The sequence below is a fragment of the Novosphingobium capsulatum NBRC 12533 genome, assembly GCF_001598375.1.
Classification (GTDB): domain Bacteria; phylum Pseudomonadota; class Alphaproteobacteria; order Sphingomonadales; family Sphingomonadaceae; genus Novosphingobium; species Novosphingobium capsulatum.
The window spans coordinates 225,235-280,908 of record NZ_BCYV01000006.1; the positions used below are offsets into that span (position 1 = coordinate 225,235).

At 66.9% G+C, this 55,674-nt stretch carries 52 protein-coding genes, 3 tRNA genes and 2 pseudogenes (2 of these 57 cut by a window edge); 19 read left to right on the forward strand and 38 right to left on the reverse strand.

Features of this window, described 5'->3' with window-relative positions:
• Positions 1-60: the final stretch of an esterase-like activity of phytase family protein gene (locus tag SCA01S_RS04715; RefSeq protein WP_062783408.1), read on the forward strand. It extends 927 nt beyond the left edge of the window; the window shows 60 of its 987 coding nt (coding positions 928-987); the start codon falls outside the window, past its left edge; it ends in the stop codon at positions 58-60.
• A gap of 96 nt (positions 61-156) precedes the next feature.
• On the opposite strand, the gene rpmB is transcribed toward SCA01S_RS04715, so the two are convergent.
• Entirely contained in the window at positions 157-447 is a 291-nt protein-coding gene (rpmB, locus tag SCA01S_RS04720) for a 50S ribosomal protein L28 (protein ID WP_022676718.1), read from the reverse strand.
• A 132-nt stretch (positions 448-579) separates the two neighbouring features.
• Between rpmB and SCA01S_RS04725 the strand changes: the two genes are divergently transcribed.
• A complete protein-coding gene (locus SCA01S_RS04725) occupies positions 580-1,038 on the forward strand; it encodes a nucleoside deaminase (protein WP_022676717.1) in 459 nt (152 codons plus the stop codon).
• Here the strand turns inward: SCA01S_RS04725 and SCA01S_RS04730 are convergent, their stop codons facing one another.
• The 11 genes from SCA01S_RS04730 to SCA01S_RS04780 form a co-directional block, all read right to left on the reverse strand.
• The gene (locus SCA01S_RS04730; RefSeq protein ID WP_062783411.1) at positions 1,039-2,358 is read right to left on the reverse strand and encodes a family 1 glycosylhydrolase; all 1,320 of its coding nucleotides are present in this window, start codon (positions 2,356-2,358) and stop codon (positions 1,039-1,041) included.
• 28 nt (positions 2,359-2,386) lie between these two features.
• Positions 2,387-3,259 (reverse strand): alpha/beta hydrolase, encoded by an 873-nt coding sequence (locus SCA01S_RS04735; protein ID WP_062783414.1) that lies wholly within the window; start codon positions 3,257-3,259, stop codon positions 2,387-2,389.
• Between the two features lie 81 nt (positions 3,260-3,340).
• Complete coding sequence (locus SCA01S_RS04740) at positions 3,341-5,614, reverse strand: TonB-dependent receptor (RefSeq protein ID WP_062783417.1); 2,274 nt, start codon at positions 5,612-5,614, stop codon at positions 3,341-3,343.
• A gap of 89 nt (positions 5,615-5,703) precedes the next feature.
• Complete coding sequence (locus SCA01S_RS04745) at positions 5,704-6,537, reverse strand: fumarylacetoacetate hydrolase family protein (protein WP_062783420.1); 834 nt, start codon at positions 6,535-6,537, stop codon at positions 5,704-5,706.
• A 33-nt stretch (positions 6,538-6,570) separates the two neighbouring features.
• On the reverse strand, positions 6,571-7,464 hold the full coding sequence (locus SCA01S_RS04750; RefSeq protein WP_062783423.1) for a VOC family protein: 894 nt from the start codon (positions 7,462-7,464) through the stop codon (positions 6,571-6,573).
• A complete protein-coding gene (locus SCA01S_RS04755; protein ID WP_054131732.1) occupies positions 7,461-7,895 on the reverse strand; it encodes a GlcG/HbpS family heme-binding protein in 435 nt (144 codons plus the stop codon). Before SCA01S_RS04755 ends, SCA01S_RS04750 begins: the two co-directional genes overlap by 4 nt.
• Positions 7,895-9,421 (reverse strand): bifunctional 3-(3-hydroxy-phenyl)propionate/3-hydroxycinnamic acid hydroxylase, encoded by a 1,527-nt coding sequence (locus SCA01S_RS04760; protein WP_062783426.1) that lies wholly within the window; start codon positions 9,419-9,421, stop codon positions 7,895-7,897. Before SCA01S_RS04760 ends, SCA01S_RS04755 begins: the two co-directional genes overlap by 1 nt.
• Positions 9,422-10,654, reverse strand: coding sequence for an amidohydrolase family protein (locus SCA01S_RS04765; RefSeq protein WP_062783429.1), 1,233 nt, complete (start codon positions 10,652-10,654; stop codon positions 9,422-9,424).
• Positions 10,655-10,757: 103 nt separating this feature from the next.
• The gene (locus SCA01S_RS04770; protein WP_062783432.1) at positions 10,758-11,675 is read right to left on the reverse strand and encodes a LysR family transcriptional regulator; all 918 of its coding nucleotides are present in this window, start codon (positions 11,673-11,675) and stop codon (positions 10,758-10,760) included.
• A 345-nt stretch (positions 11,676-12,020) separates the two neighbouring features.
• Positions 12,021-12,095 (reverse strand) — tRNA-Gly (locus tag SCA01S_RS04775).
• A 46-nt stretch (positions 12,096-12,141) separates the two neighbouring features.
• A tRNA-Gly gene (locus SCA01S_RS04780) sits at positions 12,142-12,216 on the reverse strand.
• Positions 12,217-12,500: 284 nt separating this feature from the next.
• Here SCA01S_RS04780 and SCA01S_RS04785 point away from each other — a divergent pair.
• The gene (locus SCA01S_RS04785; protein ID WP_084390773.1) at positions 12,501-13,418 is read left to right on the forward strand and encodes a tetratricopeptide repeat protein; all 918 of its coding nucleotides are present in this window, start codon (positions 12,501-12,503) and stop codon (positions 13,416-13,418) included.
• A 5-nt stretch (positions 13,419-13,423) separates the two neighbouring features.
• Entirely contained in the window at positions 13,424-14,050 is a 627-nt protein-coding gene (locus SCA01S_RS04790; RefSeq protein WP_062783704.1) for an LON peptidase substrate-binding domain-containing protein, read from the forward strand.
• Between the two features lie 83 nt (positions 14,051-14,133).
• On the opposite strand, the gene thrS is transcribed toward SCA01S_RS04790, so the two are convergent.
• The 4 genes from thrS to pdxH form a co-directional block, all read right to left on the reverse strand.
• Positions 14,134-16,125: a threonine--tRNA ligase gene (gene thrS, locus SCA01S_RS04795; protein WP_062783435.1), complete on the reverse strand. Its 1,992-nt coding sequence runs from the start codon at positions 16,123-16,125 to the stop codon at positions 14,134-14,136.
• Between the two features lie 230 nt (positions 16,126-16,355).
• Complete coding sequence (locus SCA01S_RS04800) at positions 16,356-17,651, reverse strand: ArnT family glycosyltransferase (protein WP_245652441.1); 1,296 nt, start codon at positions 17,649-17,651, stop codon at positions 16,356-16,358.
• Positions 17,652-17,819: 168 nt separating this feature from the next.
• A complete protein-coding gene (locus tag SCA01S_RS04805) occupies positions 17,820-18,830 on the reverse strand; it encodes a cation diffusion facilitator family transporter (protein WP_062783442.1) in 1,011 nt (336 codons plus the stop codon).
• Between the two features lie 9 nt (positions 18,831-18,839).
• Positions 18,840-19,490 carry a pyridoxamine 5'-phosphate oxidase gene (gene pdxH, locus SCA01S_RS04810; protein WP_245652442.1) on the reverse strand — a complete coding sequence of 217 codons (651 nt, stop codon included), beginning with the start codon at positions 19,488-19,490 and terminating at the stop codon, positions 18,840-18,842.
• 153 nt (positions 19,491-19,643) lie between these two features.
• On the opposite strand from pdxH, the gene SCA01S_RS04815 reads away from it, so the two are divergent.
• The 3 genes from SCA01S_RS04815 (at position 19,644) to fabI (ending at position 22,622) form a co-directional block, all read left to right on the forward strand.
• A complete protein-coding gene (locus tag SCA01S_RS04815; RefSeq protein ID WP_062783450.1) occupies positions 19,644-20,603 on the forward strand; it encodes a DnaJ C-terminal domain-containing protein in 960 nt (319 codons plus the stop codon).
• A gap of 68 nt (positions 20,604-20,671) precedes the next feature.
• Positions 20,672-21,727, forward strand: a complete 1,056-nt coding sequence (locus tag SCA01S_RS04820) for a YihY/virulence factor BrkB family protein (protein ID WP_022676700.1) — start codon at positions 20,672-20,674, stop codon at positions 21,725-21,727.
• Between the two features lie 91 nt (positions 21,728-21,818).
• Positions 21,819-22,622: an enoyl-ACP reductase FabI gene (fabI, locus tag SCA01S_RS04825; RefSeq protein ID WP_022676699.1), complete on the forward strand. Its 804-nt coding sequence runs from the start codon at positions 21,819-21,821 to the stop codon at positions 22,620-22,622.
• A 110-nt stretch (positions 22,623-22,732) separates the two neighbouring features.
• Here fabI and SCA01S_RS04830 read toward each other — a convergent pair whose 3' ends face one another.
• From SCA01S_RS04830 to SCA01S_RS04870, 9 genes are all read right to left on the reverse strand, one after another.
• The gene (locus tag SCA01S_RS04830) at positions 22,733-23,371 is read right to left on the reverse strand and encodes a hypothetical protein (protein ID WP_062783453.1); all 639 of its coding nucleotides are present in this window, start codon (positions 23,369-23,371) and stop codon (positions 22,733-22,735) included.
• A 172-nt stretch (positions 23,372-23,543) separates the two neighbouring features.
• Positions 23,544-24,074, reverse strand: a complete 531-nt coding sequence (locus SCA01S_RS04835; protein WP_054131742.1) for a demethoxyubiquinone hydroxylase family protein — start codon at positions 24,072-24,074, stop codon at positions 23,544-23,546.
• 4 nt (positions 24,075-24,078) lie between these two features.
• Entirely contained in the window at positions 24,079-24,576 is a 498-nt protein-coding gene (locus SCA01S_RS04840; RefSeq protein WP_062783456.1) for a disulfide bond formation protein B, read from the reverse strand.
• Positions 24,577-24,598: 22 nt separating this feature from the next.
• Positions 24,599-25,933 (reverse strand): S41 family peptidase, encoded by a 1,335-nt coding sequence (locus SCA01S_RS04845; RefSeq protein ID WP_043609469.1) that lies wholly within the window; start codon positions 25,931-25,933, stop codon positions 24,599-24,601.
• Positions 25,934-26,090: 157 nt separating this feature from the next.
• Positions 26,091-27,305, reverse strand: coding sequence for a murein hydrolase activator EnvC family protein (locus SCA01S_RS04850; RefSeq protein WP_084390774.1), 1,215 nt, complete (start codon positions 27,303-27,305; stop codon positions 26,091-26,093).
• Positions 27,305-27,730, reverse strand: a complete 426-nt coding sequence (locus tag SCA01S_RS04855; protein ID WP_054131744.1) for a 23S rRNA (pseudouridine(1915)-N(3))-methyltransferase RlmH — start codon at positions 27,728-27,730, stop codon at positions 27,305-27,307. The genes SCA01S_RS04850 and SCA01S_RS04855 overlap by 1 nt, the downstream gene beginning before the upstream one ends.
• 81 nt (positions 27,731-27,811) lie before the next feature.
• A complete protein-coding gene (gene rsfS / locus SCA01S_RS04860) occupies positions 27,812-28,210 on the reverse strand; it encodes a ribosome silencing factor (RefSeq protein WP_022675756.1) in 399 nt (132 codons plus the stop codon).
• A gap of 157 nt (positions 28,211-28,367) precedes the next feature.
• Positions 28,368-29,135: a nicotinate-nucleotide adenylyltransferase gene (locus SCA01S_RS04865; protein WP_082350087.1), complete on the reverse strand. Its 768-nt coding sequence runs from the start codon at positions 29,133-29,135 to the stop codon at positions 28,368-28,370.
• Positions 29,099-30,379 carry a glutamate-5-semialdehyde dehydrogenase gene (locus SCA01S_RS04870; protein WP_062783707.1) on the reverse strand — a complete coding sequence of 427 codons (1,281 nt, stop codon included), beginning with the start codon at positions 30,377-30,379 and terminating at the stop codon, positions 29,099-29,101. Before SCA01S_RS04870 ends, SCA01S_RS04865 begins: the two co-directional genes overlap by 37 nt.
• A 192-nt stretch (positions 30,380-30,571) precedes the next feature.
• On the opposite strand from SCA01S_RS04870, the gene SCA01S_RS04875 reads away from it, so the two are divergent.
• Together SCA01S_RS04875 and SCA01S_RS04880 are read left to right on the forward strand one after the other, a co-directional pair.
• Entirely contained in the window at positions 30,572-31,774 is a 1,203-nt protein-coding gene (locus SCA01S_RS04875) for a M23 family metallopeptidase (RefSeq protein WP_245652443.1), read from the forward strand.
• Entirely contained in the window at positions 31,764-32,159 is a 396-nt protein-coding gene (locus tag SCA01S_RS04880; RefSeq protein ID WP_233250991.1) for a bactofilin family protein, read from the forward strand. The genes SCA01S_RS04875 and SCA01S_RS04880 overlap by 11 nt, the downstream gene beginning before the upstream one ends.
• A gap of 30 nt (positions 32,160-32,189) precedes the next feature.
• Here the strand turns inward: SCA01S_RS04880 and SCA01S_RS04885 are convergent, their stop codons facing one another.
• Positions 32,190-33,278, reverse strand: a complete 1,089-nt coding sequence (locus SCA01S_RS04885; RefSeq protein WP_245652444.1) for a serine hydrolase domain-containing protein — start codon at positions 33,276-33,278, stop codon at positions 32,190-32,192.
• Between the two features lie 234 nt (positions 33,279-33,512).
• Here SCA01S_RS04885 and SCA01S_RS04890 point away from each other — a divergent pair, with 234 nt between their 5' ends.
• Positions 33,513-33,788, forward strand: coding sequence for a hypothetical protein (locus SCA01S_RS04890; RefSeq protein ID WP_237741096.1), 276 nt, complete (start codon positions 33,513-33,515; stop codon positions 33,786-33,788).
• Positions 33,789-33,825: 37 nt separating this feature from the next.
• Here the strand turns inward: SCA01S_RS04890 and mnmA are convergent, their stop codons facing one another.
• Positions 33,826-35,031: a tRNA 2-thiouridine(34) synthase MnmA gene (mnmA, locus tag SCA01S_RS04895; protein ID WP_062783468.1), complete on the reverse strand. Its 1,206-nt coding sequence runs from the start codon at positions 35,029-35,031 to the stop codon at positions 33,826-33,828.
• 139 nt (positions 35,032-35,170) lie between these two features.
• On the opposite strand from mnmA, the gene SCA01S_RS22075 reads away from it, so the two are divergent.
• From SCA01S_RS22075 to dxs, 6 genes are all read left to right on the forward strand, one after another.
• Positions 35,171-35,521 carry a hypothetical protein gene (locus SCA01S_RS22075; RefSeq protein ID WP_157088857.1) on the forward strand — a complete coding sequence of 117 codons (351 nt, stop codon included), beginning with the start codon at positions 35,171-35,173 and terminating at the stop codon, positions 35,519-35,521.
• Positions 35,518-35,817, forward strand: coding sequence for a CtrA inhibitor SciP (sciP, locus tag SCA01S_RS04900; protein WP_022677617.1), 300 nt, complete (start codon positions 35,518-35,520; stop codon positions 35,815-35,817). The genes SCA01S_RS22075 and sciP overlap by 4 nt, the downstream gene beginning before the upstream one ends.
• Positions 35,818-36,350: 533 nt before the next feature.
• Positions 36,351-37,502: an efflux RND transporter periplasmic adaptor subunit gene (locus SCA01S_RS04905; RefSeq protein ID WP_022677618.1), complete on the forward strand. Its 1,152-nt coding sequence runs from the start codon at positions 36,351-36,353 to the stop codon at positions 37,500-37,502.
• 33 nt (positions 37,503-37,535) lie between these two features.
• Positions 37,536-40,751 (forward strand): efflux RND transporter permease subunit, encoded by a 3,216-nt coding sequence (locus SCA01S_RS04910; protein WP_084390775.1) that lies wholly within the window; start codon positions 37,536-37,538, stop codon positions 40,749-40,751.
• A gap of 101 nt (positions 40,752-40,852) precedes the next feature.
• On the forward strand, positions 40,853-42,043 hold the full coding sequence (locus tag SCA01S_RS04915) for a DUF445 domain-containing protein (RefSeq protein WP_062783713.1): 1,191 nt from the start codon (positions 40,853-40,855) through the stop codon (positions 42,041-42,043).
• A gap of 98 nt (positions 42,044-42,141) precedes the next feature.
• Entirely contained in the window at positions 42,142-44,064 is a 1,923-nt protein-coding gene (gene dxs, locus SCA01S_RS04920) for a 1-deoxy-D-xylulose-5-phosphate synthase (RefSeq protein WP_062783471.1), read from the forward strand.
• A gap of 43 nt (positions 44,065-44,107) precedes the next feature.
• Here the strand turns inward: dxs and SCA01S_RS04925 are convergent.
• The 3 genes and pseudogenes from SCA01S_RS04925 to SCA01S_RS04935 all read right to left on the reverse strand — a co-directional run bounded on the left by SCA01S_RS04925 (position 44,108) and on the right by SCA01S_RS04935 (position 45,097).
• Positions 44,108-44,194 (reverse strand) — tRNA-Leu (locus SCA01S_RS04925).
• A gap of 329 nt (positions 44,195-44,523) precedes the next feature.
• Positions 44,524-44,796, reverse strand: a pseudogene (locus SCA01S_RS04930) (integration host factor subunit beta); the annotation flags it as partial.
• Between the two features lie 106 nt (positions 44,797-44,902).
• A complete protein-coding gene (locus SCA01S_RS04935) occupies positions 44,903-45,097 on the reverse strand; it encodes a hypothetical protein (RefSeq protein WP_062783473.1) in 195 nt (64 codons plus the stop codon).
• 194 nt (positions 45,098-45,291) lie between these two features.
• Between SCA01S_RS04935 and SCA01S_RS04940 the strand changes: the two genes are divergently transcribed.
• The 3 genes and pseudogenes from SCA01S_RS04940 (at position 45,292) to SCA01S_RS04955 (ending at position 48,570) form a co-directional block, all read left to right on the forward strand.
• Positions 45,292-47,091, forward strand: coding sequence for a peptide MFS transporter (locus SCA01S_RS04940; protein WP_062783476.1), 1,800 nt, complete (start codon positions 45,292-45,294; stop codon positions 47,089-47,091).
• A 201-nt stretch (positions 47,092-47,292) separates the two neighbouring features.
• Positions 47,293-47,943, forward strand: a pseudogene (locus SCA01S_RS04950) (NnrU family protein).
• Positions 47,944-47,982: 39 nt separating this feature from the next.
• Positions 47,983-48,570, forward strand: a complete 588-nt coding sequence (locus tag SCA01S_RS04955; RefSeq protein ID WP_062783483.1) for a GNAT family N-acetyltransferase — start codon at positions 47,983-47,985, stop codon at positions 48,568-48,570.
• Between the two features lie 18 nt (positions 48,571-48,588).
• On the opposite strand, the gene SCA01S_RS04960 is transcribed toward SCA01S_RS04955, so the two are convergent.
• The 8 genes from SCA01S_RS04960 to SCA01S_RS04995 form a co-directional block, all read right to left on the reverse strand.
• The gene (locus tag SCA01S_RS04960; RefSeq protein WP_062783487.1) at positions 48,589-49,302 is read right to left on the reverse strand and encodes a ribonuclease T2 family protein; all 714 of its coding nucleotides are present in this window, start codon (positions 49,300-49,302) and stop codon (positions 48,589-48,591) included.
• 16 nt (positions 49,303-49,318) lie between these two features.
• Positions 49,319-50,182 (reverse strand): carboxylating nicotinate-nucleotide diphosphorylase, encoded by an 864-nt coding sequence (gene nadC / locus SCA01S_RS04965; RefSeq protein WP_062783490.1) that lies wholly within the window; start codon positions 50,180-50,182, stop codon positions 49,319-49,321.
• A 101-nt stretch (positions 50,183-50,283) separates the two neighbouring features.
• Positions 50,284-51,081: a LytR/AlgR family response regulator transcription factor gene (locus SCA01S_RS04970; protein ID WP_054131754.1), complete on the reverse strand. Its 798-nt coding sequence runs from the start codon at positions 51,079-51,081 to the stop codon at positions 50,284-50,286.
• A gap of 103 nt (positions 51,082-51,184) precedes the next feature.
• Positions 51,185-52,363: a sensor histidine kinase gene (locus SCA01S_RS04975; RefSeq protein WP_062783715.1), complete on the reverse strand. Its 1,179-nt coding sequence runs from the start codon at positions 52,361-52,363 to the stop codon at positions 51,185-51,187.
• A 12-nt stretch (positions 52,364-52,375) separates the two neighbouring features.
• Positions 52,376-53,419 (reverse strand): M48 family metalloprotease, encoded by a 1,044-nt coding sequence (locus SCA01S_RS04980; protein WP_157088858.1) that lies wholly within the window; start codon positions 53,417-53,419, stop codon positions 52,376-52,378.
• Between the two features lie 2 nt (positions 53,420-53,421).
• Positions 53,422-54,252, reverse strand: a complete 831-nt coding sequence (locus tag SCA01S_RS04985) for a DsbA family protein (protein WP_084390778.1) — start codon at positions 54,250-54,252, stop codon at positions 53,422-53,424.
• A 4-nt stretch (positions 54,253-54,256) separates the two neighbouring features.
• A complete protein-coding gene (locus SCA01S_RS04990; protein WP_051146346.1) occupies positions 54,257-55,570 on the reverse strand; it encodes a M48 family metalloprotease in 1,314 nt (437 codons plus the stop codon).
• Positions 55,571-55,647: 77 nt separating this feature from the next.
• On the reverse strand, positions 55,648-55,674 hold the final stretch of the coding sequence (locus SCA01S_RS04995; protein ID WP_084390779.1) for an alpha/beta hydrolase. 927 nt of this gene lie beyond the right edge of the window; 27 of the gene's 954 nt are visible here — the last part of the coding sequence; its start codon lies beyond the right edge, outside the window; its stop codon occupies positions 55,648-55,650.

The window sequence follows — 55,674 nt, forward strand, 5'->3', positions numbered from 1 at the left end:
GAGATGGTCTGGCTGCAACGCACGCTGCTGCTCAAACTGCGGCTGGCGCGCGGCGCCTGATCCGCCAGTCCTGCGCTATGCGCGCGGATGGCAGGCAACAAAAAAGGCCGGGGGAGAACCCCGGCCTCTTTGTAGGCATCAGCGTGCCGCAGCCGTTCAGGCGGCGGTGGCGACAGCCTTGACCAGTTCACGCTTGACCTTGAGGGCGCGCGTGCTGAGCTTGGTGTTGTCCTGCTTGAGCAGCCAGTTGTCGAGACCGCCGTTGTGCTCCACCGAGCGCAGGCCGTGCGTCGAGACGCGGAACTTGAAGCTGCGATCGAGCTTCTCCGACATCAGGGTGACGTTCTGCAGGTTGGGGAGGAACACGCGCTTGGTCTTGTTGTTGGCGTGGCTCACGTTGTGACCGATCTGGCGGCCCTTACCGGTCAGTTCGCAAATGCGCGACATGGCTAAAAACTCGCTTCGTGTTCTGATGATCTATCTGGAAGGTGGCGCCATGATCGAATCAACCGGGGAAGTCAAGGATTCGCTTGCCCGAATGCCTTGCTGCCTGCCGATTCTGTGTTACCGGCAGGAGAGATGACCCGCTGGCCCCTGCCCGAACCGATGAAACTGGCGCTGCAACAGGCGCATGACGCCGCTGCTGCGGGCGAAGTGCCGATCGGCGCGGTGATCGTCAAGGGTGGGCAGGTGATTGCCGCCGCGCACAACCGGCCGCGTGGGCTGTGCGATCCCACCGCCCATGCCGAAGTGCTGGCGATTCGCGCCGCGGCGGCTGCCCTGGGCCAGGAACGGCTGGAGGGCTGCGACCTGTGGGTCACGCTGGAACCCTGCCCGATGTGTGCCGGGGCGATTGCCCACGCCCGGCTGGCGCGGGTCTATTACGCCGCGCCCGATCCCAAGGGCGGCGCGGTGGAACACGGTGGGCGCCTGTTCGACCAGCCCACCTGCCTCCACCGCCCCGAAGTCTATGCCGGCCTGGGCGAGGCGGAAAGCGCCGCGCTGCTGCGCGACTTCTTCCGCGCCCGCCGGGGGTGATCAGACCCGGTTGGCGCGGGCGATCGCGCCCAGCACGGCGGCACTGGGCTTGGGCGTGCGGGCAAAGGTGACCGGGTCATAGCTGGCCAGGCCGAACCTGGGCTTATAGCCAAACACCCATTCGAAATTGTCGATCAGGCTCCAGTGGCAATAGCCCAGCACCGGCACGCCATCGTCGATCGCGGCCTTCAAGTGGGTGAGCGCGGCCGGGATGAAGGCGGCGCGGATGGTATCGTCATCGGTGCCCACGCCATGTTCCGATACCAGGATCGGCACGCCGGTGGCCTGGTGAGCATAGCGGACCGCGCCCGCCAGCGACGGCGCCCAGACTTCGCTGCCTGACCAGTTGCGCACCGCGTCGGCCGGCGCGGGCAGGCGGCCCTGCGGCCCCCACAGCGCGCGTTCATAGTTCTGCACGCCCAGGAAATCGTCGGCCTTGGCCACGTCGAGCCATGTGCCATACATCTCTTGGCGCTTGGCATCGCGCAGCGAGCCCTTGCCCACCGCCTGATCGTCCATCATCGCCAGCGACAGCCCCACCGGCAGGCGCGGCGCGGCAGCCTTGATCGCCGCCTTGCCCGCCTTGTGCGCGGCCAGCAGGCCAGCCTGCAGATCGGGCAGATCGGCCAGGCCGGCCACATTGGCGCAGAGGAAGCGCGGCACGCCCAGCCGCTTGGCCGCGGTTTCCAGCGTCAGCTTCTGGATCGCCCACAGTTCCGGCGGCACATTGGCATTTTGCAGCAGCAACAGGATATTGGGTTCGTTGAAAGTGATCGCGGCATGAATGCGATCGCCAAAGTGGCGGGTGGCCTTGTCGGCAAAGCGGGCAAACAGCGCGGCGCTTTCCGGGTTGGCCCAGCCGCCCTGCGCGGAAAACCAGCGCGGCGCGGTAAAGTGGCTGAACGTGACGACCGGCGCCAGGCCACGGGCGCGGCAGCCATCGATCACGCGGGCATAGTGATCGAGCATCGCCTGCGAAAACAGGCCCTTTTCCGGCTCGATCCGCGCCCATTCGATGCCAAAGCGATAGGTGTTGAGGCCGATCGCCTTGGCCAGGTCAAGATCCTGTTCCCACAGCAGGAAACTGTTGGCGGCATCGCCCGATGGCGCGGCAAAGACCGTGGGCTGCTGGTTTTCCAGAAACCACAGGTCGCTGCTGGTATTGTTCCCTTCGATCTGGTGCGGCGCAGTGGATGCGCCCCACAGGAAGCCCTGGGGAAACTGCGACGAAACGGCGGCCTTGGCGGCCTTGGCCAGGGCGGGCGTGGCACTCGCGGCCAGCGCGGCGCCGGCCGCGAGCATGGTACGGCGATCGAGCATGGAACTGCCTTTCAGGTAGATCGAAATGTCAGGCGCAGATGGCGTGCACGAAGGCGATGATCTCATCCGCCAGGCGGCGGTCTGACGTGCCCAGGTGCATGGCCATTGAATAGTGATTGTGGCCCGATGCGATGTATCCACGCGGCATGGTGCCATGGCGCGCCAGCCGATCGCCCATCAGGCCCAGGAACTCTGCCTGGAAGCGCGGCGGATCGAATTCGGCAATCGCCACCAGCAACGGCAAGGAAGTGGCGACCATCGCTTCGCGCGGGGCACGGCCGGCATAGTCCTGCGCGTTGCCGTAATAGAGCTGGTCCCGTTCATCGAGCGGGGTGTAGCCATAGAGGCCCGAGAGCAGCACCGCGCCGCGCGCCGCCAGATCAGGGCGCAGGCGGATCGCGCCGGCCACATGCACGGCGCCGGCAGACGTGCCGACCAGCACGATGCGCTGCGGGTCGCCGCCATGATCGGCGACATGGGCCACCAGCCAGTCGAGCGCGGCCAGCACGTCTTGCGATCCGGCGGGCCACATATGATCGGGCGCCAGGCGATAGTTGATCACGGCGCCGATCATCCCGGCCTGCGCCGCCATGCGGCCCACCGCGGCGTTGGGCCAGGTTTCTGCCCCGCTGCCACTCCCGCTGCCACCCTTGTCGCCGCGCAGGAAGCCGCCGCCGTGCACGAAGACCAGCACCGGCTTGGGCGCATCGCCGGGCGAGCCATAAAGATCGAGCCGGTGGCGTTCGTGGGGACCATAGGCGAGGTCCACCGCCGCAGCCGGAACCGCTTGGGTCAGCGCCGCCTGCTCGGCATCGAACAGGGCGCGCACCTGGCCTAGCAGATCGGGCGTCAGCGTGGTGCCCATGGCGGCGATTGCGGCGCGGGTGGCGTCAAACGGCATCGATGCTTTCCTTCAAGGGAGCGGATCGCCTGAGAACGTGTTGGCCGCCCCCATCGTGAGACAGGGGCGGCGGGTATCGGATCAGAACTTGCCGTCGAGCGACAGACCCACGGTGCGGAACGACTGCGGGCCATAGATGGCGCCGATGTTGGCCGCACCGCCATAGGGGAAGCTCGACTGATAGAGCGAGGGCTCGTTCACGTTGAACAGGTTGCGGGCAAACACCGCCAGGGTGAAGCGTTCATCGGCCGTGCGCACGCCGATGCGGCCACCCACCGTCCAGTGCGGACGGAACGTGGTATCGGCCACCGAATTGGCTTCATAGCGGATGCGCGATTTCCACACCGCGTCGGCCGCCAGGAAGCCCTTGAGGTTTTCGCCCAGGTCATGGGCATATTCACCCGAGACGGTGAACTTGTACTTGGGCGCATAAGCCAGCTGAGTGTTGCCGATATCGCTGCCATCGGTACCGATGAAGCCCTTGGGATAGGTGGCCTTGGCATAGATGAAACCGGTATTGAGCGAGAGATTGCGCGTCACCTTGCCGAACAGGTTGATTTCCGCCCCGCGCGACTTGACCCCGTTGATGTTGGTCTGGACGCACGAGATGACCGCGTTCTTGTCGACCGTGCACTGCTGCGCCTGGAAGTTCTCGATCTTCTGGTAGAACAGGTTGGCATCCAGCACCCAGCTGCGCAGCAGCGTGGTCTTGAAGCCCACTTCGTACGAGGTCGGCACTTCTGGCAGGACGACATAGGGCACGGCGCCCGAGGGCGTGGCGATCTGGCCACCCTTGAAGCCGCGTGCCACGGTGGCATAGGCCATGGTGCGCGGATCGATGTCATACTGCAGGCCACCCTTCCACGAAACCTTGCCGACGTGCAGGCGGGTATAGCTGTCCAGCGCCGTGCCGGCCGCGTTCTGCATGCCGAGCGAGAGCACATCGTCAGTATAGCGGCCGCCCGCGATCAGGCGCAGTTTGTCGCCGGCGTGGATCGTCATCTGGCCGAACGCGGCGATCGATTCGTCGACCACGCGATAGGCGTTCACCGTGCTGGAGAAGGCCGGGATGTAGACGCCCGGTGCCGGGTGGATGGCGACCGACACGGTTTCGGGCGTGCGCGTCATCACCTGGCGCGAATAGAACCCGCCCAGGGTATATTCCACGGTCTGGTTGGCCGGGGACGACAGCCGCACTTCCTGGGTGAACAGGTCGATCGGGCGATCGACCGGCGAATTGTGCACCTGCAGTTCCAGCGGATCGGCGCGGAACACGTTGGATGCCGCGCCATAGCCCTTTTCATGGGTGCTGCGGTAGGCGGTGATCGAGGTGAGCGTGAAGGGCGCGAACTGGTAATCCAGCTGGAGCGAGGCGCCGCCGGTCTTGATCCGGTCGGTGTATTGCTCGCTGGTGCAATAGTTGCGGTTGCCTTCGCCCGCCGTCACGCCGCAGCTTGCCAGGTTGGCGGTGACGTTGTCGGGGATGGGGAAGGGCGTGGGCAGCGGCAGGATGCCAGGGCCGCTGCTCTTCACGAAGGTGAAGAAGTTGCCGCCATTGGTAGTGCGGGTGTCGGTATAGTCACCGATCAGGTTGACCGTCAGCTTGTCGGTCGGCTCCCACAGCAGACGCGCGCGGCCGCCCATGGTTTCGTTCTTGTCATACTGGCCGGTGGTCAGGTTGTAATCCGGGCCCTGGCGCATGTTGCCATAGGCGGCCACGCGGATCGCGGCATTGCTGGCGATCGGCACGTTGGCCACGCCCTGCAGGATCTGGTTGCCCGATTTGGAACCGGCAAAGCCGGCAGCCGAAAGCTCGCTGCGCACGCGCACCGAAACCTTGTCGAATTCGGGCTTGTTGGTGGTGATGTTGATCACCCCGGCCGAGGTGGTGAGGCCGAACAGCGTGCCCTGCGGGCCCTTGAGCACTTCGATCCGCGCCACGTCGAACAGGTCGGAGATATTGGCGTTGCCCTGGCTGACCTGGTCTACCACCACGCCCACCGATGCCACCGCGCCAGCCGAGAAGGTCTGCGTGCCGATGCCACGGATCGCGCCGCCGCCGCCGGTGTTCTGGCCGGGTGCCGACTGGATTTCCAGGCTTGGGGCGATGCGGTTGAGATCGTTGACGGTGTTGACCTGCTGGCGTTCCAGCTGGCCAGCATCGGCCACGGTGATCGAGATCGGCACTTCCGTCACCTTTTCCACGCGGCGCTGCGCGGTCACCACGATGGCGGCGTCGGGGCCGTTGTCGACAGCCTGCGGCGCGGCGGCCGGGGCTGATTGCGCCAGGGCTGGCGTGGCCAGGACGGAAAGCGAAAGACCGGCAAGCAGCGCGGTGCGGGTGTGGCAGATCATGATGGTTCTCTCCCCAAAAATCGTGCGTTTATCGGTCCGTGCCCGCCGTTATGCGGGCGCGGTCGGCTGGATTGGAATGAAACGGCGGGTCAGATTTCGTCGATGACCGGGTTGGTCAGCGTGCCGATCACGCCCACGGAAATTTCACAGACATCGCCGGCCTTCATGTAGAGCGGCGGCTTGCGCTTATCGCCCACACCGCCCGGCGTGCCGGTGACGATCACGTCACCAGGGGCGAGCGGGGTGAAGGTGCTGCAATATTCGATCACGAACGGGATATCCCAGATCATGTCGCTGACCGGCTGGTCCTGGACCAGTTCGCCGTTGAGACGCGTCTGCACGCGCTGGCTGCCAAGGTCCGCCACTTCATCGGGCAGGACCAGCGCCGGGCCGAACGCGCCGGTGGCCGGATAGTTCTTGCCCGGCGTGAACTGGATATTGTGGCGCTGCCAATCGCGCGCCGAACCGTCGTTGAAGATGGAGAAACCGGCGACATGGGCCATGGCATCGGCGCGGGCGATACGGCGCCCGCCCTTGCCGATTACCACCGCCAGTTCGCCTTCATAGTCGAACCGCTCGGTCTCGCGCGGGCGCACCAGCGGCTCGCCATCGGCGATCAGGGTATCGGCCCAGCGGGTGAAGATCGCCGGAAATTCCTTCTGCTCGCGCCCGGTCTCGGCCACGTGCGTGGCATAGTTGAGGCCGACGCACAGGATCTTGCCGGGATTGGGCACGACCGGCAGCAGGCGCACATCGGCGAGGGCAAAATGACCGGTGGCAGGCAGGGCTGCCAGATCCTGGTCGGCCACGTCCTTGAGAAAGGCGGCGCTGCCGGCCGTGCCGAGATCGTGCACGGTATCGCCATCGAGACGGCCAAAGCTGGGCAGGCCATCGGGGCGGCGGAAGCTGATGAGACGAGTCATGATTTTGGGATCACTCCAGAATTCGGTTTGGATTCAGGCCTGGGCGGGATCGGCTGGCTGCCAGGCGCGGCGAAAGCGGAAGCGCTCTTCGGCCTGGCGCAGGCCGTCGAAATCCTTGTCGGAAATGCCCCACTGGTCGATGCGGTTTGGCGGCCAGGTCCAGTCTTCGGGGCTGCCCGCGCGGTAATCCTCGGGCACCTTTTCCACGGCCGTGGAATATTCGATCACCGGGCCGAACGGCGCGATGTAATAGGCATAGACATTGGCGCCCGGCCCATGACGGCCCGGCCCCCAGGCCGGGGCAAAGCCGTGGTCGCGCATGCGGCCGATGCCGCGCATCACCGCGTCGAGGTCTTCCATCTCGAACGCGATGTGGTTGAGGCTGGAAAAGCCGGCACGCGCAAAGGCGGTCGAATGGTGGCTGTCGTTGCAGCGCACGAAGACCATGCCCTTGGTGCGGTCCGACACGCGAAAGCCCAGCACGTCTTCCACGGCATGGCCCGACGCTTCGGCATCGGCGGAATTGAACACGATGTGCGTCAGCTTGACCGGCAGGTCGCGCCCGGTGATCGGCTCCACCTCGGTCGTATTGACCAGAAAGCGCAGCAGCTCCCCCTCGGGCAGTTCCACGATCACGCCTTCGCCTGCGCCCGGATCGGCCGAAACCGTATCGATCAGCGGCCAGCCGCGCGCGGCGGCGCGGCTGCGGATGTCGGCAAGCTCGGCCGCGGTGCAGACAAACGTAGTGGAGCGCACGAATTCCGCGTCAGCCTTTTCGAAGGCAACGAGATAGGGATAGGAGCCCGAGCCGCGCAGGTAATGGGTATCGCCGCGCACCTCGCCAGGCGCCATGCCCCAGATATCGAGCATGAAGCGGGCCGCGGCGGCCGGATCGGGCAGCGCCAGTTCGATACTGCGCAGTTTCATCGGGTTTGCTCCTGGTTGAAGCCGGCGGCGTGCAGGCCGGCAGTCACGCATTCCTCGTCGCAATCGCCGGTGTCGCCACTGGCGCCCACCGATCCCAGCACCAGGCCCTGCGGACCACGCACCAGCACACCGCCGGGCGAAAAGGCCATGTCGCCCCCCAGCGCCACGGCCACGCTTTGAAAGAATACCGGGTTGCCCTTGGCACGCTCGGCCAGGATGCGCGTATCGGCGCCCATGCCCAGCGCGCCCTTGGCCTTGGCCCGGGCAATCTCCAGCCGGGCAAAGGTGGCGCCGTCTTCGCGGGCAAAGGCGATGGGATGGCCGCCGGCATCGAGCACGATCACCGCCAGCGGCTTGGCCGCGCGGGCGCGGGCACTGGCCAGCGCGGCGGCGATCACGGCCTGGGCCGCGGTCAGATCGAGTGTGGTCATCATGCGGTCTCCAGGGCCAGGCCCAGCGCGCGGGCGCGGGCCTCGATCAGGTCGATGGCGGTGCCACTGGCCGTGCCGAACACACAGTGATCGGGGCGCAGCAGCACGGCATCGACGCCGTGATCATCGAGCCAGGCGGTGACCGCGCCGGCATCGTCAAGCGACGCGGCCACCGTGCGCGTGACGAGGGGAGAGGACCCCGTCACGCTGTCATCCCGAACGAACAGGCGCCAACCCTGGCCAACCGCGTCATCCAGCTTGCGTCCATCGGCCAGGATCGGCTGGATGAACCGTACGCCTGCACCGGCCGTGCCAGCCAGCACGATACCGGCGGAAATCGCGGGGATCAGGTCGTGCGCGGTTTCGCCGGCCTTTTGCGCTGCAGTGGCGCGGATACCGGCATCGCGTGTGGCCGCCTTGGCCGGGTCCAGTTCGCAGATATAGCGCCCCGCCGCCACGGCCGCGCCGATCACCCCGCGCACATGGGGATCACGTTCGGGCTGATAGCTGGCCAGGATCGCGGGATCGGCGCCATGGTTGACGATCGCGTCCATCTTCCACGCCAGATTGGCCACGTCGCGCAGGCCATGGCACATGCCCTGGCCGAAGAACGGCGGCGTCTGGTGCGCAGCGTCGCCAGCCAGGAACACGTTGCCGGCCTGCCAGGCTTCCGCCACCAGGCCGTGAAAGCGATAGGTGGCGGCGCGCACGATGGTGTGGGGCACGTCCTTCATCCACGCGCCGACCAGCGCGCCAACCTGTTCGGGCTGCATCATCGCCTGGTCGTCTTCGCCGGGCAGCAGCATGAATTCCCAGCGGCGGTGATTGCCGCGGCCGGGCACCACCGTGGCGGGCCGCGCCGGATCGCACATCATCACCGACAGGCGCTGCAGATCGGCATCGGCCGGCACCCCGCTGATCGCCGGGAACGTGACCGGGCCTTCGACCTCGGCATCGACGACGAGCCAGGGCTCCTCGAACTGAAGATCATCCAGCGCGATGCCCAGCGCCTTGCGCACCGGGCTGCGTGCGCCATCGGCGGCGATCACCCAGCGCGCAGTCAGCGCCGCCGGCGCGCCGTCAGCCTCGAATTGCACGGTCACGCTGTCATCGTGCTGGTCCAGCGCGGTGAAGGTGGCGCCCAGGCGCAGCGTGATCGCGCCGTTTTCGGCAAAGGCGGCGCGCAGGTGCGCTTCCAGTTCGGGCTGATAGAAGAAATAGTCGTTGGACCAGCCAAACGGCTTGGGCTTGCCCACCGTGCCCATGTAGCGGATCACGCCGTGATCGGCGCCGACGTGCAGGTGGCCATCGGTGGCGACCATGTCGGGCAGCACCCGATCGATCACCCCGGCGGTCTGGAACAGGCGCATCATCTCGTGATCGAGATGCACCGCGCGCGGCAGCGGATAGTGGTCCAGTTCCTTTTCCAGGACCACCACGCGCAGCCCCGCGCGGCCCAGCAGATTTGCGGCGAGTGCCCCCACCGGTCCGCAGCCGATCACCGCCACATCGCAACGCTCGGTCATTTACGCGGCCTCGGCAGCGGCGGGCGCCTTGTACAGGGCGCCGCCCTTCATGATCATGGAAAGGCGGGCAGCGTCCTGCATGATCGCCACGTCCTGCGTGGGATCGCCATCGACGAGCAGCAGATCGGCCAGGAAGCCTTCGCGCACCTCGCCCACGGCAAGGCCCATAAGCTCACCACCCAGACGCGTGGCTGCCACCAGCGCCTCGGCCGGGGTATAGCCATAGTATTCCACGAAATGCGCCAGATCGCGGGCATTGCGGCCGTTGGGATTGAACGGGAAGCCATAGTCCCCGCCGATCAGCACCTTGACCCCTGCCGCCTTGAGCGCGGGCACCAGGGCCCGTTCACGCTCCAGCCGCTCGGCAGCGCTGGCTTTCATCGCGCTCATGTCGATATGCGGCGGCGGGCTGGCTTCCAGCGCACCCACCGAAACACCCGGACCCGGGGCATAGAACGTGGTGTCCTTGGCCGCGATCATGCGCGCCACGGCTGCGTCATCGGCGTAAGAGGCGTGATAGATCACCCGCGCCCCGGCATCGAGCGCCAGGCCGATCGCCTCGGGATAATAGGCATGGGCTGCGATCCACAGGCCGGCTTCGCGGCAGGCCTCGCCAGCGGCGACCATTTCCGCTTCGGTATAGAGCACGTGTTGCGCGGTGCCCTGCTTGAGCGCGTCTTCGCCCGACACCACCAGCTTGATCGACTTGACGCCTTGGTCAGCGCAATAGGCCACGAAGGCGCGCATCGCGTCGGGGCCGCGGCCGTTGAACACGTTGCCGGTGTCGACGCCTTCGTCGCCTTCGGGGCTGCGCTCGATGGTGGAGGGCACATAGCGCGGGCCGGGGGTTTCGCCCGCGGCGATGGCGGCGGCCAGTTCCGGCTCGATCCCGTCGACCAGCGCGCCGGCCGAATAGAGGCTGGTAAAGCCCTGGTCGAGCAGCACGCGCGCATTGCGCCAGGCTGCCACTTTCAGTTCCTCGGGCGGCAGGATGAACTGGTGGTAGATCTTCTCGATCGAGGAGCCCCAGGTCAGATGGGTGTGGGCATCGACCATGCCGGGCATCAGCGTGCGGCCGGCACCTTCGATCCGCTGGTCATGGGCTGCGCCATCCAGCGCATCGGCACCTTGGGCCACGTGGGCGATGTGTTCGCCATCCACCAGCACGCTGCCGGCATAAGGAGCGCTGCCACTCCCATCGAAAATCCTGACATCGCGGATAAGGGTCCGCATCGCTTGCTCTCCCGCGCTGGCCTGGCTCCGGGGTGGCCTGGGCACGCTGGACGCCTATGTGCGCGCGATGCCTATCGGTGGAAAATACTATCTCTCTATCCTGCTATAGCTCAGGACTATACTTGGATGCCATGACATCGAGTAGCGCCTGGGCGGCGATCGAGGGCTGCTCGCCCTGGCGCAGGCGCACGCCGATGCTGCGCTGGAATGCCGCCTCGCGAATCTCGATGCTGCGCAATACCCCGATCGACAGTTCTGACGCCGCCACCTGGCGCGGCAGCACGGTGATGCGGTCGCTCATCCGCACGATCGCCTTGGTGGTCAGCAGCGAATCGCAGCGCACCACGTTAGCCGGGACCGGCGCCTGCGCGGCGATGAACAGCGCATCGACCTGGCGGCGGAACGCGCCCTGCGCTTCGGGCAAGACCCAGGGCAGGCCCGCCACCTCGCGCAGCGACACGGCCGAGGGCAGGGCATCGTGGCGTCGCCCCACGATCAGGGCAAAGGGATCACGGGCAAAGGTGCGCTCGGCAATGTCGGGTGGCGGCGCTTCCATCTCGGTGGTGACGAAGGCCAGGTCGATTTGGCGCTGGCGCAACAGGTCGATCAGCACGCCATCGGGCCGTTCCACCACGCTCAGTGCGCAAGGGCCGATGCGCGCTTCGAGCCGGCCGATCACGAAGGGCAGCAGGCTGACCAGTGCGCCGGGCGTGCCGCCGATGCGCAAGGGGCCAGCCAGCCCGCGCGACAGATTGTCCAGTTCCTCCTGAGCGCCGATCAGCACATGGTGCATCGCCTCGGCCCGCTCGGCCAGCAGGGCGCCTTGCGCGGTGGGGCGCACCCCGGTCTGGCGGCGTTCGAACAGTTGCACCCCCAGCCTTGCTTCCAGCTGGGCGATGGCGGCCGATACCGACGGCTGGGCAATGTTGAGCACGCGGGCGGCTGCCGAGATCGAGCCTTCGCGGCATACCGTGCGAAATGTGAGCAAGGCACGCGGATCGATGCTGGGGCGCTTGTCCATAGCGCCAAGCTATGGGCGCGATCGCCTGGACCGGCAAGAGGTGCCTCAAAGGCAGCGGGACCCCGGGTCAAGCCCGGGGTGACGAATAAGTGGTGGGTGGCGCTGGGTTAGGACATTCCAGCACATCGTCACCCCGGGCTCGACCCGGGGTCCCGCTTGATGGCCGGCGCGGGAACCGCGACCAAAGCGCGGCGGCCAATGCTGTGGTGGAAAAGGCAAACTGGAGCGGGCGAAGGGATGCGAACCACGCCCGAAGCGCTGTTGCGCGTAGGGCCAACAAGAAGACTCGAGGGTTCCCCGAAATCTTGGGCCATCGCTGTTGGAATATGCCACGCATGGGCAAACTGGAGCGGGCGAAGGGATTCGAACCCTCGACCCCAACCTTGGCAAGGTTGTGCTCTACCCCTGAGCTACGCCCGCTCGGCGTTTGCGCGGGCCGGAAGCCGGCCGTGCAGGTCTTGAAAACTGGAGCGGGCGAAGGGATTCGAACCCTCGACCCCAACCTTGGCAAGGTTGTGCTCTACCCCTGAGCTACGCCCGCTCTGGCGTTTTCAGTGGGGGGCCGCAAGGGCCATCCCGCTGGGGTGAGGCGGGCCAATAACGGGGGATTGGGGGCGGCGCAACAGCAAAGTTGCATTTTTCCAGACAAACCCGGCGCGCCCTGTGGATGCAGCTGTGGATGGCGATGCTACACTGGCTGGCCTTGGTGCAGATTCGCAGCTCTTGCTGCACTGCCCCTTGCCGAACCGCCAGGCTTTCCCACATGGTGACCGCAGCAGTGCCCGCGCGGCGCTGCACCGGACCGCATGGAAGTGGAGACGCATAGTGGCAAGCCTGGGCCTCAACCTCGACGAACAGAAGGCGGTGGACCGCTTCCGCAAGACTGTCGTCGAACCTTCGATGACCAAGCTCGTCATCCTCGATTTCTGGGCGGAATGGTGCGGCCCGTGCAAAGCGCTCACCCCGGTGCTGGAAAAGGTGGCGGCCGAATATGCCGACAAGGGGGTGGTGCTGGCCAAGGTCAATGTCGATGAAGAGCAGTTCATCGCGGCCCAGTTCCAGGTGCGCTCGATCCCCACGGTCTATGCCATGTTCCAGGGGCAGCCGGTGGCCGACCTTACCCAGGCGCGCGGCGAATCGCAGCTCAAGCAGTATCTCGACCAGATCCTGGCGCAGCTGCCGGTGCAGCCCGGCGCCCTGGGCGAGGAAGCGCCGCAGGACGTGACGCCGCTTTTGGCGATGGGCGAGGAAATCCTGGGCGAAGGTGATGGTGAGCGTGCCGCCAGCGTGTTTGCCCAGATCGTGGAAATCGCGCCCGACAATGCCGCGGCCCACGCCGGCCTGATCCGCGCCCTGCTGCTCGCCGGGCACAAGGACGAAGCCGTGCAGGTGCTCGAATCGCTCGATCCCGCGCTGGCGGCCGATCATGCGCTGGACCAGGCCCGCGCGGCCTTGGCCTTGGCCGAAGACGCGCCCGAGGAAGGCGAACTGGCCACCCTGCGTGCCGCCGTGGCCGCCGCGCCTGATGACATGGACGCGCGACTGGCGCTGGCCAATGGCCTGTTTGCCGCCGGTGACCGCGATGGCGCGGCCGATACCCTGCTGGCCATGGTGGCGGCGGATCGCGCCTGGAACGATGGCGCGGCGCGCGCCCGCCTGCTGCAGATTTTCGAGGCGATCGGCCTGGAAGACCCGTGGGTGGCGCGCACCCGCCGCAAGCTGTCCACCGTGCTGTTCGGGTGATGGCGATGGGTGGCGCGATCGGCACGGTCAGGCTTTCGATCTTTCCGCTATCGGGCGCGCTGCTCTTTCCCGGCCTGCAGCTGCCGCTGCACATCTTCGAACCGCGTTATCGCGCCATGGTGTCTGATGCCCTGGCCCGCGATCGCCGCATCGCGATGATCCAGCCCCAGTCGGCTGGCGATGGCGCGCCGCTGTTCCAGGTGGGCTGCGTGGGCAAGATCGAGGATGTCGAGGCGCTGGAAGACGGGCGCTACAACATCGTCCTCTCGGGCATCGCGCGCTTTCGCGTGCTGCGTGAACTCGATGCCAAGACCCCGTTCCGCCAGGTGGAGGCCGAACTCCTCAGCGATGACCTGGGCGAAGCGCTGAGCGCGGTGGAGCGTGCCGGCTTCGAGCGCGAGGCGCGCACGTTTGCCGATGCCCAGGGCTATGCCGTGGATTGGGATTCGGTGGCGCGGCTGGATGACCAGTCGTTGATCAACGGCGTGTCGCAGATCGCCCCGTTCGACGTGGCGGCCAAGCAGGCCCTGCTCGAAGCGCCAAACCTGGCGACGCGGTGCGAACTGCTGATCCAGCTGATGCAGTTCTTTGGCCGCCGCGATTCCGATGATGGCGCGGTAACCCTGCAATAGGGCTCTGGCCATACCCATGAAAAAGGGCGCGCCGGCCAGCCGACGCGCCCTTTTTTCGTTCTGTTCGGTGCCGGGCTGGCGCGTCAGCCGCGCAGGTCGGGCGCCAGGGCATCCTGCTTGATCAGGGCGATGGCCTCGGCCAGCGGCAGCACCTGCTGTGCCTGTTCGCCCAGGCGGCGGATTGCCACGGTGCCTTCCTCGGCCTCGCGCTTGCCCACCACCAGCAGGTACGGCACCTTCTGCAGCGAGTGCTCGCGCACCTTGTAGTTGATCTTTTCGTTGCGGGTGTCGCTCTCCACGCGGATGCCGGCGGCGCGCAGCGCCTCGGTCGCTTCCACGGCATAGCCATCGGCATCCGACACGATGGTGGCGACCACCGCCTGCGTCGGCGCCAGCCAGGTGGGCAGCTTGCCGGCGAAATGCTCGATCAGAATGCCGATGAAGCGTTCATACGAACCGAAGATCGCGCGGTGCAGCATGACCGGGCGATGGCGCTCGCCATCTTCGGCAATATAGCCGGCGTCGAGCCGTTCGGGCAGCACACGGTCAGACTGGATCGTGCCCACCTGCCAGGTGCGGCCGATCGCGTCGGTCAGGTGCCATTCCAGCTTGGGCGCATAGAACGCGCCTTCACCTGGCAGTTCTTCCCAGCCATATTCGGGCGTCGCGAGGCCGGCGGTGGCGACCGCGTCGCGCAGTTCGGCCTCGGCCTTGTCCCACATCTCTTCGCTGCCAAAGCGCTTTTCCGGGCGCAGGGCGAGCTTGATCGAATAGGTAAAGCCGAAGTCCTTGTAGATGCGGTCGGCCAGTTCGCAGAACGCGCGCACTTCGTCCACGATCTGGTCTTCGCGGCAGAAGATATGCGCGTCATCCTGCGTGAACTGGCGCACGCGCATCAGCCCGTGCAGCGCGCCATGCGGCTCGTTGCGGTGGCAGCAGCCGTTTTCATAGAGGCGCAGCGGCAGTTCGCGATAGGACTTGAGGCCCTGGCGGAAGATCAGCACGTGGGCCGGGCAGTTCATCGGCTTCAAGGCCATCCAGTCGGCCTCGCCGCTGATCACCGGGCCCTCATCGTCGGTGTTTGGCACCTCGTCGGGGATCACGAACATGTTTTCGCGATACTTGCCCCAGTGGCCGGATTGCTCCCACTGGCGCGCGTCCATCACCTGCGGGGTCTTGACCTCGCGATAGCCGGCGCCGTCGATCGCGCGGCGCATGTAGGCTTCCAGCTCGCGCCAGATGCGATAGCCCTTGGGGTGCCAGAACACCGAGCCGTGCGCTTCGGCCTGAAGGTGGAACAGGTCCATCTCTGCGCCCAGCTTGCGGTGGTCGCGCTTGGCGGCTTCCTCCAGGCGGTGAAGGTGCGCATCAAGCTGCTTCTTATTGAGCCAGCCGGTGCCATAGATGCGGCTGAGCATCGCGTTCTTCTGGTCGCCGCGCCAATAGGCGCCGGACACGCGCGTCAGCTTGAAGGCATTGGGATCGAGCTTGCCGGTGGAGGCCAGGTGCGGGCCACGGCACATATCGAGCCAGTCGTTGCCCGACCAGTAGACCGTCAGCTCCTCGCCCTCGGGCAGTTCGGCGGCCCATTGCGCCTTGAACGTTTCGCCCTGCTCGGTCCAGCGGGCGATCAGGTCTGCGCGGCTCCAGGCCTCGCGGCGCAGCGGCTTGTCGGCGGCGATGATCTTGCGCATCTGCGCCTCGATCGCCGGCAGGTCTTCCTCGGTAAACGGGCGGACCGGCGCAAAATCGTAATAGAATCCATCGTCCGTGGCCGGGCCGAAGGTGATCTGGGTGCCGGGGAACAGCGCCTGCACCGCTTCGGCCAGAACGTGGGCATAGTCGTGCCGCACCAGTTCCAGCGCGTCGGCTTCGTCGCGCGCGGTGACGAGCGCCAGTTGCGCGTCGCCTTCGAATGGGCGGGTGATGTCGAACAGCTCGCCGTTCACGCGCGCACCGATCGCGGCCTTGGCCAGGCCGGGGCCGATCGCGGCGGCAATATCGGCCGGCGTGGTGCCCGGCGCCACTTCGCGCAGCGAGCCATCGGGCAGGGTGATCTTGAGCAGGTCTGACATCGGATCTCTCTTACGGGATATGGCGCGGGCCATGGCACAAGTGCCGCGGCGGAAAAAGGGGCGGCATCTGGGGTTTCGCGTGATCCGGGAGGAAGATGCCATTCCGCCCGAACCGGGGCGGTGGCTTCGCGCGGGCGCCGGTCAGGCGCGCAGGCGATTCCACCCCCGGCAAGCCGGGGTGGTGGTAGTGAGCGTGCAAAGGCAAACCGCCGGGTGCATGGCCAGCGCCTTTAGCGCAGCGCGGCGGCTCTGTCACGCGCCAGCAGCAGCCGCGCGATCAGCCAGGCGGCCATGATGCACACGAACGGCATGGCCGGATAGTGAAAGCGCGATTGCCCGGAAAAGACCACGGCGATCAGGCTGGGATAGGCGGCAATGCCATAGGGCAGCAGCCACCAGTCGACCAGGCCAAGACCGGCGCGGCGGCGGGCGCGGATCATCACCGGAAAAGCCGCCACGAACAGCGCGAGCAGCGCCCAGTACCAGGCCTGGTTGGCCAGGCGCAGCGCCAAGAAAGCGTGCGGCGCAGCGGCAAAGGCCCACGAACCAGTTTCATAGGCCCATTGCCCTTCGCCATCCGGGCCCCACAGGCGCACGAACTTGGCCGGCATCAGCGCGATGAAGCGTGCGGGGTGCGCCTTGATCCAGTCCATGCCCAGCGCCTTGGCCTGCGCGTCATAGGCCAGTTCGCCCAGATCGGTGCGGGCGTCGAGCGCCTTGACCACTGGATCATCGGGCGTGAACGTGCCGCGCGCGCTATCGTTGTTGCCAGTGAGCAGGGTGATGCCGCCGTTGGTGGAAACAAACACCCAGGCGCCCAGCGCGCGATGGTTGCGCATCGTCCAGGGCGTGATCACCAGCAGCGCGGCTGCGCCCATCACCAGGCCCTGGCCGACAATGCCGGGCAGGCGCTGCCGCAAGGCCGGCGCGCGCAGCCAGGCAATGCCCAGCAGCAGCGGCGCCATGATCAGGCTTTGTGCCTTGACCAGCGTGGCGAGGCCCAGCACCAGACCCGCGAGGATCGTCCAGGCCCAACCACTGCGCGCCACCGCGATCCAGCACAGCGCCAGCAGCAGCGTGGTATAGAACACCTCGGTCAGCGCCAGCGGCACATAGAGCACGGCGTTGGGATAGACCGCCCAGAGCAGCAGCGTGATGCGCCCCGCCGCCTCGCTGCCACCCAGCCGCCGCCCGAGATCGAGCGTGAACCAGCCCGCTGCCGCCGAGAGCGCCAAATTGAACAGGCCGACCGCCCAGATCGACGGGCCGGAGATGCGCAAGACCAGGCTGAGCGCCAGTGGCCAGCCCGGCGGCCAATAGGCCGTGGGCGCGCCATGATCGCCCAGATAACCCCGACCCTGCGCCATCATCGCCGCGCGCGAGAAATACCAGGCGGCGTCCGATGTCGGCTCCACCGCCGCCAGAATCGCCAATGCGCGCAAGCCCAGCGCCAGCGCGAACAGCACGATGACCGTGCGGCGCCCCTCCGCCAGCCAAGCCCAAGCCCGATGCAATGTCTGCCCCATGCCAAGCGCCATACCACGGCATGGTTAAAGAAAAGCCCCCTCCTCTTCAGAGGAGGGGGTTGGGGGTGGTGCGAGGTGTAGAGCAAGCATTTGATTTTACGAAAAACGCCGTGCCAGATTTCCACCACCCCCCGGCCCCCTCCTCTGAAGAGGAGGGGGAGAAGCGCGTCACCCCTCGGCCGGCCCACCCTGCACGGCGAGAGCCGGGCTTTCGCCGTTGGGACCGGGCGCCAGCAGGTCGGTTGCGCCAAGGCCTGCTTCATCGACGTGGCCTTCGGGATCGGGATGGATCAGCACTTCCACGCCGGGGAATTCGGCCATCAGCTGCGCCTCGATCTCGTCCATCACGCGGTGGGCCTGGGCCACGGTCATCGTGCCATCGACCCACACGTGGAACTGCACGAAATCGCGGTTGCCGCTGGTGCGGGTGCGTAGGTCGTGCAGGCCCTTGAGCTCGGGATGCTGGGCAACCACTTCGAGAAAGCGCTCGCGCTTTTCGATCGGCCATTCGTGGTCCATCAGCTGATCGACGGCCTCTTGCGAGGCGTTCCAGGCGCCCCACGCCAGCCAGAGCGCGATGCCAAAGGCAAAGACCGCGTCGGTGCCGGCAAGATGCAGGTAATGCTCGATCACCAGCGCGGCGATCACCGCCAGGTTGAGCAGCAGGTCTGATTTGTAGTGTACGTTGTCGGTGCTGATCGCCAGGCTGCCGGTGCGCGCGATGACCATGCGCTGATAGGCGAGCAGGGCGATCGTTGCGCCCATCGCGATCACCGAGACGACGATGCCCGATTCGGCCTCGATCGCCGGGGCGCCGGCCAGGAACTGCGTCACCGCGCGCCACGCGAGGCCGAGCGCCGAAAACGAGATCAGGATGACCTGGAACAGCGCCGCCAGTGCCTCGGCCTTGCCATGGCCGAAGCGGTGGTTGTGATCGTCGGGCATGGCCGCGATCCACACGCCCAGCAGCGTGGCCAGGCTCGCCACCAGATCGAGCGCGGTATCGGCCAGGCTGCCCAGCATGGCGAGCGAGCCCGATTGCACCACCGCCCAGCCCTTGAGCCCGAGCAGCAGGAGCGCCACCGCACTGCTGGCCATGGCCGCGCGGCGATTGAGGTCTGCGTGGGTGGCGGTGGCGGTGGCGGGGCCAGGGGCAGGGCCGGGGGCAGTCTGGGTCATCCCGCCCCTTTACGGATAAAGCAGGTTGCTGGTCCAGCCGCCGTTTCCATCGGCCACGAAGCGGCGGCGTTCGTGCAGGCGATAATCGCGGTCCTGCCAGAATTCGATGGCACGCGGCTCTACCCGATACCCTGACCAGTGGGCGGGACGGGGCACGTTCCCGTCGGGATATTGCGCCCGCAAGGCGGCCACGCGATCGAGATAGACCTGGCGCGAGGGCAGCACGCGCGACTGGTCCGACGCGGCCGAGCCCAGGCGCGATTCGGGATGGCGGCTGGCGAAATAGGCATCGGCCGCCTGCGGGCTCACTTCCACCACCGGCCCTTCAATGCGCACCTGGCGGCGCAGGCTTTTCCAGTGGAACAGCAGTGCGACTTGGGCGTTGGCGGCCAGCTCACCACCCTTGCGGCTGTGGAAATTGGTATAGAACACAAAGCCGCCGGCCCCGTCGAAGGCTGGTCCCAGATCGGCGCCATGGCCCTTGAGCAGCACCATGCGCAGCGATGGCGCGCCGTCGGGCGTGGCCGTGGCCAGGGCCATGGCATTGGGATCGTTGGGTTCGCTGGCCTTGGCGGCGGCGAACCAGTCTTCGAAGATGGCAAAGGGATCGCCGTGGGGAATGGCGTCCTGGCCCGGTTCAAAGGCGGTCTGTTCGGTCACGGGCAATGGTCCTGTCTGCGGCATCGGAGGCGGGCAGTATGGAAGCCATGCATCCATTCCCGCGATGACTTGGGTCAATGCCGTGTAACCGCCAAGCTATCATCTTGAAAGCGAGCCTTGCGGGCAAGCGCCCCTATCCCTAGCTAGGTCACCATGGCAGCAGACCCTTATTCCATTCTCGGTGTGGCGCGCAGTGCGAGCGAAAAGGACGTGAAATCGGCCTATCGCAAGCTCGCCAAGGAGCTGCACCCCGATCACAACAAGGACAATCCCAAGGCGTCCGAGCGCTTTGCCGAAGTGACGCGCGCCTATGACCTGCTGTCCGACAAGGACAAGCGGGCCAAGTTCGACCGTGGCGAGATCGATGCCGATGGCAACCCGGCCATGCCCTTTGGCGGCGGGTTCGGCGGCGGCGCGGGCGGTTTTCGCGGCGGGCAAGGCGGCTTTCGCCACGATGGCGGCTTTGAAAGCGGCGACGGGCCAGACCTCTCGGACCTGTTCGAGGGCCTGTTCGGTGGGCGCGGCGGCATGGGCGGTGGCAGCGCAGGCGGCGGCTTCGGCGGGTTTGGCGGGGGCCGGCGGCCTCCCCCGCCAAAGGGCGCCAATGTCAGCTATCGCCTGCAGGTGCCTTTCGTGGAAGCGGCGGCGCGCGCGGCGCAGCGGGTCACGCTGTCTTCGGGCAGCACGATCGAGCTGAAGCTGCCTGCCGGCGTCGAATCCGGGCAGCAGATGCGGCTGGCGGGCAAGGGCGAACCCGGCCCGGGTGGCGCGGGCGATGCACTGGTCACGATCGAAATTGCGCCCCATCCGTTCTTCGTGCGCGATGGCGACAACATCCGCCTCGATCTGCCGATCACCCTGGAAGAGGCGGTTGGCGGGGCCAAGGTCAAGGTGCCCACCGTCGACGGTGCGGTCATGCTCACGGTGGCGCCGGGCAGCAGCAGCGGTCGCACCCTGCGGCTCAAGGGCAAGGGATTCTCGCGCAAGGACGGCGAGCGGGGTGACCAACTGGTGACCTTGCAGATCGACTTGCCGGCCGATGATGCCGATCTCAAGGCGCGGCTGGCCGGCTGGCACGATACGCGCAATCCCCGCGCCCGCCTGGGCGTCTGATCGCCGGTGCGGGCGCTGCCGGCCCCAAGGGCGGGAGCCAGGCAGCGCCTTTGTGCATTACGCACTTGATGAACAACGAAATCGATCCTGATTACGCCGATCAGGTGCCCGGCGTGCCGCAGGGCGCCAAGCCGCTCGTGCCCGATCTTTCGCCCGAGGCGCGGCGCCGCGCCGCCCTGCACCACCGCCTCCGCGCAGAATTCAACGAGGTGCGCGACGAGCTGCGCCCCGGTGCCCGCGCCTATGAACTGCTCAAGCGGGTGTGGACCGGGGTGATCAACGACGGTTTCATCCATGCCGGCAATTTCGCCTACATGGTGCTGATCGCGCTGTTTCCGTTCTTCATCACCGGGGCGGCGCTGTTTTCGCTGATCGGTGAGACGAGCCAGCGCACGGCCGCGATCAACACCGTGCTGATGGCCCTGCCGCGCGTGGTGGCAACCACGATCGAACCGGTGGCCCGTGCCGCCGTAGAGGCGCGCACCGGGCATCTGCTGTGGATCGGCGGCCTGGTCGGGCTGTGGACGGTCAGCAGCCTGGTCGAAACCATCCGTGATATCCTGCGCCGCGCCTATGGCACGCAGTGGGAGCATGCGTTCTGGCGCTATCGCCTGATGTCCACCGGGTTGATCATCGCCTCGGTCGTGCTGATTCTCGTCTCGATCCTGGCGCAGGTGGCGATCGGCGCCGCGCAGGAAGTGATCGTGGCGCGCCTGCCGCAGTTCGGCGCCTGGGTCGATGGACTGGCGGCCGGGCGCTTCCTGCCCACGCTGGTGCTGTTCGGGGCTCTGTGGCTGCTGTTCTTGTCGCTTACGCCCAGCGCCTATCGTTCGAATCGCTATCCCAAGTGGCCCGGCGCGCTGTTCGTCTCCTCGTGGTGGCTGGGTGTTTCCATCCTGTTGCCCAAACTCCTCGCTTCGGTTTTCTCGTATGATCTGACCTATGGCAGCCTCGCCGGGGTGATGATCGCTCTTTTCTTTTTCTGGCTGGTCGGCATAGGGATGGTAATAGGTGCCGAACTCAATGCCGCGCTCGCCGAAACACCGGAGGAGCAAGACATGCTGGGCCAGGTAGATAATCGCGCGCGGGCCATTCGCCAGGCTGGCGCGACCAAACCAGAATGAAGACCCGGTTGGCCAAGGTCCGTTCAGCGACATTCCTGATGGAACGCCCGAACAGATCATGGCCCGAAGGTGCAGGAGCGTACGAGGGCGCATGACCGGATTGATGAAGGGAAAGCGCGGCCTGATCATGGGCCTCGCCAATGACAAGTCTCTGGCCTGGGGCATTGCCCGCCAGTTGCACGAACAGGGGGCCGAACTCGCCTTCTCGTACCAGGGCGAGGCGCTGGCCAAGCGCGTGCGGCCGCTGGCGGCAAGCCTGGACAGCGATTTCCTGATCGATTGCGACGTGTCGGACATGGCCGCGCTTGATGCGGCGTTTGATGAACTCAAGGCGCGCTGGGACACGATCGATTTCGTCGTCCACGCGATCGGCTATTCCGACAAGAGCCAGCTGCGCGGGCGCTATTACGATACCACGCTCGACAACTTCCTGATGACCATGAACATTTCGGCCTACAGCCTGGTCGCCGTGACCAAGCGCGCGGTCGAGATGATGCCCAATGGCGGGTCGATCCTCACGCTGACCTATTACGGTGCGGAAAAGGTCGTGCCGCATTACAACGTGATGGGCGTGGCCAAGGCAGCGCTGGAAGCCAGCGTGCGCTATCTCGCCAACGACTGTGGCCCGCAAGGCATCCGCGTCAACGCCATCTCGGCCGGCCCGATCAAGACCCTGGCCGCCAGCGGCATCGGCGATTTCCGCTATATCCTCAAGTGGAACGAGTTGAACGCGCCGCTGCGCCGCAACTCCACGATCGAGGATGTGGGGGGCTCGGGCCTCTATTTCCTGTCGGACCTTTCGGCCGGCGTTACCGGTGAAGTGCACCATGTCGACGCGGGCTATCACCTGGTCGGCATGAAGCAGGAAGACGCACCCGATATCGCGCTGAGCTGATCACAGCCCACTCGCGGCGGCCACTGCCACCTGCAAAAACACCCCGGGCCAAGGCCTGGGGTGTTTTCGTTTGAGGGCCAGGTCAGCGCGTGAACCGCGCTGCCCCGCGATCAGTTCTGTGTGGGAGCGGTCTCGCCCGGCTTGGGCGTGGTGGGGGCGGGCGTGCCATCGCGTTCGCGGGCCAGGCGCGCCTCGTATTCCTTTTCCAGCGTTTCGACGCGGGCCTGTTCCTCGGCCGCGTCCTTGTCGATCGTCGACAGGCGGCGCTCGCGTTCCTGCTCGATCAGCTTGCCGAACTGCACGTCGCTGCTCTGCTTCTTTTCGGCATAGGCATCATGGATCAGGCGCGCGGTGCAGCCGGTGGCCCCGCCCGAGCCGACCGGCGAACAGGAATTGATCCCGGCCGCGCCCACGGTTTCATAGGCTTTCACCCGGTCGGTCCAGGTCTGGTTCTTGGGATCGTTGGGATTGTCGCGCAGCGGGGCGGGAATGCGGAAGCGTTCTGCCTCGTCCTTGCGGGCGCAGACGGTGATCTGCTCGGCCGTTGAAACCGGGCAGGGGTCATCGCCATAGATGATCAGCTGGTTGACCTTTTCGTCGCCCTGCTGCGGGCCATCGTCCGCCGGCTGGGCATCGGGCACGGCCGTGCGGGCGCGGGCGGCCTGGGCCGGGGTGGCGCCCAGCATGACCGCGGGAAACAGCAGCAGGGCCGGGGCCAGCAGGCGCAGGGGGTGGGCAGCAAGGCGCATTGTCGGTTCGTCTCCAGCGCGTGGAAAGGCGGGCGGGCCGCCCCCAATGTCGCCTCATCATAAGCTGACGGGGCGGTGAATGATAGATGAAGGGGCAACGCGCAGACCGGTGAAAAGGTCTCCGGCGCCGGTGCCGCCACCGGGCAAGGCGCGGATTTTCACCAGCTTTCCGTCAGATGCGTTCCGACAGCTTGATCGCCGCGCGGCAGCCCAGGCGAATGGCGTTGAACAGCAGCGGATAGGCCGGGGTCTGTTCGGCGCCAGCGGCCAGCGCGGCATCGCGATGGGCACGCTCATCATCGCGGAACTGACGGATGGTGTCGGCCAGTTCGGGATCGCTGTCGCCCAGTTCCTCCAACTGCTCGGTATAGTGGCGGTCGATCTCGGTCTCGATCGCGGCGGTGCAGGCCATTGCTGCCTTGGGGCCGAGCAGCGCGGTGGCCGCGCCCAGGGCAAAACCCGCGACCGACCACACCGGCTGCAGCGCCGTGGGGCGCACGCCGCGCTCGGCGATCATCGCGTCGAACTTGGCGCGGTGGTCTTCCTCCTGCCGGGCCATTTCGACGATCTCGGCCGAATCCGGGCCACGATCGCCCATCACCGCCAGTTGGCCGGCATAGATGCGGGTGGCGCCAAATTCGCCGGCCTGGTCCACGCGGATCATGCGGGAAGTATCGGGATGACCAATATCGGGGCGGGACATCGCTTCAGGCTCCCTTGCCGCGGCCCTTGGGCAGCAATCCCAGGATTGCCAGCGCGGCCGGAGTGGAAAACAGGAAATTGAAACCGGCCATGCTCACGCCCATCAGCGTCCAGGCCGGGGTGTCGCAGCGCACCAGGGGTGCGGCCATGATCGCGGCGAGCGGATCGCCCTCGATATGGCTGGACGAGCAGGTGGTGAGGCCTTCCCACCAGTGGTATTCCACCCCGGCGTGAAAGGCGCCGATCAGGCCGCTCGACAGGATGCCGAGTGCGGCCAGCAGGACCAGCCAGCGCGCCTCGGGGCGGCCACGGCGCAACAGCGCGAGGATCGCCAGCGCGATCGCCGCCAGGTGGCCATAGCGTTGCCACCAGCACATCTCGCACGGCGGCAGGCCGAAACCGTATTGGGCCACCAGTGCCGTGGCCATGGCGACCAGCGGCACGCCCAGGGCCAGGCCATGGGCCAGGGCAAGATCATCGGAAAAGCGGCGGTCGATCGTCATGATGGCGCGGTTCCTGGCCGGATTAGCGCTTGCGCAGCGCAGCCAGCGCGCCGGGCGCGGTGCGCTTGAGCGTCTGGACGGCATAATAGAGCTGGAAATCGTCGATGCCCTTGGCCTTCAACTCCTCGGGCGTCATCTTGAAGCGCGGATCGTCGATCTTGTCCTTTTCGAGATCCTTGTCTTCCTTGATTTCGTTGATCAGGTGACGGCGCAGGTCGCTTTCGCGATAGGACCGCAGCGCGCGCTTGCGCAGGTCGGGATCGGAAATCTGCGGCACGGTGATATCCGGCTCGATCCCGCCTTCCTGCACCGAACGGCCCGATGGCGTGTAATAGCGCGCGGTGGTCAGCTTGAGCGCGGAATCCTTGCCCAGCGGGATCAGCGTCTGCACGCTGCCCTTGCCAAAGCTGCGCTGGCCCATGATCAGCGCGCGGTGCTGGTCCTGCATCGCGCCTGCCACGATTTCCGAGGCCGAAGCCGAGCCTTCGTCGATCAGCACGATCATCGGCAGGCCACGCGCCACGTCGCCGGGATGAGCGGAATAGATATCGTTGTCCTGCGGATCGCGCCCGCGCTGCGACACGATCGTGCCCTTGTCGAGGAAATCGTCCGACAGCGAGACTGCTTCGTTGAGCAGGCCGCCGGGATTGCCGCGCAGATCGAGCACGATGCCCGCCAGGTTGTTGCCCAGCTGGGCGCGAATCGACTGGACCGCCTGGGCGACTTCGCTGCCGACGTTTTCGCTGAAGCTCGACACGGCGATGACGCCGATGTTGTCCTTCACCTTCCATTCCACCGGACGCAGCTTGATCACCTCGCGGGTCAGCGTGAAGTCCAGCGGCTCGTCGCGGCCGGGGCGATAGACGGTAAGCTTGATCTTGGTGCCCGGTGCACCGCGCATCTGGTCCACCGCATCGTCAAGCGAGCCGCCATAGATCAGCTTGCCATCGAGGTGGGTGATATAGTCGCCGGCCTTGATCCCGCCGAGGTCGCCCGGCGTGCCCTTCATCGGGGCGATCACCTTGACCGCGCCATCATCGAGCGTGACCGACAGGCCCAGGCCGCCATAAGCGCCTTCGGTCTGGGTGCGCAGATTTTCGAAATCGCGCGCTTCGAGATAGGCGCTGTGCGGATCGAGCGTGGCCAGCATGCCGTCGATCGCGCCCTTGATCAGCGTGTCGTCGTTCACCGGCTCGACATAGTTCTCCTTGATCTTGGCATAGATCATCTCGAGCTTCTGGAACTGCGGCGCGGTGCGGGAATCCACCGCTGCCAGGCCGGCCGTGGCCACGGGCAGAACCGCCACGGCCGTGACCAGGGCCGTTGCACGCAGCAGGGAAGCAAGCGGTTTTGCCATGTTTGCAATCGAACCTTCGATAAAGAACCAAGCGCCGCGGCGCGGGCTAGACAGCCCGCTTGTATAGCCCCGCAAGCCTGAATGCCAGATGGAGCGCACCCGATTCCCGTTTGTGCGTGGGCGGCGTGTTACAGGCCGCGTGGGCCGCACCAAGCGATCAATTGCGCAAGGCCGCCAAGGGGTTGACCGGAACGCCGTCCTTGCGCAGTTCCACGCTCACCACCGGGCTGGCCGGGGCGGCAATGCCCAGCGGCGAACCCTGCACCACGCGATCGCCCACGGCCACGTCAATCCGCCCCAGGCCGGTGATCAGCGAGGTCCAGCCGCCGGCGTGCTCCACGATCACGATCTGGCCATAGCCGCGATAGGAACCGGCAAAGGCCACGCGCCCGGCGGCCGGCGCCACGATCTGGGCCGAGGGAACGGGTGCGATGGTCAGCCCCTGGTTGGGCCCGGTCTGCCCCGCTTCGCCAAAGCCCGAGACCACCCGCCCGGAAACGGGCATGATCCACATCAGCGTGCTGCTGGTGCGCAGCAGCGGGTCGACATCTTCGACCATCAGCACGGCGCCGGGGCGATCGGGGCGTTGCAGCGGGCCGGGCAGCCCGGCCAGGACATCGCGCATCTGCCCGTCGCGGCCCAGTTGCTGCATCAGCGCGGCCAGGTCGCGCGTCTGTTCGGCCAGGGCCAGGGCATGGTCGGCCTCGCGCCCGGCGGTGCCGTTGGCGGCGCGGCTGGCAATGCGCTGGCGGCTTTCCAGCGCGGCCAGTTGCTGGCGCCGCTCGGCCAGGCCCGATTGGCTGGCGCGCAGGCGGGCCGCCTCGCTGCGGGCCTGTTCCTGCAGCATTCGCCCGCGCACGATCGCGCTGCGCAGGCTGGCGGTGCGGCGGCGCACTTCGGGCACCATGGTTTCCAGCACGGCGCGCAGATAGACCGTATCGCGCAGGGATTCGGCGCGCAGCAGGCTGAAGGCCAGCGGCCGGCGGGCAAACAGCTGCAGCGCGGCGGTCAGTCGCACTAGCGGCTCCTGCCGTGCGGCCATGCGCAGGCGCAAGTCGGCGCGTTCCTTGTCGATCAGGGCGATGCGCGCCTCGCCGATGCGGATCTCGGCCTCGGATTGCTGGATGCGCGCGGCGATCGCGGCGGCTTCCTGCGCGGTCTTGTCGGCAGCGGCCGTGGCGGCCTGGGCCTGGGCTTCGAGCTTTTCACCGCGGGCACGGGCCTGGGCCAGGGCGGTCTGCGCCTGGGCGAGGGCGGCAGCGGCTTCGCCGGCGGTCTGATAGGTGGGCGCGGCGCCGGCCCCGGCGATCTGCCAGGCAGCCAGCGGCAGCAGCAAGGCGGTGGCCAGCAGCAGGGAGCGGCGCGCGTCCATCATCCCTCGCGGTGATAGGGGTGGCCGGCAATGATGCTGGTGGCGCGCCACAGCTGTTCGGCCAGCATGGCGCGGGCCATCATGTGTGGCCAGGTGGCCGCGCCAAAGGCGATCAGCAGATCGGCCCCGTCGCGCAGGCTATCGTCATGGCCATCGGCCGCGCCGATCAGGAAGCGTGCCTCGCGCACGCCATCGTCGCGCCAGCGGCCCAGCACCTTGGCAAATTCGGCCGAGGTCAGCTGCTTGCCGCGCTCGTCCATGACCACGGTGCGGGTGGGATTGGCCGTGACCGGCGGCAAGGCGCCGCCCCGATCGGGAAGCTCGGTCACCTTGAAACCCCACGTCACCCGCTTGCCATAGCGATCGACCAGCTCTGCCTCGGGCGAGCGGCCGATCTTTCCCCGGGCGATGATGTGGAGCAGCATGAGCGTCCGGTTCAGGCGTTGGTGGTGGTGGCGTCCGCCACCCTCCTCACCCCTCCTCTGGAGAGGAGGGGAAGGACGATGTCAGGCAGAGCCGGCGTCGCCGAAGCCCCACATGCGTTCCAGGTTGTAGAAGCTGCGCACTTCCGGGCGGAACAGATGGACGACCACGTCGCCGGCATCGATCAGCACCCAGTCGGCCGCGGGCAGGCCTTCGATGCGCACATGGCCATAACCGGCCTGCTTGACGCGCTCGGCCAGCTTCTGCGCCATGGCGGCGACCTGGCGGGTGGAGCGGCCCGAGCCGATCACCATGTAATCGGCGATCGAGCTTTTGCCTTCCAGGGGGATCGACACCACGTCCTGGGCCTGATCGTCATCCAGCGATTGCAGGACGAGTTCGAACAGGCTGGCAGGAGCGCCGGCAGAAGGGGCCGGGGTAGCGGCGCCGGCATCTGCCGGCTGGGGTTGGGCACTGGTCATTGGCTTGCGGTGAACTCCGATTGAAAGATGGCTAAGGTCGCAACGCCCGGTCGCGCATCCCGATCCAACGGCAAAGCCGCCTTGCGCCAGGGCGCACGGCGGGAGAGCCGAAAAACCGGAAAGGCGTGCCGGGAAGCAGGGATGGCGGCCAAGACGCTCAGCGTCCGCTCCTTCCGCGCAGGTCCGGCACAATGCGGCGGTGGGTGACACCATCGCGCAGGCCGGTCACGGAAATACGGTCCGCCCAATCAGGCTCTGCCAGGCGCTGGGCCGTGGCGGAACGGGGATCGGGATCGAACCGCAGGATGGAGAGCGCTGGGACGCCCTGCATCGGATCATGCGGGAAACTGGCGATCAGGGCGGCACCCCCGGTTGGCCCCGTATCGGACCAAAGAGCGCCATCACATTCCTGCCTGCACCGCCGGCGCCATCGGCGCAGCCATACCATGGCGGGGCTCGCCATCGCAGCTGCATCATAGCCCGGACGGGCGATAACCGCAATCGGCATGGTGCGGGCAATGCCGCGCCAGTTTTTCCAGCGGTGGAACTGGGCCAGATTATCGCTTCCCATCAACCAGATAAAGCGCCGGCGCGGGTATCGCCGCACCAGCGCGCGCAGGCTGTCGATGGTAAAACGGGTGCCCAGTTCGCGCTCGATCGCGGTCACTCGAATCGGGGCGCGGCGGGCCATTGCCCGCGCCGAGGCCACCCGCGCCGGCAGCGGCGCCATGCCCTTGGCGGGCTTGAGCACGTTACCGGGCGAGACCAGCCACCACACCTCGTCCAGGCCCAATGCGGCTTGCGCAAACAGGCTCACCCGGCGGTGTCCGCCGTGTGCCGGATTGAAGCTGCCGCCCAGAAGGCCGGTCAGCCGGGGAGCACCGCGTGTCAGGGGCGAACCTGCCCGCTGCCGTGGACCAGCCACTTGTAGGTGGTCAGCCCTTCCAGCGCGACCGGGCCGCGCGCGTGCAGGCGGCCGGTGGCAATGCCGATTTCCGCGCCCAGGCCAAATTCGCCGCCATCGGCAAACTGGCTGGAGGCATTGTGCATGACGATCGCGCTGTCGACCTGGGCCAGGAACTGCGCGGCGGCTGCGGCATCGGCAGTGATGATCGCATCGGTATGGCCCGAGGAATGCCGGGCGATATGCGCGAGCGCTGCGTCGAGGCCATCGACCACCGCCACCGAGAGCACGGCATCGAGGTATTCGGTGTCCCAATCGTTGTCGGCCGCCGGCACGATGCGCGGATCGATGGCGCGGGCGCGGGCATCGCCGCGCACTTCGCAACCGGCTTCGATCAGCGGGGTGATCAGCGCTGCCGCCGCCGGATAGGTCGCGTCGATCAGCAGGGTTTCCATCGCCCCGCAGATGCCCGTGCGGCGCATCTTGGCGTTGAGCACGATGGCCTGGGCCATGGCCGGATCTGCCGCCGCGTGGACGAAGGTGTGGCAGATGCCATCGAGGTGGGCGAGCACCGGCACGCGGGCATCGGCCTGGACGCGGGCGACCAGGCTCTTGCCGCCGCGGGGCACGATCATGTCGATCAGGCCGGCTGCCGTCAGCATCGCGCCCACGGCGGCGCGGTCTTGCGTGGGCATCAGTTGCACCGCAGCTGCGGGCACGCCGCCTTCCACCAGGCCGGCCACCAGTGCGGCGTGGATCGCGCGGTTGGAATGCACCGCCTCGCTCCCGCCGCGCAGCAGGGCGGCATTGCCCGAGCGCACGCACAGTGCGGCGGCATCGGCCGTCACGTTGGGGCGGCTTTCATAGATGATGCCGATCAGGCCGATCGGCACGCGCACGCGGCGCAGGACCATGCCGTTGGGGCGCGTGGCGGAATCGATCTCCTGCCCGACCGGATCGGCCAGGCTGGCCACCTGGTCCACGGCATCGGCGATGCCGGCAACGCGCGCTTCGTCCAGCCGCAGGCGATCGAGCAGCGCCGGGGTCAGCCCGCGCGTGGTGCCATTGGCCATGTCGATCGCATTGGCCGCCAGGATTTCCGGCGCGGCACGGCGCAGGGCGGCGGCAGCCAGCTTGAGCGCGGCTTCCTTGGCCGGCGCCGGCATGCGCGCCAGTTCGGCTTGCGCGGCACGGCCGGCCCGGGCCAGCTGCTCTACCAGCGACTGGGGGGACTCGGTGGCGATTTCCTGAGGTTTGGTCGACATAATGGCGCGGGGCTTACCATCGGTGGCAGGCGCTGTCACGGGCGCGAGGTGGGTTGCAATCGATTCATCGTCCTTGCGCCACGGCCCGCCCCGTGCTGCGGCCCCCGGATTCGACTCCTGCGGTTCCCGCCGATAAGCGCCCGGCCCCAAGGATCGTTCATCACCTGTCTTGCCTTGGGATAATCACACATCTTGCCGCCTGCTGAGATTCACACCGTGCGCGCCACGGCCACGCCGCCTGCGCCGCGCGCGCCTTGGCGCCGTGCCACCGCCTGGCTGACCGCACTGCCGGCGCGGGTGCGCGGCTGGTTTCCCGATCGCGAATTCTTCATGCGGGCGCAGGGACAAGTGCGCTTCATCCGCGTATCGGGCCGCGTGCAGATGGGCGTTGCCGGCGCGGTGGTGCTGGCGCTGCTGCTGTGGCTGGCGGCGATGGCCACGATGCTAACCGGGCAGATCCTCGCCGCGCGTCATGCCGCAGCCTTGCGCCAGCGCGAAATGGCGGTGAGCGAGGCCGAACGGCATATCACTGCCACGCGCAATGGCGTGGCTGGCACGCTGCAGGATCTGGAACGCCGGCAAGAGATGATCGAAACGCTGGTCAAGGGCCAGCTGGGCGATCTGCCCGCTGCTGATGCTTCTGCTGCGCCGGAGGCCAAGCCGCTCTCGTTCAACATGCCGCCGGCGGGCAATCCGATGGCAGCCGGCATCGATCGCCTGGCCATGCGCCAGGCGGCCTTCGTGGCCAGGCTCACTCAGTATGCCGATGCGCGCGCCAGCCAGGCGGAAACGGCGATCCGCCGGGTCGGCCTCAACCCCGCGCAAGTGGCGCCGCTGCGCGGCACCGCGGCCAACCGGCGCGCCATGGGTGGTCCGCTGATCGCGCTGGGCGGCAACGATCCCGCGCTGGCGCGCCTGGGGCAGAGCATGGCGCGGCTCACCGCGCTGGAGCAGGGCCTGGCGCGCCTGCCCCATGCCCTGCCGGCCAGCGCCGATTTCATTTCCAGCGGCTTTGGCTATCGCGCCGATCCGTTCACCGGCGGTGGCGCCTTCCATCCCGGCCTCGATTTCAAGGGCCCGACCGGCGCGCCGATCTTTGCTGCTGCCCAAGGCGTGGTCAGCTTTGCCGGGGTGCGCTCGGGCTATGGCAATTGCGTGGAAGTCGATCATGGCCATGGCCTGGTCACCCGCTATGCCCATATGTCGCGGATCGAGGCACGGCCCGGCGAGCGCGTGGCGCCCGGCGTGGAAATCGGCCGGATCGGCAGCACGGGCCGCTCCACCGGCCCGCACCTGCACTTCGAAGTGCGGATCAACGATCGCCCGGTCGATCCGCGTCCGTTCCTGGAGACCCTGCCCGATGTTTTCAAAGAAGCTGGCCACGGTGGGCACTGAACGCGCTGCACCGCTCGGTGCAGCCACGTTTTCCGTGCTCGGCGCAGACGTGGCGGTGCGGGGCGATATCACCGCAGCGGCCGATCTGCATGTGGAAGGCCGCGTCGATGGCGATGTGGCCTGCGCCGCGCTGGTCCAGGGTGAAAGCAGCGTGATCACCGGCGCGATCACCGCCCGCAGCGCGCGCCTTGCTGGCACGGTCAACGGTGCGGTCACCGTGGCCGACCTGGTCGTGGGCAAGACCGCGCGCATCCTGGGCGATGTGACCTATGACACCCTGACCATCGAGCAGGGCGCCCAGGTGCAAGGGCGCTTCACTCCGCGCGGCGCCAATGCCGCCGCGGCTGTGCCAGACAGCCTGATCGCGATCAGCACCAGGGTCTGACGCGCGCCAATTGGTGGGCCTCGGCGGGCGTTAGCGGAACAGGGCGACGATATCGCCCAGCTTGCCCATCAGCGCGGCATCGCCGTCGCGTGGCGTGGCGCCCAGCCGCACCACCACCAGCTTGCGCGCGGGGGAAACCAGCACCGCCTGTCCGCCATCGCCCAGCGCGGCCATCATGTCGCGCGGGCCACGCGCGGGAAACAGGCGCGGCTCGCTGTCGGTGGGCGTGCGGTTGAGCCAGACTCCGGCCCCATACTGCTTTTCGCGAGGGGAGGGGCTGGCCATGAACTCGATCCATTGCCGGGGCACCAGTTGCGCCCCGTGCACCGCGCCACGGTTGCGCAGGAACTCGCCAAACCGGGCGAAATCGCGTGCCGTGGCATCGATCATCGCGCCGCCGTTCATCGTGCCATGCGCGTCATACGAAGGCACGATGCCGCGCATCTGCACCGGTTCGAACAGGCGGGTGCGCAGGTAATCGGCCACGGCCCGGCGCCGGGCATCGGCGTCTCCACCCGGGGCAAGGACGCGTGCGGCCAGATCAGCCAGGATGATTCCGCTGGCGGCATCGTCCTGGAACCGGGCGCCTGGCTCTGCGGCCAGGGGCTGGTCCTCGGCCGCGCCGGCCATGTCGTCGCGGCCGGGGCCGAACAGCATGCGGGCCTCGTCACCCGGTTCCTCGCGCAGGCCCGATCGCATCTGCAACAGGTGGCGCAGGGTGATTTCGCCGCGTGGATCGCCGGGCCGCTGCCACGCTGGCACTGGCGCGGTTTCGTTGAGGCGCAGCCGCCCGTCGGATACCAGCATGCCGACCATTACCGCCGTGATTGAACGGGCGATACCGCCGCCGGCAAAACGCGTATTCTCATGATAGCCGGGGCCATAGCGTTCGGCCACGATGCGTCCCGCGCGCATCACGATTACCGCGCGGGTTTCCCCCGCGCCCTGGGCGGCGGCACCATCATCGGCGGTGAACAGCGCGTCGATCGCGCGGGCCAGGCCTTCGCGCTCCACTCCCGGGTCATCGATCACCGCCGCCAGCGCCTGGGGCGAGAGCGGCTGCTGCGCCGGCTGGCTGGCCGAGCAGGCGAACAGGACTGGTGCAAGCGCCGCCGGCACGATAAGGGCCAGCCACCGGCGGGCACAGGGTAAACGGAATCGCGGGGCGCTCTGCATGGTTGCCCGGTCTTTCCACCAGATCGAATGCACATGGCAACCACCAAGCCTTCTTCATCCCCGAATGATCCGCTCCGTTTTGGTGGCCAACCGCCTGCGTCTCCATCTCCAGGGCCCCGCCGGGCGGGGCACTGGGCCTGGCGCGGGCTGGCAGCAATCGTCATCATCGGCCTTGTCGTGGGCGCGGTATTCGTCGCCTTTGTCTGGCGCCCGGCGCACGACAACGCGCGAATCGAGGCGGCGCGCGCCGCCCGCCTGGCCTGCTCGTGCCGCTATATTGGCGGTAGGGCGCTGGGTGATTGCGAAAAGGACAATCCCAAGGGCCGCTTCCCGGTCTCGCTGGCCGAGGATGCAACCGCTCACAGCGTGACCGCTACGGTTCCGCTCGCCGCCGCGCAAACTGCCACCTATCGCGAAGGCTGGGGCTGCCAGTTGCAGGCCTGGCGCGATTGAGGCGCGGGCAGGGGGAGCACCCCTGCCGCACTCGGGTTTACAGCGCGGCCAGCGGCTCGGCCGCTTCGGTGCCGTCGATCCAGCCGCCGCCGATCACCCGGTCCCCGGCATAGAGCACCGCCGCCTGGCCCGGCGCCACGCCATATTCGGGCGTGGCAAAGCGCAAGGTCGTGGCGGCGCCGTCGCCGAACGGGCCGTCCAGCGTGACCGGCACCGGCTTGGCCAGCGAGCGCACCTTGGCGGTCAGCGGCGTGCCATCGGTCGGCAGGGCGCCGATGCGGTTGGTTTCAATGACGCGCGCCGCGGCCACGCCCAGCAACTGGCGCGGCCCCACCAGCACGCGGGCGTTGGCCGCGTCCAGACCCACGACATAGAGCGGTTCAGGCTGGCCGCCGATTTCCAGCCCGCGGCGCTGGCCCACGGTATAGTGGATCACGCCCTGGTGCTGACCCAGCACGGCGCCGCTCTGGGCATGGACGATCGTGCCGGGGCGCCCGCCTTCGGGGCGAACGCTGCGCACGATCTTGGCGTAGTCGCCATCGGGTACAAAGCAGATGTCCTGGCTATCGGGCTTGGCGGCAACCGCCAGGCCCATGGCCTGGGCCAGGGCGCGCACTTGCGGCTTGGGCAGGCCGCCCAGCGGAAAGCGCAGGAAATCGAGCTGTTCCTGCGTCGTGCCATAAAGAAAATAGCTCTGGTCGCGGGCCGGATCGGCGGCGCGGTGCAACTGCGCACCTTGGGGCGTTGCCACCCGGCGAACATAGTGCCCGGTCGCCAGGCAATCGGCGCCCAGTTCGCGCGCCATGGCCAAAAGATCGGTGAACTTGGGGCCCATGTTGCAGCGGATGCAGGGAATCGGGGTGCGGCCCGCCAGGTAATCGTCGGCAAAGCGCTCGACCACCTCTTCGCGGAAACGCGATTCGTGATCGAACACATAGTGGGCAATGCCCAGGCGATCGGCCACGGCGCGTGCATCGCGGATGTCATCGCCGGCGCAGCAGGCTCCCTTGCGCCCGGTGGCGGCGCCGTAATCGTAAAGTTGCAGCGTGATGCCAATGACTTCGGCGCCGCTCGCAGCGGCCAGGCCGGCCACTACCGAGCTGTCCACCCCGCCCGACATCGCCACCACGATGCGCCGCGCGCTTGCCGGGGTGGCCAGATCGAACAGGGGCAATGGATCGGCCAGGCCGGTAAAATCAGGCACCAACTGGGGGATCGCGGACGGGGGGATGCAATGCGACATGGCCCGCCCATAGGCGCTTTTCCCACGGTTTTCAGCGCAAAAATGGCACGGAACGGGCGGGGTGCGCTGGCCATGTGGTTAATTTTTTGTAAAGGGCGGTTTTACACTCCCTTATCCCTATCGGGCTACTGTCAGCCCCATGGATTTGGGTTTTGAAGATCTGCGCGGCCTGGTGGGCGCCGAATCGGCAGGAGTGCTGCGCAAGCTGCACTGGGCCGAATTCTGTGCCCGGCTGGAAGCCGCACAGGACCTGCGGCGGGTGTCGCAGGATTCCGTACTGGCGATGCCGGGCGGAACGGGCCTTGGCAGCTCCCATCGGGTCGCAGCCTGGATGTTGCACAAGGCAGGTGAACACACGGCAGGTCATGAAGATCTCGTTAACCCAAACTCTTCAGTGAATGGCAAAATGGAGGGAAGCACAACGGTGATGAAGCCAAACAGGCCGTCCCCCCCGCCGAAAGGCTCAGCTGACCGACGAGAAGTGCCATGATCGAAAATCAGAAAATCAGGCCGGCGCAGGTTATTGGTCCCTTGGGTGAACCGCTGACGCTGGATAACCTGCCCCCCGCCAACACCACCCGCTGGGTGGTGCGCCGCAAGGCCGAAGTGGTCGCGGCGGTCAATGGTGGGTTGCTGACCATTGATGAGGCGTGCGAACGCTATGGCCTCACCCTCGAAGAATTCGCCTCGTGGCAGCGCGCGGTGGATCGCTCGGGGATGCAGGGCCTGCGGGTCACGCGTATCCAGCACTATCGCGACCTTTACGAGCGCCAGCTCAAGTATTGATCACGCGCTGGCTTGCCGGCCCGGTGCATTGCGCCGGGGCTGGCAGCCCGCGCCACACCGCCATCCACGGTGCGGCCGTCCGGGGCAACCCGGGCGGCCGTTTTGGCGTCTCGGCCCCGCAGCGGTGGGTTCGTTGCCGAGGCGAAACGCAAATACTTCGGTTATGACGTTGTTTGTCGAGCCGTGATTGCAACTGGTCGTTGCGCCCGCTAAAAGCTGCGTAAATGCTGGCAAGGTAAGGAACCTTCGGAACGTGGCGCTTGATGCGCGGCGCTTGGCGAAGGCGGGGGCCATGCCGGCGACCGGCGTTGCCGGCGGCTGGCCCATGCCGGTGGCCGGCCGCGATGACAGGCAGCCGGGCAACCGGCCGCTACGTTAGACCGACGTTGGGAACACATCGCCCGGCCTGTCGCTGCGCATGGCGCAAGGATGGGGCGGGCAAAGGGGATCGTGGCCCGGGCTGCGTGGTGCCGCATTGGCACGCGCTTGCCGGTTGGGCTGGGGAGGCAATTCTGCTGGACAAGACGCAAGACATGAGCAGCCTGGCCGATGTGCCGGCAACCGGTGGCAATCGGCGGCGTGCCTTTGCCATCGGCGCGGGGCTGGTCGTGCTGCTGGCTCTCGCCTGGTGGCTGATGCACCGCGATGCCGGCGGGCCCAAGGCGCCCGATGCCGCCACCCAGGCTCAGACCGTTACGGTGGTGGCGCCGGGCCAGCAGACCGTTGACGCCACCGTGGTGGCCAGCGGCGTGATTGCCGCCAAGCGCGAAATGCCCGTGGGCATTGCCGGCGAAGGCGGCATCGTGCGCAGCGTGCTGGTCGATGCCGGCACCTGGGTCCATGCCGGGCAGGTACTGGCCGTGGTCGATCGCTCGGTCCAGGTGCAGCAGGTGGCCAGCCAGGCTGCCGGGGTGCAAGTGCAGGAAGCCAACGCTCGCATCGCCCAAAGCAATCTCGATCGTGCGCTCAAGCTGGTGGCCAAGGGCTTCATCTCCAAGGCCGATATCGATCAGCTGACCGCCACACGCGATGCCGCTGTGGCGCAGGTGCGCGTGGCCCGCGCCACGCTGGGCCAGCTGCGCGCCAGCACGGCGCGGCTCAACATCGTGGCCCCGGCCGACGGCCTGGTGCTGACCCGCGCGGTAGAGCCGGGGCAGATCGTCAGCGCGGGCAGCGGCACGCTGTTCCGCATGGCCAAGGATGGCGAACTGGAAATGCAGGCACGCCTTGCCGAAGTGGACCTGGCGCGCATGCACGTGGGCGTGACCGCCCAGATCACCCCGGTCGGCACGGCGCAAAGCTTTACCGGCACGGTGTGGCAGGTGGCGCCGACGATCGATCCGACCACGCGTGAAGGCATTGCCCGCATCGCGTTGCGCTATGATCCGGCGCTGCGTCCGGGCGGCTTTGCCAGCGCCACGATCCGCAGCGGCGTCACCACGGCGCCGGTCCTGCCCGAAACCGCCATTCTCAGCGATGAAAACGGCAGCTTCGTCTATATCCTCGATGGCGCCAACAAGGTGACGCGCCGCGCGGTGAAGATCGGCGACGTTACCGCGCACGGGATCGTCGTGCGCGAAGGTCTCTCGGGCAACGAGCGCGTGGTGCTGCGCGCGGGTGGCTTCCTCAATCCCGGCGATACGGTCCGGCCGGTCACGGCCGGCACTGCCGCCGCGGCGCACTGATCGACCACCCGTGATCGGACCAGGGAAACGGCCATGAACTTTCGCAATCTCTCGGCCTGGTCCATCCGCAACCCGGTCGTTCCCATCGTCCTGTTCCTGGGGCTGACCCTGGCGGGCTTGGTCTCCTTCATGCTGATGAAGGTGCAGGACCAGCCCGATATCGAGTTTCCGCTGGTGATCGTGCAGATCAGCCAGCCCGGCGCCGCGCCCACTGAAATCGAGACCCAGATCACGCAGCGGGTGGAAAGCGCCGTGCGCACCATCGCCGGGGTCGACACGATCACCTCCACCGCGTCGGAAGGCTCCAGCCAGACGATGGTGCAGTTCAAGATCGGCACCGACATCTATGGCGCGGTGGCCGAAGTGAAGAACGCGGTGGACCAGGTGCGTGGCGATCTGCCCGACGGCATCCTGGAACCGCAGGTGTTCAAGGCCGAAACCTCGTCCGATCCGATCGCCTATTGGGCGGTGTCGGCCGATGACATGACGATCGAGCAACTGTCGTGGTTCGTCGACGATACCGTGGCCAAGCGCCTGCTGGCGGTGCCCGGCATGGCCGAGGTGCATCGCGCCGGCGGCGTTACCCGCGAAATCGCCGTGACGCTCGATCCCATGCGCATGAAGTCGTTCGGCGTGACCGCGATGCAGGTCAACAATGCCCTGCGCCAGGTCAACCTCAACGCGGCGGGCGGCAAGGCCGAAGTGGCCGGCGCGCGCCAGTCGGTGCGCGTGCTCGGCAACGCGCGGTCCGCCTTCGATCTGGGGCAGACGCAGATTTCCGTGGCAGCCGGCCGGGTGATCCGCCTGTCCGATGTCGCCGACGTGCGCGACAGCTTCAGCGAAATCACCTCGATCGCCAAGTTCAACGGCAAGCCGGTCGTCACGTTCAGCATCGCCCGCGCCCGCGGCGAATCCGATGTCAGCGTCTATGACGATACGGTCAAGGAACTGGCCAAGATCTCGGCCGAGCAAGGCCACAAGATCCGCTTCACCCAGCTGTTCACCAGCGTGAACTACACCAAGCAGCAGTACCACACCTCGATGTCCTCGATGGTCGAAGGCGCGGTGCTGGCGGTGATCGTGGTGTTCTTCTTCCTGCGCGATTGGCGGGCCACGTTCGTGTCGGCCATCGCCATTCCGCTCTCGGCCATTCCCACGTTCGCTGTGATGCATCTCATGGGCTTTACGCTCAACACCATGTCGCTGCTTGCGCTGGGCCTGGTGGCGGGCGTGCTGGTGGACGATGCGATCGTGGAAATCGAGAACATCGTGCGGCATATCCGCATGGGCAAGACGCCGTTCCAGGCCGCGATCGACGCGGCCGACGAAATCGGCCTGGCGGTGGTGGCCACCACCTTCTCGATCGTGGCGGTGTTCCTGCCGGTGGGCCTGATGCCGGGCATCTCGGGCCAGTTCTTCAAGAACTTTGGCCTGACCGTAGTAGTGGCAGTGCTGTTCTCGCTGCTGGTGGCGCGCATGATCACGCCGATGGTCGCGGCCTATTTCCTCAAGCGTGACCAGCGCGACATTCCCCATGGCGAAGGCCCGTGGATGGACCGTTACATGGCGGTGCTGCGCTGGTCGCTCGATACTACGCGTGCGGCTGCCTATCGCGCGCTGCATCCGCGCCGCCGGGTGCGGGCGCGGCTGCGCGATCATCGCCTGTGGATGATGGGCATCGGCCTTGGCGCGCTGGTGCTGACGGGCGCTATGTTCGTGGTCATCCCCACGCAGTTCTTCCCCGATACCGATAGTGATTTCTCGCAGATCAACGTGGAAATGGTGCCCGGCACCACGATCGACCAGACGGCCGCCAAGGTGGATGAGGTGTACAACCTGATCCGCAACGAGCCCGAGATCGAAGTGGCGCTGGAGCGGATCACCGAGGGCAGCGGGCGCATCATCATGACGCTGCGCAAGGACCGCCCGCGCACCAGCCTGCAGTTCCAGCGCGAACTGACCCCGCGCCTGCAGCAGATCGCCGATGCGCGCGTCACGTTCCAAAGCCAGAATGGCGGCGGCGGTGGCGGCTCGGGCCGGCCGATCAGCGTGATGCTCTCGGGCTCTGATCCCGATCTCCTGCAGCGCACCGCGCAAACCCTGGTGCAGCAGATGAGCGGGCTCAAGCAACTGGTGGCGCCGCGCATCAGCGCCGACTTGCGCCGCCCGGAAATCGTCATCACCCCGCATCTTGATCTGGCCGCCTCGCTCGGCGTGACGACCCAGGCGCTCAGCCAGACGATCCGCATCGCCACCCAGGGCGAAATCGACATGAACAGCGCCAAGTTCTCGCTGTCCGATCGCCAGGTACCGATCCGGGTCAAGCTGCCGCTCGATTCCCGCCGCGATCTGTCGACCATCGAAAACCTGCCGGTGCAGACTGCGATGGGCACGTCGGTGCCGCTGGCGCGCGTTGCCAGCATCGGCTTTGGCTCGGGCCCCACCACGATCCAGCGCTACAACCAGAACCACCGCATCTTCGTGGGCGCCGATCTGCCGCCCGGCGTGGTCAAGGGCACGGCGATGGATGCCATTGCCAAGCTGCCGATCATGCAGAACCTGCCCACCGGCGTATCCAACGCCCCGGCCGGGGAAGACCGCTGGCAGCAGGAAATGCTCACCAACTTCTTCATCGCGCTCGCCACCGGCGTGCTGCTGGTGTTCTCGGTGCTGGTGCTGCTCTATCACCGCTTCGTCTCGCCGCTGGTCAACATGGGCTCGCTGTTCCTGGCGCCGCTGGGTGGGCTGATGCTGCTGGGCCTGGTTGGCCAGGCACTGAGCCTGCCGGTGTTCATCGGCGTGCTCATGCTGTTCGGCATCGTCGCCAAGAACTCGATCCTGCTGATCGACTTCGCGATCGAGGAAATGTCGACCGGCAAAGGCAAGCTGGAGGCGATTACCGAGGCCGGGCACAAGCGCGCGCAGCCGATCATCATGACCACCGTGGCGATGATCGCCGGCATGGTGCCCACTGCCATTTCGGTGGGCGGTGACGCGGGCTGGCGCGCGCCGATGGGCACGGTGGTGATCGGCGGCCTCACGCTCTCCACCCTGCTCACGCTGCTGATCGTGCCGGCCGGTTTCAGCCTGGCTGACGGCTTTGAAAAGCGGCTTGGTCCCTGGCTGGCCCGCGTGTTCCTGGCCAGCCAGCCGCGTGCCGCCGGGCATGGCGCCAAGGGCGCGCCTGGCGGCCCCGGCGGCCATGCCGATGGGAACCACACCGTGCATGAGGCATTCCCGGCGGAGTGACCATCACTCCCCGCCGTCTGGCCCGCGCTGCAAGGCCCCTGATCCCGCCCGTTGACCGGGCGCGCACCACGCGCCTTGTCGCCACCGGCCTGCTGGTGGTGATGGCCGGGCTGTTTGCCCTGGCGCGCACCATGCTGGCCGCCCCCGGCGCCGCGCCGGGCTGGGGCTATCTGCGCGCTTTTGCCGAGGCGGCGATGGTTGGCGGCCTGGCCGACTGGTTCGCCGTCACCGCGCTGTTCCGCCATCCCCTGGGCCTGCCGATCCCGCACACCGCGATCATCCCGGAAAACAAGGATCGCATCGCCGATTCCCTCGCCGGCTTCCTCCAGTCCAATTTCCTCACCCCCCAGGTGGTGGCGCGGCGCATGGCCGGGCTGGACGTGGCCGGGGCGGCCGGTTCCTTCCTGGCGGCGCCACGCCAAGGCGGGGAGCAGGGGCGCCTGGCCGCCGGTGCCGCCAGCCTGGCGGCCGATATCCTGGAATCGCTCGATCGGGAAAAGCTGGGCGGCATGGCCAAGCAGGCCTTGCGCCAGCAGATAGACCGGATCGACCTGGCGCCGCTTCTGGGCCAGATGTTGCAGGCGATGATCGCCGACGGGCGCCATCTGCCGCTGATCGAGGCGCTGCTGGCCAAGACGGCGCAGACCCTGGAAGCCAACGAGGCGCTGCTGCGCAACCTGATCCACGATCGCGCCAATGCCCTGGTGCGGCTGGTCAAGCTGGACGAGCGGCTGGCCAACACCATCCTCGATGGCATCTACAAGCTGCTGGCCGAAGCCGTGGTGCATCCCGATCACCCGCTGCGCATGAAGATCGTGGAAGGGCTGGAACAGCTTGCCCACGACCTCGTCGAAGACCCCGCCATGCGCGCCCGCGTTGAAGGCATGAAGGCCGAAGTGCTGGCCAACCCCGCGTTCACCGACTGGCTCGACGCGCTATGGGAGCGCGCGCGCGGTGGCTTGCTGGCGGCGGTGCGCGGCGGTGGCAATGGCGCGCTGTCGGGCCAGATCGGCGTGGCCCTGGCAGACCTCGGCCGGGCGCTGCAAACCGATCGGCAACTGGCGCTGCTGGTCAACCGCTTTGCCCGGCGCACGCTGGTGGGCGTGGCCAGCCGCTATGGCAGCCAGATCGTGCGGCTGGTGTCGGAAACCATCCGCCGCTGGGATGCCCGCACCGTGACCGCGCGGATCGAGGGCGCCGTGGGCCGAGATCTGCAGTTCATCCGCATCAACGGCACGCTGGTGGGCGGGCTGGTGGGCCTTGCCCTCCACGCGCTCGACATGGCGTTGTGAGGGCCAGCGACAAGGCCCAAGCTGCTGTTTCCACGCCCCTTGGTGCGAACCATAGGGGTTTTCTCGACAGCGCGCGGCAAGGGGTGTAAGGCGCGATAATGACCGAAATCCCGGCCACGCCTTTGCTCGACACCGTCGATACCCCCGCCGACCTGCGCCGCCTGGCGCCTGGTCAATTGCGCCAACTGGCCGATGAACTGCGCGCCGAGATGATCTCGGCCGTGGGGCAGACCGGCGGGCACCTTGGCTCCGGCCTGGGCGTGGTGGAACTCACCACCGCGATCCATTACGTGTTCAACACCCCCGATGACCGGTTGGTGTGGGATGTGGGCCACCAAGCCTATCCGCACAAGATCCTCACCGGGCGGCGCAGCCGCATCCGCACCCTGCGCCAGGGCGGTGGCCTTTCCGGTTTCACCAAGCGCAGCGAAAGCGAATACGATCCGTTCGGTACCGCGCACAGTTCGACCTCGATCTCGGCCGCGCTGGGCTTTGCTGTGGCCAACAAGCTGGCCGGCAAGCCGGGCAAGGCGATTGCGGTAATCGGCGATGGCGCGATGAGCGCGGGCATGGCCTACGAGGCGATGAACAACGCCGAAGCTGCCGGCAACCGCCTGATCGTGATCCTCAACGACAACGACATGTCGATTGCGCCGCCGGTGGGTGGCCTCTCGGGCTATCTCGCGCGGCTGGTATCGTCGCGCCCGTTCCTGGAACTGCGCGAACTGGCCAAGCGCCTGTCGCGCAAGCTGCCCCGCCCGCTGCACCATGCGGCCAAGAAGACCGACGAATTTGCCCGCGGCATGGCCATGGGCGGCACCCTGTTCGAGGAGCTGGGCTTTTACTATGTCGGGCCGATCGATGGGCACAACCTGGAACAGCTGATCCCGGTTCTGGAAAACGTGCGCGATGCGGCGCAAGGGCCATGCCTGGTCCACGTGGTGACGCAAAAGGGCAAGGGCTATGCCCCGGCAGAGGCTGCTGCCGACAAGTATCACGGTGTGCAGAAGTTCGACGTGATCACCGGGGAGCAGGCCAAGAGCGCGGGCGGCCCGCCCAGCTATACCAACGTTTTTGCCCAGGCCCTGATGGCCGAGGCGCAGGCCGATCCCACGGTCTGCGCAATCACCGCAGCAATGCCGTCGGGCACCGGGCTCGACAAGTTTGCCAAGACCTATCCCGATCGCCTGTTCGACGTGGGCATTGCCGAGCAGCATGCGGTAACCTTTGCTGCCGGCCTTGCCGCGCAGGGCATGCGGCCGTTCTGCGCGATTTATTCCACGTTCCTGCAGCGCGCCTATGACCAGGTCGTGCACGATGTGGCGATCCAGAACCTGCCGGTGCGCTTTGCCATCGACCGCGCGGGGCTGGTCGGCGCCGATGGCGCCACGCATGCCGGCTCGTTCGATGTGACCTATCTGGCCAGCCTGCCCAACATGGTGGTGATGGCCGCCGCCGACGAGGCGGAACTGGTTCACATGGTGCACACCGCCGCCTGTCATGACAGCGGCCCGATCGCTTTCCGCTATCCGCGCGGCAATGGCGTGGGTGTGCCGCTGCCCACCGTTCCCGAGCGGCTGGAAATCGGCAAGGGCCGCGTCGTGCGCGAGGGCAGCAAGGTGGCGATCCTCTCGCTCGGCACGCGCCTGGCCGAAGCGCTCAAGGCCGCAGATCAGCTCGATGCACGCGGGCTGTCCACCACGGTGGCCGACCTGCGCTTCGTCAAGCCGCTGGACGATGCGCTGATCCGCCGCCTTATCGCCACGCACGAAGTGGTGGTGACGATCGAGGAAGGCGCGATTGGCGGCCTAGGCGCCCATGTGCTGACCATGGCAAGCGACGAAGGGCTGACCGACAGCGGCCTCAAGATTCGCACCATGCGCCTGCCCGATGTGTTCCAGGATCACGACGCGCCCGAAAAGCAGTATGACGCGGCTGGGCTCAATGCTCCGCATATCGTCGATACCGTGCTCAAGGCACTGCGCCACAACAGCGCCGGGGTTCAGGAAGCCCGCGCCTGATCCTCAAGCCGGCCGGCGTGCCACTGTCGCATGAAGGTGATGGTGGTGCGGGCGGCCGGACTTGAACCGGCATGGGCAAAGCCCGACGGATTTTAAGTCCGTTGCGTCTAACCAATTTCGCCACGCCCGCACGGCTTGTGCGGCTATAGGCAGGTGGCCGCCGCGCGCCAAGGGGGCGGCGCGGCACCCCTGCAAAAAAGGCCCGCTGTCCCTATGCCGGGCGCGAGCCTGACTGCCTGTTAGACTTGGTAGATTTGGGGCTTGTCGCCTGGTCGCGCCGGCTGTGGTGCGTTGGCGGGATATGAATGGCAGGCAGCGCCATTGTCTCGTGCAAAAACGCTGCCTGCCCCCCCTGTAACGCTGCTACCTGCCCCTTGGCAGCAGCGTCCCTGGCGCCGTGGTGGCCCTTGGCGGGCCGCGCCGGCGCCAAACCGTATCAGCCGCGCAGGAGCACTCGGCGTTGAGCCGGATGCGCATTTCCTTGCCCGGCTTGAAATAGGGCACGCGCTTGCCCGGCACGTCGACGGATTCGCCGGTGCGCGGGTTGCGGCCCTTGCGCGCATCGCGTTCGCGCGTGGAAAAGGCGCCAAAGCCGCGCAGTTCCACCCGGCCACCGTCGGCGAGGCGCCCGGCGATTTCGTCGAAGAACACGTCAACCACGCGCTCGATCTCTTCGGCGCGAAGGCCCGGGCTGTCCTTGGCCAAAGCTTGCAGCAGTTCGGAACGTATCATGTCACTCCCCCTACGCGATGCCCCCCGGCATCGTATGAAGTCCCTTGTGCGCCGATTGACCCCCGTCGCGGCGCAAATTGCACTGTGCCAGATGTCGGACGAGTGTTCAACTTATCGAACGTTCAAAAAATGCAGGGAAATTTGCCGAAAACCGCGTCATTTGCGGCCACCAGGTGAAATTCTCTCCGGTATGGGGCTGGACCGGCGCGGCCAGTGGCGAAAAACGCATGCCGCGATGGTTTGTTTCGGTGGGGCTTGGCTTCCAGAAAGGAATATTCAGTCGCTTGCCGCTGTCGCGCATGTTCGTTGCAAAGCGGCGCGCGGTTGCAAATTGCGCCTTTCCAAACCGCGCAATCCGGGTAGTTTCCGCCGCAACCGGACTGGCTTTTCTGCAACAAGAGCCGTCCACCAGAACCGTCGATCGTCGCATATCCATCGGCCCTGCCTATTCATCGGCCCCGCCCGCCGGCAGCTTTTCACGGAGCGCATCCATTCATGACCGAGGCGAACACGCCCCTTTCATCCCTGTCGTCCACCAGTGCCCATGGTGACACCGGCTGGTTCGGCCATCCCCGCCAGTTGGCGCGGCTGTTCACCACCGAAATGTGGGAGCGCTTCGGCTTCTACGGCATGCGGGCGCTGTTGACGCTCTATCTCACCAAGCACTTCCTGTTCAGCGACAGCACCACCAACGGGCTCTACGGCGGCTTTGCCGCGCTGGTCTATCTCACCCCGCTGGTGGGCGGGCTGATCGCCGATCGCGTGCTCGGCTCCAAGCGCTCGGTCAAATACGGCGCGATCATGATGTCGCTGGGCTATTTCGTGCTGTGCTTCGGCGGGGAAACCGCCAAGCCTCATGCCGAAATCGCTGGCCAGCGCTATGACGTGGTTGCCGAAAACACCGTCGATCGTCCTACCGCCACGGGCCTGGAAAAGCGCTATGTGGTCATGGATGGCGCCAAGCTGCTGATCAAGGGCAATGCCGATGGCAGCGTGGCGCTGCTTGCGCCCGATGGCCACGTCGCCCGCACCGTGCCGGGTGACCAGTTCGCCACCAGCGGCACGCGCTCGTCGTTCTACGTGCTGCTGATGCTGCTCGGCCTGTCGCTGGTGGCGGTGGGCAACGGGTTCTTCAAGCCCAACCTCGCCACCGTGGTGGGCGAACTCTATGCGCCGGGTGACCGCCGCCGCGATGCCGGCTTCACCATCTTCTACATGGGCATCAACCTGGGATCGCTGTTCTCGCAGATCCTCTGCCCCTGGCTGGCCGATTCCGTGGGGTGGTGGGCCGGCTTCCTGTTGGCCGCGATCGGCATGGCGGTTGCCTGGATGCTGATCCAGTTCGATGGCGGGCGCCTGGCCGGTTATGGCGAGCCGCCGGTGCAGTCTGGCCGCGACCTGACGCCGTTCGTCTATGTCGGCGGCCTTGTCGCCGTGGGCGCGGTCATCCTGCTGTTCCAGAACCTGCTCGATGCCAAGCCAGTCGCTGCCGGGTCCAGCCTGCTGGCCTATGTGCTGGCGCTGCCGCTGCTGGGCAAGATCCTCTTCGCCAGTTTCCTGATCGGCGTACCCGCGATCCTGGTCTATGCCTGGCGCACCGGTAACCGGGTCGAATTCGAGATGATGGTGGCGGCCATGGTGCTGACCACGTTCAACACCGTGTTCTGGACGCTGTTCGAACAGGCCGGCTCCTCGCTCACGCTGTTTGCCGACCGCAACACGGATCTTTCGGTGTTTGGCCTGTTCAGCATTTCGGCCGGGCAGACGCAGTTCTTCAACGCGCTGTTCATCGTCACCCTGGCGCCGTTGCTGACCATCCTGTGGGGCAAGCTGGCCGCGCGCGGGCTGGAACCCTCGATCCCGGTCAAGTTCGGCGTGGCCCTGGCGGGCGTGGGCGCCGGCTTCCTGTTCCTGGTCTGGGGCACCCGCTTTGCCGGCCCCGACTTCAAGGTTTCGGTGTGGTGGCTGGCTGGCCTCTACCTGATCCACTCGGTCGCGGAACTGTGCATCTCGCCTGTCGGCATGAGCATGATCACCAAGCTGTCGCTGGCCCGCATCGTCGGCCTGATGATGGGCGTGTGGTATTTGTCGATTGCCATGGCACAATATGTCGGCGGAATCGTTGCGCAGGTTGCAAGTGTGGAAACCGTGGGGGGAGAGGTTACCAACCTCAAGCTGAGTCTTGACACCTATACCAGCGTTTTCAATGTGATCGGCTGGTTCGCGGTGGGGATTGGGGTCGTTCTTCTGCTGCTTTCGGGGGTTTTGCGCAAATTGATGCACGGGGTGCGGTAGTTCGGCGTGGCGCCGTCCTGGCGCCACTTCGGATCAATTTGTTCGGCAATGAGACATGCTTGGGGGATGCCACGCGTCTATGCTCGCCTAAGCGAGCATGGTAAACAATTGTTAGGCTAGCTTGCAGTGGCGTGGGAGCGCTGCAATGCAGCGGGTACGGAGCATGTCTTGATCGAATCACATCTACCCCTGGCCCTGGCGATGCTGTTCTTTGCCGGTTCCCACTGGGTACTCTCGCATCCCTTGCGCAAACCCGCCGTCAAGGCGCTGGGGCTGAATGGCTTTCTTGCGGTCTATTCCATCATCGCCTTGGTCGCGCTGATCCTTGTCTTGATCATGCACGATCGCGCGCCCGATGGGCCAATGCTGTGGAACGGCTATGCCGTCCTGCCCTGACTGGCTGGCTCGCTGCTCAGCTTTACCGCCACGGCGCTGTTGCTGGCTTCATTCTCGCGCAATCCGGCGCTGGCCCCGCGCAACATGAACGGGCTGTCCACCGCGCTGCCCCAGGGCGTGTTCCGCGTGACCCGCCATCCGATGATGTTTGCCATCGCGCTGTGGGGCATTTCGCATCTGATCGTGGCGCCCAGCCTGCGTTCGCTGCTGCTCAACGGCGGCCTGGCATTGATGGCGGTGGGCGGTGCACGCACCCAGGATGCCAAGTTCCAGGCGCTCTATGACAAGGAATGGCGCATCTGGTCGCGCCGCTCGCCGTTCTGGCCCGATCTGCGCAACCTGGGCCAGCTCGGCTGGGCCTGGGGCGGGGCGTTGATCCTGTGGGGGCTGATCACGGCGTTGCACTGGCTGCTGGCTGGCATTCCCGCTGGGCCCTGGCGCTTTTTCGAAAGCTGATCGGCTTGCATCGCCGCGGAAATCGGGCAGGTTTCGGGAATGGAACCTGTGACCGTCTCCGCGCCCGCCCAGCAGTCTGCCTTGCAGCCCGCCCTTTTGACCGAGCGTCTCGCGCTGTGGCATCCTCACCCGCGCGATCATGCCGGGCTGGTCGATCTGCTTGCCCCTGAGGACGTGCGTCGGCACCTTGGCAACCGCCCCACCAGCGTGACCGAGGAATTCCAGCGCCTGCTGCGCAATGCCGGCTCATGGGCGCTCTACGGCTATGGCATCTTCACCTGCCGCCGCCGCGATGATGATGCCGTGATCGGCATTGCCGGCGTGTTCCATTCCTGGCGCGGCTTTGGCCAGGGGCTGGACGATGTGCCCGAAGCCGGCTGGATATTTGCCCCATCCTGCTGGGGCCAGGGCCTGGCGCGCGAGGCGATGACGGCCGTGCTCGACTGGTTCGATGCTGCCCATGCCACGCCACAGGGCCCGCGCCGCGTGGCCTGCATGATCGATGGCGACAATGCGCCCTCGCTCGCGCTGGCAGCCCGCCTGGGCTTTACCGCCTATGCCGAACACGCCGACGGCACGCGTGATGTGCCGCTGGTGCTGCTGGAGCGTGGCGAGGGCAACGGATAGGCCACCGCTGCCCTGCCTTCAGCGCTTGCGCTGCCAGATCCGCAACAGGCTGCCATCGTCCAGGCCCAGGCCGTCGCAGGTCTTGGGCCGATCGGCCTGGTCGGCACAGAGCTGCACTTCCTGCAGCCAGCCGCCGGGGCTGGCGCTGATGCGGATCGACTGCGGGGTGAGGCCAGGATTGCGGCTGATGAACGCACGGCGCAGGTCGCCTGCGGTCAGCACGCGGCGGCGGGCCAGGCTGTCCATGTCGGGCAGATGCAGCGCGGCCATGCGCCGCGCCCCTTGTGCAAAATAAGCCTCTGGCGTGGGGGCCATGCAGGCGCCATGCTTGGCCCATTCGTGGGCGAGCAGGCGGGCCGAGGGCGTCATGCACATGGCGCGGCGCAGGGTTTCGGCGCTGGGCACCGTGGCGGGGCACCACTGCGGCCACTGCCCGGGCAGGCCATCGGCCCACAACCCGTGCAGCACGAAGCCGAAATGGCCCAGGCTGCCGTCGCACTGCGTGCCGCCGATGGCGTCACCCGTGTGGTTGCGGCAGAACTGCGGCGACCATGACAGCGCCAGCGTGGTGCCGATCATCGGCCCGGTGCGGCGCGGGCCATCGGGGGCGGGCAGCGGTTCAGGATCGATGCGCGGTGGCAGGCGGCAAGCCGGCGCCTCTGCCGCCAGGGCAGCAACGGGCAGCGCCAGCGCGGCAAGCGGCAGGGCAAGAGCAGCGAGCAGGGGCTTCATCGGCGTCACCTTGGCGTTACAGCGGCGAGAAATCGAGGCCGATATCGGCCGCCGGGGCGCTTTGCGTCAGCCGGCCGACCGAAACGTAATCCACCCCCGATGCGGCGATCGCGGCGATGGTGTCGAGCCGCACCCCGCCAGAGGCTTCGGTCGGCACGCGCCCGGCCACCAGCGCCACGGCCTGGCGCAGCATGTCTGGCCCCATGTTGTCGAGCAGCAGGCGCGTCGCCCCCGCCGCCAGCGCCGGTTCGATCTGGTCGAGGTGGTCCACCTCGCAGATCACGTCGGCCACGCCGGCGGCCAAGGCGCGGCGCACCGCTTCGGCCACGCCGCCGGCCACCAGCACATGGTTGTCCTTGATCATCGCCGCATCCCACAGGCCCATGCGGTGGTTGTGCCCGCCGCCGGTGCGCACGGCATATTTTTCCAGGTGGCGAAAGCCGGGGATGGTCTTGCGCGTATCGAGCAGGCGCGCCCGCGTCTGCCCCATGGCATCGACATACTGCCGCGTCAGCGTGGCCACCCCAGAAAGGTGCTGCACGGTATTGAGCGCAGAGCGTTCCGCCGTCAGCATGGCGCGGGCATTGCCGGCCAGGCACATCAGCGCCGTGCCCGGTTCCACGCGGGTGCCTTCGTCCACCAGGATGGTAATATCGACCGCTGGATCGAGCGCGCGAAAGAACGCCGCCGCAATCGGCAGTCCGCACACCGTGATGGCATCGCGGCTGTCCATCACCCCGGCAAAGCGCGCCTCGGCCGGGATCACGCTTTCGCTGGTGACATCATGACCGCCGCCCGGCAGCCCCACGCCCAGATCTTCCTCAAGCGTGGCGCGGACAAAAGCGGCGAGGTCGAAACCCGGAATGGCAAAATCGGTCATGACGCGGCTTTACCGACTGGGCGCGGAGGTGCCAATCGGAATTGGCCAATCGGGCACGCGGGACGTGCCGGGCTGGCGCTTGGCACAGCCCGGCATTGCCGTCAGTGGACGAAGCGGGCCACCACGTCGCGATAGGACCGGCTCACCTTCACCTCGGCGCCGGATTCCAGCACCAGGAAGCATTCGCCATTGGTATGCGGGCGCACCTGGCGCACCTGATCGAGGTTGACGATCTTGGAGCGGTGGACACGCTGGAACACGCGCGGGTCGAGCCGGCGTTCGAGATCCTTCATCGTTTCGCGCAGGATCAGCGAATTGTCGCCGGTGTAGATGCACATATAGTCGCCGGCAGCCTCGATGCGCTCGATCGTGTCCACGTCGACGCGGAAGATCTGGCCGCGATCCTTGATGTTGATCAGCTTTTCAAAACGGCCTGCGGCCACTTCGCCATCGTCTTCCAGTTCGGGCATGGCGTCGGGCGCCACTTCGGCCAGCACGTTCTTGAGCTTTTCCACTTCCTCCAGCCCGCGCTTTTCGGCCATGCGCGTGCGCGCCCGGTCAAGCGCATCGGCCAGGCGGTCTTCCTCCACCGGCTTGAGCAGGTAGTCCACGGCATTCGCCTCGAACGCCTTGAGCGCGTGTTCGGAATAGGCGGTGACGAAGACGAAGAGCGGCGGATCGATTTCCATCACTCCCTTGACCACGCTGAACCCGTCGAAGCCGGGCATCTGGATATCGAGAAAGACCAGGTCGGGCTTTTCGGTCTTGATCTTGCGGATCGCCTCGCGTCCGTTGGAACAGGTGTCGATCACCTCGACATCGGGGAAGGCCTGGAGACGCAGCTGGAGGCCCTGGATGGCGAGTTTCTCGTCGTCGACGAGGATCGTGCGGATGGTCATTTGCTACCTTTGCCTGGAGCGTCTGCCCTGTTGTGGTTTTTTTGCCCCCGCGTGACAAATGCGACAAGCCCGAAAAGTTCCCGAGGCATGCCCACCTGCGTCGTCATGCCCGTGCCAGCCGGTTGCCCGGTTGGGCGAGCGTGGCGGGCTCCTCCTTTGCCTCGAACGGCAGTTCGATGGTCACGGCAAAGCCACCTTCGGGGCGGTTGCCCACCTCGAAGCGTTGCTGGCTGCCATAGGCCTGCGCCAGGCGATCACGAATGTTGGGCAGGCCTACGCCCGTGGAAACCGGGTATCCCGGCGTAGAAGGGCTATCGGCAGAGTCGGTTTGCACACCGAACAGCGTTGATGGATCGGTGCCTGCTGGCAAGCCCGGCCCGGTGTCCGACACGGTGACCCGCAGCATGGGGCCGACGAGTTGCGCCGCGATGGTGATCTGGGCGCCGTCTTCCAGCGCGCTGACCGCATACTTGATGGCGTTTTCCACCAGTGGCTGCAGCAGCAGCGAGGGCATCAGCGCCGACCGCGCAGCGTCATCGATGCGAAACTCGGTCCGCAGCCGCTCTTCAAAGCGCATCAACTCGATATCGAGGTAGAGCTTGAGCGTCTCGACCTCCTGCGCCACCGTCACCCGGCCGGTCGGCTCGTTGATCAGGGTATAGCGTAGGAAGGCAGAAAGCCGGGTCAGCATGGCATTGGCCGGCTCTGTCTGCTTGAGCAGTACCAGCGTGGAAATCGAATTGAGCGTGTTGAACAGGAAATGCGGGTTGAGCTGGTAACGCAGCATGGCCAGCTGGGCTGACGTCGCCTGCGCCTCGAGATAGAGCAACTGGTCGTTCTGCTCTTCCACCTGGATATAGAAGTTGATCGCGTAATAGAGCGCGGACCATGCCCCCAGCAGGGTGAGGTCGATATAGAACACGCCCAGGAACAGCTGGGCAAAGCCGGCGTCGCTGCCGGGGCGATAGAGGCTGATTACCCAGGCATCGATGAAGGCATAGAGCCCCACGGCCACGGCCAGGACCAGCGCGGTGGCACCCCAGGTGATGATCGGGCGCCGGTTGATCAGCGCGCGATAGATCACCGAGAGGATCGACGAGATCGAAAAGCCGGTGATCGAGGCGATCAGCACGATCAGCAGGAACGACCAGGGCTGGGCATTGGCCAGGCTGGACATGGCGCGCAGCAGCATGGCGCCGCCCCAGCCAACGAACTGGAGCCGCCAGAAGGCGCGGTTCTTGTTGCCGAAGAACGGCGTGGGGCGAAGCGGCAGCATGGCCATGACCATCGCGTTCTAGCGCCTTGGCGCGCCGGGCGCCATGGGTGCCTTGTCCACAGCACCGGCCGGTTGGGGCATCGCCGGTTGCGGCATCGGCGGGGCGCCATCCTCGCGGCGGAACAGGCGTGGCCAATCGGCCTTGACGCCATGGTGGGTGGCGGCCTGCATCGTCGCGATCTCTGCCGCCATGGTACGCACGCGGGTGCGCCAGCTGCCATGATCGGGTGAGGCGAAGAACAGGATTTCATAGCGCGGGCCGATGCGCCGCATCCATGCCATGGCGGCGGCCGGATCATAGCCGGCGTTCTGCAGCAGCCACACCGATAGCCGATCGGCCTCGCGCTCGGTCTTGCGGGCGCTGCCGCCGTGTTCCAGCCAGGTCTGGTGATCGAGCACGGCATGGGCCAGTTCGTGCGCGGTCAGCGCGGCGATCTCGGCCTCGTCCCACTTGGCCACTTCGGCCATGGGCCGGCCGATGCGCACCGTATCGCGGTTGGCGCCGGCATTGCCCTTGCTGTCATCCATCAGGAAGCGCACCTGGCACACCGGCTCGCCGACGATCGTCAGGCGCTGCCCGCCGGCGAGGTCCAGCGTGACCCGGCCATCGCGCGCGGCATCGCGTTCAAGCGCATCCTGCAGCGCAAACAGCCGGTCCCACTTGCCTTGGCGTGGCACCGGCAGGCTCGATACCGCCAGCGCATCGACACTCTCCACCGTGGCATTGAGGGGCAGGCCCGCGCGTGCCGCCGGGCCATCGCTTGCCATCGCGCCCACGCCAATATCGCCGGCGAGGCCATAGACCTGCCGCGCCAGCGCCGGATCATCGAACGTGCGCACATCCTGCAGCATCACGCCGATGCCCGGCGCCACGCGCGCGCAATAGGGCGCATTGGCGCGAGCCAGCTTCCAGCCAATGCTCTGCACCGTCACGTCATTGCGCTGGATCTCGTCAACCGGCTGCAGCGGAACAGGCTTGGCCATAGTGGGTTGGGCCAGCGCGGGCTGCGCCGTGGCGATGGCAAGCAGCAGCGGCACCAGGCCGGCTGCCTGGCGCCTCATCGTCATGCGCCTTGCGCCTTGTCGCCGCTGCGCGCGGCATCGATCGCCTGTTGCAGCCGTTCCTTGCCCACCGCACCGCTCAGCAACTGGTCGCCGGCCACCCAGGCGGGCGTGCCGCTCACGCCCAGCTGGCGCGCGAGATCGAGATTGCGCTGCAGTTCCTTCATCGTGCCCGGCTGCGCGGCAAAGGCAGTCGCTGCCGTGGTATCGAGGCCGGCCTTGCCGGCGGCTGCGGTGATGCTTTCCGGGCTGGGCCGCTCGCCGCTGAACATCGCCTTGTGGAACTGCGGATATTTGCCTTGCGCGGCAGCCGCCAGGCCCATGCGCGCGGCCGGCACGCTCTGCGCCGAAATGATCGGCAACTCGCGCACCACGACCTTGAGATCGGGATTGGCGGCCACCAGCGCTTCCACGTCAGCCACGCTGCCGCGGCAATAGGTGCAGGCAAAGTCGGTGAATTCCACCAGCGTCACGCGGCCCTGCGGGTTGCCGAGCACGGCGCCGGGAAACGGCGTTTCCAGCGCGCCGCGCAAGGGCGCCACGCGGCTCGATGCCTCGCGCGCTTCCAGCCTGGCGGCGGCATCGCTGAGGATTTCGGGATGATCGAGCAAGGTCTGGCGCACCAGCCCTTCGAGCGCCTTGCGTTCCTTGCCGTCGATGCCGGCATCGGCCAGGGCCTTGGTCAGCTGCGCTTCGTCAAGCTGGGCCGTTTCCGTCTGGGCCACGGCATCACGGTGGCGGCTCGAGGCCACCCACCAGGCGAGGGCGGCAGCCACGGCTGCCACCAGGACCAGCAGAACCACGAACGAACGGCGTTGGGCAGGCGCTGTCATCGGCTTACTTCTTCTTCCTTTGCCGTTCCATCATCGCCTGGGCCGACATGGCAATATCCTGCGCGCGCAGCCAGTCGGGCGTGCCCTTGGGCAGGCCGTCCTCGGCCGCCTGGGCGCTGCGTGCTGCCTCGGGCAACTGCATCTGCATCAACTGCTGCTCGGCACTGGCCAGGCGGGCACGGGGGGTATCCCCTTCGGCTTCGTAGACCACGCCAAGCTGATACCATGCAAACGGATTTTCGCGGTCCTTGGCCACCGCCGCCTTGAGCACGCGCTCCGCCTCGGCAAAGTTGGCCTTGTCCTCGGTGGCGAGCAGGGCGTGGCCGAAGGTGGTGGCGATCAACGGGTTGTTGCCAGTCAACTGCGTGGCACGGCGCAGGGGCGGGATGGCATCGGCTGGCTGGCCGGATTCGAGCAGCACCTGGCCCTTGAGTTCCAGCGCATAGGGATCATCGGGCAGTTGCTTGAGCATGGCGTCCACTTCGGCCAGCGCTTTGTCCATCAGCGCTTCCTTGTGATAGGCATAGGCACGGGCATAGTGGGCCGGGGCATCCTGCAGGTAATCGGGAAAGGCGCGCAGCGTGTCCTGCGGCTCGGCCAGGTAGCCATAGAGCTTGGCCTTCACGCGCAGGAAGCGGGCCTGCAGCTGCGGGTCCATCGGCGTGTTCCAGGCCGGATCGTGCTCGTAGACATCCTGAAGATAGGTCAGGCGGTCGGCCGTCATCGGGTGGGTGGAATAGAACTCCGCATCGGCATTGCGGGTAAAGCCATAGCGGAATTCCTGATTCTGCAGCTTCTTGAAGAAATCCAGCGACCCGCGCCCGGAAATCCCCGCCTTGGACAGGAACTGCGCACCGGCAGCATCGGCTTGCGATTCCTGCGCGCGGCTGAAGGAGAGGTAGCTGCCCAGCGCCGCCTGCTGCCCCGCCATGAACACGCCCAGGCCCGCGTCAGCCGAACCGGCGGCAGCTGCGAGGCCACCGAGCAGCAGCGACAGCAGGGTGATGCCGGTGGCCGGCTTTGAACCTGCCGTGCTGATCACGTGGCCGCCGGTGATGTGGCCCAATTCGTGCGCCACCACGCCTTGCACTTCGTTGATATTGTCGGCCGCGCCCAGCAGCCCGGAATGGATATAGACCGCCTGACCGCCAGCCACGAAGGCGTTGATCGAACCATCGTTGAGCAGGATGATATCGACATTGCGCGGATCGAGCCCGGCCGCCTTGATCAGCGGGGCCGACATGTCGCGGAACAGCGCTTCGGTCTCCGCGTCGCGCAGCACCTCTTGCGCCATGACCGGTTGCACGGTCAGCGCCATGGCCACGACGACCGAACACAGCGCAGCCAAGGGTCGGCGCAGACGGGAGGAAATGAGGGCGGGCTTCACGATACCGGTTATTGTGGCGCGGAATGAACCGATGG

What these genes read in the sequence shown, in the direction of transcription:
- rpmB (WP_022676718.1), bottom strand. Translation starts at nt 447, where the DNA reads ATGTCGCGCATTTGCGAACTGACCGGTAAGGGCCGCCAGATCGGTCAC.
- SCA01S_RS04725 (WP_022676717.1), top strand. Translation starts at nt 580, where the DNA reads ATGACCCGCTGGCCCCTGCCCGAACCGATGAAACTGGCGCTGCAACAG.
- SCA01S_RS04730 (WP_062783411.1), bottom strand. Translation starts at nt 2,358, where the DNA reads ATGCTCGATCGCCGTACCATGCTCGCGGCCGGCGCCGCGCTGGCCGCG.
- SCA01S_RS04735 (WP_062783414.1), bottom strand. Translation starts at nt 3,259, where the DNA reads ATGCCGTTTGACGCCACCCGCGCCGCAATCGCCGCCATGGGCACCACG.
- SCA01S_RS04740 (WP_062783417.1), bottom strand. Translation starts at nt 5,614, where the DNA reads ATGATCTGCCACACCCGCACCGCGCTGCTTGCCGGTCTTTCGCTTTCC.
- SCA01S_RS04745 (WP_062783420.1), bottom strand. Translation starts at nt 6,537, where the DNA reads ATGACTCGTCTCATCAGCTTCCGCCGCCCCGATGGCCTGCCCAGCTTT.
- SCA01S_RS04750 (WP_062783423.1), bottom strand. Translation starts at nt 7,464, where the DNA reads ATGAAACTGCGCAGTATCGAACTGGCGCTGCCCGATCCGGCCGCCGCG.
- SCA01S_RS04755 (WP_054131732.1), bottom strand. Translation starts at nt 7,895, where the DNA reads ATGACCACACTCGATCTGACCGCGGCCCAGGCCGTGATCGCCGCCGCG.
- SCA01S_RS04760 (WP_062783426.1), bottom strand. Translation starts at nt 9,421, where the DNA reads ATGACCGAGCGTTGCGATGTGGCGGTGATCGGCTGCGGACCGGTGGGG.
- SCA01S_RS04765 (WP_062783429.1), bottom strand. Translation starts at nt 10,654, where the DNA reads ATGCGGACCCTTATCCGCGATGTCAGGATTTTCGATGGGAGTGGCAGC.
- SCA01S_RS04770 (WP_062783432.1), bottom strand. Translation starts at nt 11,675, where the DNA reads ATGGACAAGCGCCCCAGCATCGATCCGCGTGCCTTGCTCACATTTCGC.
- SCA01S_RS04790 (WP_062783704.1), top strand. Translation starts at nt 13,424, where the DNA reads ATGGGTGGCGCGATCGGCACGGTCAGGCTTTCGATCTTTCCGCTATCG.
- thrS (WP_062783435.1), bottom strand. Translation starts at nt 16,125, where the DNA reads ATGTCAGACCTGCTCAAGATCACCCTGCCCGATGGCTCGCTGCGCGAA.
- SCA01S_RS04800 (WP_245652441.1), bottom strand. Translation starts at nt 17,651, where the DNA reads ATGGGGCAGACATTGCATCGGGCTTGGGCTTGGCTGGCGGAGGGGCGC.
- SCA01S_RS04805 (WP_062783442.1), bottom strand. Translation starts at nt 18,830, where the DNA reads ATGACCCAGACTGCCCCCGGCCCTGCCCCTGGCCCCGCCACCGCCACC.
- SCA01S_RS04815 (WP_062783450.1), top strand. Translation starts at nt 19,644, where the DNA reads ATGGCAGCAGACCCTTATTCCATTCTCGGTGTGGCGCGCAGTGCGAGC.
- SCA01S_RS04820 (WP_022676700.1), top strand. Translation starts at nt 20,672, where the DNA reads ATGAACAACGAAATCGATCCTGATTACGCCGATCAGGTGCCCGGCGTG.
- fabI (WP_022676699.1), top strand. Translation starts at nt 21,819, where the DNA reads ATGACCGGATTGATGAAGGGAAAGCGCGGCCTGATCATGGGCCTCGCC.
- SCA01S_RS04830 (WP_062783453.1), bottom strand. Translation starts at nt 23,371, where the DNA reads ATGCGCCTTGCTGCCCACCCCCTGCGCCTGCTGGCCCCGGCCCTGCTG.
- SCA01S_RS04835 (WP_054131742.1), bottom strand. Translation starts at nt 24,074, where the DNA reads ATGTCCCGCCCCGATATTGGTCATCCCGATACTTCCCGCATGATCCGC.
- SCA01S_RS04840 (WP_062783456.1), bottom strand. Translation starts at nt 24,576, where the DNA reads ATGACGATCGACCGCCGCTTTTCCGATGATCTTGCCCTGGCCCATGGC.
- SCA01S_RS04845 (WP_043609469.1), bottom strand. Translation starts at nt 25,933, where the DNA reads ATGGCAAAACCGCTTGCTTCCCTGCTGCGTGCAACGGCCCTGGTCACG.
- SCA01S_RS04850 (WP_084390774.1), bottom strand. Translation starts at nt 27,305, where the DNA reads ATGGACGCGCGCCGCTCCCTGCTGCTGGCCACCGCCTTGCTGCTGCCG.
- SCA01S_RS04855 (WP_054131744.1), bottom strand. Translation starts at nt 27,730, where the DNA reads ATGCTGCTCCACATCATCGCCCGGGGAAAGATCGGCCGCTCGCCCGAG.
- rsfS (WP_022675756.1), bottom strand. Translation starts at nt 28,210, where the DNA reads ATGACCAGTGCCCAACCCCAGCCGGCAGATGCCGGCGCCGCTACCCCG.
- SCA01S_RS04870 (WP_062783707.1), bottom strand. Translation starts at nt 30,379, where the DNA reads ATGTCGACCAAACCTCAGGAAATCGCCACCGAGTCCCCCCAGTCGCTG.
- mnmA (WP_062783468.1), bottom strand. Translation starts at nt 35,031, where the DNA reads ATGTCGCATTGCATCCCCCCGTCCGCGATCCCCCAGTTGGTGCCTGAT.
- SCA01S_RS22075 (WP_157088857.1), top strand. Translation starts at nt 35,171, where the DNA reads ATGGATTTGGGTTTTGAAGATCTGCGCGGCCTGGTGGGCGCCGAATCG.
- sciP (WP_022677617.1), top strand. Translation starts at nt 35,518, where the DNA reads ATGATCGAAAATCAGAAAATCAGGCCGGCGCAGGTTATTGGTCCCTTG.
- SCA01S_RS04905 (WP_022677618.1), top strand. Translation starts at nt 36,351, where the DNA reads ATGAGCAGCCTGGCCGATGTGCCGGCAACCGGTGGCAATCGGCGGCGT.
- SCA01S_RS04910 (WP_084390775.1), top strand. Translation starts at nt 37,536, where the DNA reads ATGAACTTTCGCAATCTCTCGGCCTGGTCCATCCGCAACCCGGTCGTT.
- SCA01S_RS04915 (WP_062783713.1), top strand. Translation starts at nt 40,853, where the DNA reads ATGGCCGGGCTGTTTGCCCTGGCGCGCACCATGCTGGCCGCCCCCGGC.
- dxs (WP_062783471.1), top strand. Translation starts at nt 42,142, where the DNA reads ATGACCGAAATCCCGGCCACGCCTTTGCTCGACACCGTCGATACCCCC.
- SCA01S_RS04935 (WP_062783473.1), bottom strand. Translation starts at nt 45,097, where the DNA reads ATGCGCGACAGCGGCAAGCGACTGAATATTCCTTTCTGGAAGCCAAGC.
- SCA01S_RS04940 (WP_062783476.1), top strand. Translation starts at nt 45,292, where the DNA reads ATGACCGAGGCGAACACGCCCCTTTCATCCCTGTCGTCCACCAGTGCC.
- SCA01S_RS04955 (WP_062783483.1), top strand. Translation starts at nt 47,983, where the DNA reads ATGGAACCTGTGACCGTCTCCGCGCCCGCCCAGCAGTCTGCCTTGCAG.
- SCA01S_RS04960 (WP_062783487.1), bottom strand. Translation starts at nt 49,302, where the DNA reads ATGAAGCCCCTGCTCGCTGCTCTTGCCCTGCCGCTTGCCGCGCTGGCG.
- nadC (WP_062783490.1), bottom strand. Translation starts at nt 50,182, where the DNA reads ATGACCGATTTTGCCATTCCGGGTTTCGACCTCGCCGCTTTTGTCCGC.
- SCA01S_RS04970 (WP_054131754.1), bottom strand. Translation starts at nt 51,081, where the DNA reads ATGACCATCCGCACGATCCTCGTCGACGACGAGAAACTCGCCATCCAG.
- SCA01S_RS04975 (WP_062783715.1), bottom strand. Translation starts at nt 52,363, where the DNA reads ATGGCCATGCTGCCGCTTCGCCCCACGCCGTTCTTCGGCAACAAGAAC.
- SCA01S_RS04980 (WP_157088858.1), bottom strand. Translation starts at nt 53,419, where the DNA reads ATGAGGCGCCAGGCAGCCGGCCTGGTGCCGCTGCTGCTTGCCATCGCC.
- SCA01S_RS04985 (WP_084390778.1), bottom strand. Translation starts at nt 54,252, where the DNA reads ATGACAGCGCCTGCCCAACGCCGTTCGTTCGTGGTTCTGCTGGTCCTG.
- SCA01S_RS04990 (WP_051146346.1), bottom strand. Translation starts at nt 55,570, where the DNA reads ATGGCGCTGACCGTGCAACCGGTCATGGCGCAAGAGGTGCTGCGCGAC.